Annotated in this window: 34 protein-coding genes; 24 read left to right on the top strand and 10 right to left on the bottom strand. The window is 54.8% G+C overall.

Features of this window, described 5'->3' with window-relative positions:
• Window positions 1–131 precede the first annotated feature (131 nt).
• Window positions 132–1,316, top strand: a complete 1,185-nt coding sequence (locus NFS31_RS18340; RefSeq protein WP_331482755.1) for a glucosyltransferase domain-containing protein — start codon at window positions 132–134, stop codon at window positions 1,314–1,316.
• Between the two features lie 258 nt (window positions 1,317–1,574).
• Here the strand turns inward: NFS31_RS18340 and NFS31_RS18335 are convergent, their stop codons facing one another.
• Both NFS31_RS18335 and NFS31_RS18330 read right to left on the bottom strand, forming a co-directional pair.
• Entirely contained in the window at window positions 1,575–4,016 is a 2,442-nt protein-coding gene (locus tag NFS31_RS18335; protein WP_251498332.1) for a glycoside hydrolase family 94 protein, read from the bottom strand.
• Window positions 4,017–4,043: 27 nt separating this feature from the next.
• Window positions 4,044–4,703: a YesL family protein gene (locus tag NFS31_RS18330; protein WP_251498329.1), complete on the bottom strand. Its 660-nt coding sequence runs from the start codon at window positions 4,701–4,703 to the stop codon at window positions 4,044–4,046.
• A gap of 389 nt (window positions 4,704–5,092) precedes the next feature.
• On the opposite strand from NFS31_RS18330, the gene NFS31_RS18325 reads away from it, so the two are divergent.
• The 4 genes from NFS31_RS18325 to NFS31_RS18310 are packed head-to-tail and all read left to right on the top strand — an operon-like array spanning window position 5,093 to window position 10,753.
• Complete coding sequence (locus NFS31_RS18325; RefSeq protein ID WP_251498325.1) at window positions 5,093–6,034, top strand: ABC transporter permease; 942 nt, start codon at window positions 5,093–5,095, stop codon at window positions 6,032–6,034.
• A gap of 12 nt (window positions 6,035–6,046) precedes the next feature.
• Complete coding sequence (locus NFS31_RS18320; protein ID WP_251498322.1) at window positions 6,047–6,964, top strand: carbohydrate ABC transporter permease; 918 nt, start codon at window positions 6,047–6,049, stop codon at window positions 6,962–6,964.
• Between the two features lie 35 nt (window positions 6,965–6,999).
• Window positions 7,000–8,742, top strand: a complete 1,743-nt coding sequence (locus NFS31_RS18315) for a type 2 periplasmic-binding domain-containing protein (RefSeq protein ID WP_251498319.1) — start codon at window positions 7,000–7,002, stop codon at window positions 8,740–8,742.
• 4 nt (window positions 8,743–8,746) lie between these two features.
• The gene (locus NFS31_RS18310; protein ID WP_251498316.1) at window positions 8,747–10,753 is read left to right on the top strand and encodes a beta-galactosidase; all 2,007 of its coding nucleotides are present in this window, start codon (window positions 8,747–8,749) and stop codon (window positions 10,751–10,753) included.
• Between the two features lie 108 nt (window positions 10,754–10,861).
• On the opposite strand, the gene NFS31_RS18305 is transcribed toward NFS31_RS18310, so the two are convergent.
• Together NFS31_RS18305 and NFS31_RS18300 are read right to left on the bottom strand one after the other, a co-directional pair.
• A complete protein-coding gene (locus NFS31_RS18305; protein WP_251498313.1) occupies window positions 10,862–12,505 on the bottom strand; it encodes a response regulator transcription factor in 1,644 nt (547 codons plus the stop codon).
• The gene (locus NFS31_RS18300; protein WP_251498308.1) at window positions 12,502–14,325 is read right to left on the bottom strand and encodes a sensor histidine kinase; all 1,824 of its coding nucleotides are present in this window, start codon (window positions 14,323–14,325) and stop codon (window positions 12,502–12,504) included. Before NFS31_RS18300 ends, NFS31_RS18305 begins: the two co-directional genes overlap by 4 nt.
• A gap of 210 nt (window positions 14,326–14,535) precedes the next feature.
• Between NFS31_RS18300 and yicI the strand changes: the two genes are divergently transcribed.
• From yicI to NFS31_RS18280, 4 genes are all read left to right on the top strand, one after another.
• Window positions 14,536–16,899: an alpha-xylosidase gene (gene yicI / locus NFS31_RS18295; RefSeq protein ID WP_251498305.1), complete on the top strand. Its 2,364-nt coding sequence runs from the start codon at window positions 14,536–14,538 to the stop codon at window positions 16,897–16,899.
• A gap of 28 nt (window positions 16,900–16,927) precedes the next feature.
• On the top strand, window positions 16,928–19,018 hold the full coding sequence (locus NFS31_RS18290; protein ID WP_251498302.1) for a glycoside hydrolase family 3 C-terminal domain-containing protein: 2,091 nt from the start codon (window positions 16,928–16,930) through the stop codon (window positions 19,016–19,018).
• A gap of 143 nt (window positions 19,019–19,161) precedes the next feature.
• The gene (locus NFS31_RS18285) at window positions 19,162–24,180 is read left to right on the top strand and encodes a cellulase family glycosylhydrolase (RefSeq protein ID WP_251498299.1); all 5,019 of its coding nucleotides are present in this window, start codon (window positions 19,162–19,164) and stop codon (window positions 24,178–24,180) included.
• A complete protein-coding gene (locus tag NFS31_RS18280; RefSeq protein ID WP_251498296.1) occupies window positions 24,177–25,721 on the top strand; it encodes an N-acetylmuramoyl-L-alanine amidase family protein in 1,545 nt (514 codons plus the stop codon). The genes NFS31_RS18285 and NFS31_RS18280 overlap by 4 nt, the downstream gene beginning before the upstream one ends.
• A 329-nt stretch (window positions 25,722–26,050) precedes the next feature.
• On the opposite strand, the gene NFS31_RS18275 is transcribed toward NFS31_RS18280, so the two are convergent.
• From NFS31_RS18275 to NFS31_RS18260, 4 genes are all read right to left on the bottom strand, one after another.
• A complete protein-coding gene (locus NFS31_RS18275; RefSeq protein ID WP_251498293.1) occupies window positions 26,051–26,224 on the bottom strand; it encodes a hypothetical protein in 174 nt (57 codons plus the stop codon).
• A 292-nt stretch (window positions 26,225–26,516) separates the two neighbouring features.
• Window positions 26,517–27,692, bottom strand: a complete 1,176-nt coding sequence (locus NFS31_RS18270) for an MFS transporter (protein WP_251498290.1) — start codon at window positions 27,690–27,692, stop codon at window positions 26,517–26,519.
• A 266-nt stretch (window positions 27,693–27,958) separates the two neighbouring features.
• A complete protein-coding gene (locus NFS31_RS18265; protein ID WP_251498287.1) occupies window positions 27,959–28,903 on the bottom strand; it encodes a DUF1848 domain-containing protein in 945 nt (314 codons plus the stop codon).
• Between the two features lie 243 nt (window positions 28,904–29,146).
• A complete protein-coding gene (locus NFS31_RS18260; protein WP_251498284.1) occupies window positions 29,147–29,662 on the bottom strand; it encodes a MarR family winged helix-turn-helix transcriptional regulator in 516 nt (171 codons plus the stop codon).
• 281 nt (window positions 29,663–29,943) lie between these two features.
• Between NFS31_RS18260 and NFS31_RS18255 the strand changes: the two genes are divergently transcribed.
• The 10 genes from NFS31_RS18255 to NFS31_RS18210 all read left to right on the top strand — a co-directional run bounded on the left by NFS31_RS18255 (window position 29,944) and on the right by NFS31_RS18210 (window position 41,942).
• Window positions 29,944–30,462: a peptidylprolyl isomerase gene (locus NFS31_RS18255; protein WP_251498281.1), complete on the top strand. Its 519-nt coding sequence runs from the start codon at window positions 29,944–29,946 to the stop codon at window positions 30,460–30,462.
• Window positions 30,463–30,465: 3 nt separating this feature from the next.
• Window positions 30,466–31,176: a GNAT family N-acetyltransferase gene (locus tag NFS31_RS18250; RefSeq protein WP_251498278.1), complete on the top strand. Its 711-nt coding sequence runs from the start codon at window positions 30,466–30,468 to the stop codon at window positions 31,174–31,176.
• Window positions 31,177–31,346: 170 nt separating this feature from the next.
• A complete protein-coding gene (gene ispE / locus NFS31_RS18245) occupies window positions 31,347–32,234 on the top strand; it encodes a 4-(cytidine 5'-diphospho)-2-C-methyl-D-erythritol kinase (protein WP_251498275.1) in 888 nt (295 codons plus the stop codon).
• 33 nt (window positions 32,235–32,267) lie between these two features.
• Complete coding sequence (locus tag NFS31_RS18240; protein WP_251498272.1) at window positions 32,268–32,945, top strand: GntR family transcriptional regulator; 678 nt, start codon at window positions 32,268–32,270, stop codon at window positions 32,943–32,945.
• Window positions 32,942–34,159, top strand: a complete 1,218-nt coding sequence (locus tag NFS31_RS18235; protein ID WP_251498269.1) for an aldo/keto reductase — start codon at window positions 32,942–32,944, stop codon at window positions 34,157–34,159. The genes NFS31_RS18240 and NFS31_RS18235 overlap by 4 nt, the downstream gene beginning before the upstream one ends.
• 183 nt (window positions 34,160–34,342) lie before the next feature.
• Window positions 34,343–34,978, top strand: a complete 636-nt coding sequence (locus NFS31_RS18230) for a TetR/AcrR family transcriptional regulator (protein WP_251498266.1) — start codon at window positions 34,343–34,345, stop codon at window positions 34,976–34,978.
• Between the two features lie 143 nt (window positions 34,979–35,121).
• Window positions 35,122–36,243 carry an efflux RND transporter periplasmic adaptor subunit gene (locus tag NFS31_RS18225; protein ID WP_251498263.1) on the top strand — a complete coding sequence of 374 codons (1,122 nt, stop codon included), beginning with the start codon at window positions 35,122–35,124 and terminating at the stop codon, window positions 36,241–36,243.
• 12 nt (window positions 36,244–36,255) lie between these two features.
• A complete protein-coding gene (locus NFS31_RS18220; protein WP_251498259.1) occupies window positions 36,256–39,303 on the top strand; it encodes an efflux RND transporter permease subunit in 3,048 nt (1,015 codons plus the stop codon).
• A gap of 150 nt (window positions 39,304–39,453) precedes the next feature.
• Entirely contained in the window at window positions 39,454–40,692 is a 1,239-nt protein-coding gene (locus NFS31_RS18215; RefSeq protein WP_251498257.1) for a TolC family protein, read from the top strand.
• A gap of 2 nt (window positions 40,693–40,694) precedes the next feature.
• Window positions 40,695–41,942, top strand: coding sequence for a TolC family protein (locus NFS31_RS18210; protein ID WP_251498254.1), 1,248 nt, complete (start codon window positions 40,695–40,697; stop codon window positions 41,940–41,942).
• Window positions 41,943–42,134: 192 nt separating this feature from the next.
• Here the strand turns inward: NFS31_RS18210 and NFS31_RS18205 are convergent, their stop codons facing one another.
• On the bottom strand, window positions 42,135–42,887 hold the full coding sequence (locus tag NFS31_RS18205; protein ID WP_251498251.1) for a stage II sporulation protein R: 753 nt from the start codon (window positions 42,885–42,887) through the stop codon (window positions 42,135–42,137).
• Between the two features lie 181 nt (window positions 42,888–43,068).
• Between NFS31_RS18205 and NFS31_RS18200 the strand changes: the two genes are divergently transcribed.
• From NFS31_RS18200 to NFS31_RS18190, 3 genes are all read left to right on the top strand, one after another.
• Window positions 43,069–44,130, top strand: a complete 1,062-nt coding sequence (locus tag NFS31_RS18200; RefSeq protein WP_251498248.1) for a D-alanine--D-alanine ligase family protein — start codon at window positions 43,069–43,071, stop codon at window positions 44,128–44,130.
• Between the two features lie 250 nt (window positions 44,131–44,380).
• A complete protein-coding gene (murI, locus tag NFS31_RS18195; RefSeq protein WP_251498245.1) occupies window positions 44,381–45,193 on the top strand; it encodes a glutamate racemase in 813 nt (270 codons plus the stop codon).
• A gap of 1 nt (window position 45,194) precedes the next feature.
• Window positions 45,195–45,689, top strand: coding sequence for a YwiB family protein (locus NFS31_RS18190; protein ID WP_251498243.1), 495 nt, complete (start codon window positions 45,195–45,197; stop codon window positions 45,687–45,689).
• Between the two features lie 111 nt (window positions 45,690–45,800).
• Here the strand turns inward: NFS31_RS18190 and NFS31_RS18185 are convergent, their stop codons facing one another.
• Window positions 45,801–46,256 carry a hypothetical protein gene (locus NFS31_RS18185; RefSeq protein WP_251498241.1) on the bottom strand — a complete coding sequence of 152 codons (456 nt, stop codon included), beginning with the start codon at window positions 46,254–46,256 and terminating at the stop codon, window positions 45,801–45,803.
• Between the two features lie 573 nt (window positions 46,257–46,829).
• Here NFS31_RS18185 and NFS31_RS18180 point away from each other — a divergent pair.
• Together NFS31_RS18180 and carB are read left to right on the top strand one after the other, a co-directional pair.
• Window positions 46,830–48,008 carry a carbamoyl phosphate synthase small subunit gene (locus NFS31_RS18180; RefSeq protein WP_251498239.1) on the top strand — a complete coding sequence of 393 codons (1,179 nt, stop codon included), beginning with the start codon at window positions 46,830–46,832 and terminating at the stop codon, window positions 48,006–48,008.
• The gene (gene carB, locus NFS31_RS18175) at window positions 47,999–51,313 is read left to right on the top strand and encodes a carbamoyl-phosphate synthase large subunit (RefSeq protein WP_251498237.1); all 3,315 of its coding nucleotides are present in this window, start codon (window positions 47,999–48,001) and stop codon (window positions 51,311–51,313) included. Before NFS31_RS18180 ends, carB begins: the two co-directional genes overlap by 10 nt.
• Window positions 51,314–51,624: the final 311 nt, after the last annotated feature.

Genomic DNA, 51,624 nt, shown 5'->3' with positions numbered 1-51,624 from the left:
TGATTCGTCAGGCCGGAGGCTCTGCATTGCCGGATCACATCCAGCCAGTATTGAAGTTTTACCTGTTTATCCGGAGTCAAAGTGGAAATGTCCATAGGTATTCTCCTTTATCTGGATTTAGAGTTTTTGGAGTGCCCCCTAAAAACTCTAACCCTGATTTTACAGGAGAACGCCATATATTTCACTACACGTTCTTATTTGACGCTTACGAAGATCAGGGTTTTCGGACAGTCTGGGGGGGGGTACTGGCGGCTGCAGAAGCCTGCATGGTGTGGAGCTTTGCCACATACCAGGTTCTCGTCCCATATTTTATAGCGGTCAGCGCGCTGCTGTTTATTGTGTTTTATCTTCTGGGGGAGGCGAGAGAGCGATATTTTGATATGTGCCTGCGGATCGTTCTGGCCTTTCTGGCCGGTTTTGCGCTCTACAGCATACTTTCCAGGGTTCTGGTGTGGCAGTATTTCGGACAGATCGGCGCCACGCCCCTGTCAGATACCTATATGAGATGGGGGAACGCCCCGGTGTGGGAGTGCATATCAGGTATCGTACGCGATGTAAGGGATGTTGCCCTTGCCAGGGTTCTGGTGTTCAGCCGGTATTATATATTTATGACGCCTGCGTTTATGGCTCTTGCAATCGCGCAGGGAAAAAAGACGGGGAAAAAACAGTACCCGCTGCTGATCCTTGGGGTTCTGATTTTTGTCGGCTCGCCGTTTTTACTGTCCGCCGTGCTGGGAAATTTGGTGGTGATCCGGGCATGCCTGGTGTATCCGGCGGTGTTCGCCGCAACGGTGGGGCTGATCCCTGTGCTTTTGTCAGAACGGTTTCCGCAGAAGCATTTTTTAAAGTGGGCGGCCGTGGCTTTAAGCGGAATCATGCTGTGCAGCCAGATCAGCATTTCAAACAGGTACGCTGAGCTTGTCCATGCAACGGCTGAGGCGGATGTGCGGTTTGCGCATGAAATTTATATGAAAAAACAGGAAGTGCTGTCAGAGTATGGTATCGGGAATGGGGATTGGGTTCCGATCGTATTTGCGGGGAAACGGCGTCCGGAGTTTCCGGGATGCTATATCGAGCCCAACCATGCAACCGGTATTTCATTTTTTGAGATCGACAGCGGCCATGTGGACGGCACGGGGCGGATTGCGCGTATGATGTGCAGTACGGGAATGAAAACGGCAGAGCCGTCCATTGAACAGTTTGAACAGGGAATGGAGGATGCAAAGGCCATGCCTGTATGGCCTCTGGAGGGCTCATGCAGATATAATGAGGAGCTGCAGATGATAGTCGTGAAATTATCGGATGATGCCGAATAAAACGACCTTTTCTCATAGGAATCTGCGGAGCCGGAGGCTGGACGGCCATGGCGGTTCAGCATAAAACAACCGTTATAAGGAATCCCGCAGTTCTTATGCCATAGCGGTATAAGGGCTGCGGGATTTATGTCTTTTCGTCAGTTTCACGCCCAATGACAAAACTCCGGGCTTCAGAGCCTATTTTAAATAACAATAACCGGGCCCAAACGGGTTATGCGCCGCTCAGAGCTTCACGGCCCGGCGGCCCATATTCCAGACTCATCTATCGCCTATCACAACCTCCACCCGATACCGCTTTCCCCCGCCCTCCGGCCGCAGCACAGGGGATGAAACAGGAACGCCGTCCAGGGTGATCGCTGCGATGCCCTTTTCCACATGCCCGGGGTTCGTCACATGGATGGAATATACGGCCCCCCGGTAGCTGCGCGTTACGGTAAACTCCTCAAGCTCCGCGGGAATGCACGGATCGATGCGCAGCCCGTCAAATTCGGGCCGGATGCCGAGGATGTACTGCGAGACATTCACAAAAGCCCAGGCCGCCGTGCCGGTCAGCCAGCTATTCTTTGCCTCGCCGTGGCGCGGGGCGTCCCTTCCGGCGATCATCTGGGAGTAAACATACGGCTCCGTGCGGTGGATGTGGCTGATATCCTCTATGTAGGCGGGGGCGGTTCTCCTGTAGATTAAAAAGGCCCGGTTTCCGCGTCCGATGCAGGTTTCCGCAATGGAGACCCAGGGATTATTGTGGCAGAAGATGCCTGCGTTTTCCTTATATCCGGGCGGATAGGAGGAGATCTCGCCCAGATTTACGTAATATTCCTGATAGGCCGGCTGCTGCAGTACAATGCCGTATTCCGTGTCCAGCCGTTCTTTTACGGAGTCGAGCGCCTGCTTTGCCAGGCCCCCCTGTATGCCGATGCCGGCCAGGACGCAGAAGCCCTGCGGTTCGATGTAGATCTGGCCTTCCTTACAGGTATGGGAGCCGACCGGCGCGCCCGCCGCGTCATAGGCGCGCAGGAACCACCTGCCGTCCCAGCCGTGCCTTAATACGGCCTGCTCGATCTGATCCACACAGGACAGCGCCCGCGCTGCTTCCGCACTCTGTCCCACAAGCTGATTGATCCGCGCATACTCCCGCCCGTATCTGACAAACATGGCGGCAATGAAGACAGACTCCGCCACCGGGCCCTCCGAAGGGCCGAAGGTCTGGAAGGATTCGCCGGGCTCTTCGGAAAAGCAGTTTAGGTTCAGGCAGTCGTTCCAGTCGGCGCGGCCGATCAGGGGCAGGCCGTGGGGGCCGAGATGGCTCATGGTATAGTCAAAGGAGCGCGTTAAATGAACGAGCAGCGGACGGGCCAGCTCTGGACGGTTATCAAAATCCACCATTTCGTCCAGGATCGACAGATCGCCCGTCTCCTTAATATAGGCGGCCGTCCCGGCAATGAGCCACAGGGGATCGTCATTAAAGCCGCTCCCGATGTCGGAATTCCCCTGTTTGGTCAGGGGCTGATACTGATGGTAGGCGCTGCCGTCCTCAAACTGGGTGGCGGCGATGTCCAGGATGCGCTGCCTGGCCCGGTCAGGGATCAGGTGGACAAAGCCCAGCAGATCCTGGCAGGAATCGCGGAAGCCCATCCCGCGCCCGGTTCCTGACTCGTAGTAGGAGGCAGAGCGCGACATGTTGAAGGTCACCATGCACTGATACTGGTGCCAGATATTGACCATGCGGTTTAAGCGTTCGTCGCCGCTCTCCAGGCAGAAACGGGACAGAAGGCCGTCCCAGTAGCGTTTCAGCTCTGAAAGGGCCTGCTCCGCCTGGGAATCGGTTGAAAAGCGCTCCATGGCCGCCAGGGCCCGCTTCTTATTTATGATGCCGGGCGCCTCCCACTTGTCATCCCGCGGGTTTTCACAGTAGCCGAGCAGAAAGATCAGGCTTTTTGACTGGCCGGGCGCAAGCGTGATGTTCAGATAATGGGAGCCGATGACAGCGCCGCCGCTGGCCATGGAGTTCCCCGGCGTTCCCTTAAGAACCGCGGCGGGCCGCTCAATGCTTCCGTACACGCCCAGGAAGGCGTCGCGGCTGGTGTCAAAGCCCTGGATCTCATCATTGACCGCATAATAGGCGAAATGACTGCGCCGCTCGCGGTATTCCGTCTTGTGGTATATCGCAGAGCCGCACACCTCGACTTCGCCAAGGCTTAAATTACGCTGGAAATTCGAGGCGTCGTCCACCGCGTTCCAGAAACAGAATTCCACATAGGAGAAAAGCTCCAGGCTCTGCTCCTGTTCTGTCTCGTTGGTGAGGACGAGCCGGTTGACCTCGCAGGGCTCATGCAGAGGGACAAACGCGGTCAGCGCGGCGGATATCCCGTTTTTGGAAGAACAAAAGCGGCTGTAGCCCAGGCCGTGCCGGCACTCGTAGGAGTCGGTCTTTGTCTTGCAGGGCTGCCACCCCGGCGTCCAAATTTCACCCATATGGCGGATAAAATAATACCTGCCGTTCGTGTCCGCCGGCACGTTGTTATAGCGGTAGCGCGTCAGGCGCAGGAGCTTGGCGTCCCGGTAGAAGCTGTAGCCGCCGCAGGTATTTGAGATCAGTGAGAAAAAGTCTTCATTGCCCAGGTAATTGATCCAGGGCAGAGGCGTGTCTGGGGAAGTGATGACATATTCCCTGGCAGCGTCGTCAAAATATCCGTATTTCATATAAAACCTCCATAATTGTTTAAAAGTTTATCTCTGAATGTTTATCTCTGGGCGGGCCGCGCCGCCGTTTTCTTCGGTCTTTTCATAGGGCTGAAATACCCGGTTGAAAATATATGCCTGGCCGAACGCGGCGCAGGAGAAGCCGGCAAAGGCCATAAACAGCTTCATGAACGGCAGATACAGGCAGAGGGACAGGACAAAGGCGTCCGCTGCCAGAAGGGCCAGCGTGGGCCATTTATTTCCAAGAGCCAGGCGCAGGGCGTTTTTGAGCGTCCGTGCGGTGGTATTTTCAAAGCGGGCGATGAGCGGGAACGCATAGCTTACGGTCAGGAACCAGAGGATCAGCGCGCCGGCCAGAAGCCCTGCGCCCGCCAGGGCCAGGGGCGTGCCGATGGACAGCCAGAAGACGAGACCGAATAAAAGGAACGCTCCCAGGGCGGCCAGAATCAGAAACGCCGGGATCCCGGGCCGGAGATTTTCACGGAATTTCCTCAGATAGGGGCGCGCGAGGTAGCCGTATTCCCCCCGCGCCTCCCGCATCGCGACCGCGTAGAGGGCGGCGAGCGCCGGGCCGATGGTGATAACCGGAAGGCAGGTGATGAGGAATACGGCGTTCAGCGCCGCCAGATTGCAGAGTGTATTGATAAAATCCATGACGGGATTGTGAAACATGCGCTCTTTAAACATAAAAGCCTCCTTTATATTCCGGGAGTACATTCCGAAAGTACATTCTGCTCCCGGAGTCCCCGCGCGCGTGCTTTTGTATAATTGTACGTTCAGCACAGTAGGCGCGCGGTTACGTCTGACTGTTACACTAAATCTACTATATCCACAATAAATCAAAAGAGCTACCGCAAAAAAACGCTAAAAAATACATTATAAAATGGACATTTCCTGTTATAATGGCAAAAAGAAGATTTTTTGCCGGAAAAGAGGCGGGATTTTTCCGGTATTTTCCCGAACGCCCCGATGCTAGAATGAAATCACAAAGAGCAGTTAATGTACTCCCGGAATCCCGCTGCGCCCGACGTTGTGAGATTCCGGGCGTACATATAAAAAAAGGGGGTTTTAAGGAAATGTTAAAAACAAAGACTGCTGAATCGGGGACTGCCAGGAGAAAATCCGGGAGCAGCGGCTTCCGGTATTTTCTGTGGGTGCTCCCATTCATTATCATGGTGCTCCTGTTTTCCTACTTTCCGCTTCACGGGTGGATCTATTCGTTCTTTGACTACAAGCCGCCGCGAAGCCTGGCGAGCTGTGAATTTGTGGGACTCCAGTGGTTTAAGATGCTGTTCACCAACAAGACGCAGGTGGCGCAGCTTATCCAGGTGCTTAAGAACACCTTTGCGATGAGCTTTCTGGGGCTTCTCACCTCCATCCTGCCGCTGGGCTTTGCCATTCTCTTAAATGAGATTAAGAGCAAAAAATTCCGGTCCTTTGTGCAGACCTTTACGACGCTTCCGAACTTCATAAGCTGGGTTCTGGTGTTCTCAGTCGCGTTTAACCTGTTTTCATCCACCGGGATCGTGAATGTCTTTCTGATGAATATGGGCATTGTGACCGAGCCGGTGAAGTTTCTGGACAGCGATGCCCATACCTGGCTGTGGATGCTGATGTGGAATATCTGGAAGACGCTGGGCTGGGGCGCGATCATCTATCTGGCCTCCATAGCAGGCATTGATCAGGAGATGTATGAGGCGGCCTCCATCGACGGGGCGAACCGCTTTGACCAGATCCGCCATATCACGCTGCCGGCCCTTTTGCCGACGTTTTTCATCATGCTGATGATGGCGGTATCGAATTTCTTAAATAACGGGCTGGATCAATACTTTGTATTCCAGAATTCCTTTAATAAGGAACATATCCAGGTGCTGGATCTGTATGTGTACAATATCGGCATGGGCAGCAGCTATTCGCTGGCCACGGCCATCAGCATGTTAAAGAGTATTGTCAGCGTGGCCCTGCTGTCGGCGATGAATGTGATCTCAAAAAAGACGCGTGGCGAATCGATTATTTAGCGAGGTAAGGATATGAGCAGCAGTTTAAAGAGAAAAAAGACAGGCGCTGTAGACGCGGCGTTTAACATAGCCAATTATCTGATATTCGGCATTTTTACGCTTTTGTGCATTTATCCGTTCTATTATATGGTCATCAACACCATAAGCGCCAATGATTTGAGCGCGGCCGGCGCAATCCGTTTTATCCCCAGGGGGATCCATCTGGAAAACTATAAGGCCCTGGCGCAGCTTCGCGGCCTGGGCCCGGCGGCGCTGGTGTCGGTCGGAAAGACCGTTATCGGAACCGTGCTGGCCGTGCTGGTTTCCGCGTTCCTGGGCTTTATGTTTACACAGGAGCGGATGTGGGGGCGCAAGTTCTGGTACCGCTTTGTGGTCATTACCATGTATTTTAACGCGGGTCTGATCCCGATGTTCATCACCATGAAAAATCTGCATCTTTTGAATACGTTCTGGGTGTACGTCATTCCGACCGTGGTGCAGCCTTTTAATATTATCCTGGTCAAGACCTATGTGGAGTCTCTGCCAAAGGCCCTGCAGGAGGCGGCGGAGATCGACGGGGCGGGTATTTTCACAGTCTTCTGGAAGGTCATCCTTCCGACCTGCACGCCGATCCTGGCGACAGTGGCGATCTTTGCCGCGGTGAGCCAGTGGAACAATTATCAGGATACGCTGCTTTACATCATTGATCAGAAGCTTTATTCGCTCCAGTACCTGCTCTATACATACATCAACCAGGCAAGCTCCCTGGCGGCCATGGTGCGCAACAGCGGCGGGGCGGCTATGAGCGGGACAGCGCTTATGACACAGCAGACGGGAACCTCGATCCAGATGACGGTATCGGTTGTGGTCGTGCTTCCGATCCTGTGCATTTACCCGATGTTTCAGCGGTTTTTTGTAAAGGGAATCATGATTGGTTCGGTGAAGGGCTGACTGCAGGCAGGAACCAAAAAGGAGGAGAGTGTTTTATGAAAAAGAGATGGATCGCGGCCGGGCTGGCGGCTATAACGGCCGCGGCGATTTCCGGCTGCGGGGAAAAGGCGGATCCCAGAGAGCGGAACGCGGACGGATCTTATACAAACTTTATCACAGTGGATGTATATGACGAGGCGGCGAATTACCAGGGCGTCCAGAGCGGCTGGTTTGCGCAGGTGGTGAAGGAAAAGTTCAATATGGAACTGAACATTATCGCGCCCAACGTGGCCGGAGGCGGCCAGACGCTGTACCAGACGCGGTCCGCGGCCGGGGATCTGGGGGATCTGATCCTGATAAACCCCCAGAACGGCAAGCTGGCGGATCTGGTGGATGCGGGGCTTCTGCTGGACTGCGCGCCCCTGCTGGAGGGCAAATATGTGATGGACACATACGGGGATGCGGTGCGGGCCACGAACGGGCTGGTTGAGCAGGAAGGGATCTGGGTACTTCCGAACTCCGTGTCCCTGGAGCCGCCCACAGAGCCCTCGGAGGGGCTGGAGCCGACCTTTGGCCCTTATATCCGCTGGGACTACTATGCAGAGCTGGGGTATCCCACGATCGAATCCCTGGACGGTTTCCTGGAGGTTCTTAAGGATATGCAGGATCTGGCCAGGGAAAAGGAGGGCGCAAATGACATCTATGCCATCTCCCTTTTCAAGGACTGGGACGACAATATGATGAACAGCGCAAAGCAGTTTGCCTGCATGTACGGGTACGACGAGCTGGGCTTTATCCTCTCAAAGGCGGACGGGAGCGAGTACCAGAGCATCATCGACGATGATTCGATGTATGTAAAGGCCCTGCGCTTCCTGCACAGGGCGAATGAGATGGGGCTGGTGGATCCGGATTCGACGACCCAGAATTATGACACATGGTCCGCGAAATATACGAGCGGCAAGGCCCTTTACTGCCCGTGGCCGTGGGTGGGCCAGAATCTGTTTAACACGGCGGAGAACAAGGCGCAGGGAAAGGGCTTTATGCTGGCGCCCGTTGAGGATATGCGGATTCTTTCCTTTGGCAATTATCCGGAGGGAGACGCCAAGCAGGTGATCGGGATCGGCGCCAAGGCGGAGGATCCGGAGCGCCTGGCCGATTTTATTGACTGGCTGTACTCGCCGGAGGGGATCCGGCTGAACGGGCAGGCAAACGGGGCGGCCGGAATCAAGGGCCTGACCTGGGAGACGGATGAGAACGGAAAGCCGGTGCGCACTGATTTCGGCCGCAAGGCGCTTCCCATGAATTCGATGGACGTGCCGGAGGAATACGGAGGCGGAAACTGGAAGGACGGCGTTTCGGCCCTGAATTTCAAGTCCGTGAACCTCGTTGATCCGGATCCGGAGACCGGGGAGCCGTACTATGTCCTGTGCTGGAAGTCCGTGATACAGGAGGACATGACCGAGCTGGAGAGGGACTGGAGCCGCCACATGGGCTCTGACACGAGCATGGGGTATCTTCGCGAAAACGGAAAGCTTCTGGTCGCGCCCGGCGCGAATTACACCACGCCGGAGGAGGACTCAAATATCACAACCATACGCGGCCAGTGCAAGACCGCGATCGTGGATAACTCGTGGAAGATGGTGTTTGCCGCGGACGACGCGCAGTTTGAGTCCATTTTGGATACAATGCAGACAACGGCCAGGGGCCTGGGCTATGACGAGGTGCTGGCGGTAGATATGAAGAACGCGGAGGATCAGACGGCCGGACGCCGGAGGATCGTCGATCTGTATGGAGAATAGAGAAATGAATGGCAATAAAATCTGGTACGGGGGCGATTACAATCCGGAGCAGTGGCCGGAGGAGACGTGGCAGGGGGATCTGGATCTCTTAAAGGGGGCCGGGATCGATACCCTGACTCTGAATGTATTTAGCTGGGCCTCGCTGCAGCCCTCGGAGGAGACGTATGACTTTGCGCGCCTTGACCGGATCATGGATCTGGTGAGAAAAAATGGGTTCCGCGTCATCCTCGCCACCTCCACCGGGGCGCACCCGGCGTGGATGGCAAAGCGCCATCCGGATATCCTGAGAACGGAATTTAACGGCATGAGGAGAAAATTCGGGGGACGCCACAATTCCTGCCCCAACAGCCCGTCCTACCGCCTCTATGCCCCCCGCCTGGCCGGGGAGCTGGCCAGGCGGTACGGCGGCTATGAAAACCTGGCCGCCTGGCATATCTCCAATGAGTTTGGCGGGACGTGCTACTGCGAAAACTGCGAGCAGGCGTTCCGGGCGTGGCTGCGGAAAAAATACGGAACGCTTGACGCGCTGAACCGCGCGTGGGATACTGCGTTCTGGGGGCATACGTTCTATGACTGGGACGAGATAGTGGTTCCGAACCTTTTAAGCGAGTATCTTGACAATGAGCGGAATATGTTCCAGGGGATCGCGCTGGACTATAAACGCTTTAACTCGGACAGCATGCTGGCATGCTTTCAGATGGAGTATGAGGCGGTAAAGGCGTTTACCCCGGATATCCCGGTGACGACGAACCTGATGGGCTTTTATAAAGAGCTGGATTACGGGAAATGGGGCCGCTTTATGGACATCGTGTCCTGGGACAATTACCCGGAAAATGAGGATCCGCCGGCTAAAATTGCCATGGCTCATGACCTGATGCGCGGAGTCGGGGGCGGGAAGCCCTTCCTCCTGATGGAGCAGACGCCGAGCGTGGCGAACTGGCTTCCGTACAATGCGCTGAAGCGCCCGGGCGTGATGCGGTTGTGGAGCTACCAGGCGGCGGCCCACGGCGCGGATTCCATCCTCTTTTTCCAGATGAAGCGCAGCGTGGGAGCATGTGAGAAGCTGCACGGCGCGGTGATTGACCATGTGGGAAACGGGAATACGAGGGTATACCGGGAGACAGCGGTCCTGGGAGAGGAATTAAAGCGCCTGGGAGGCAGGACGCTGGGGGCCAGGACAAAGGCGGACGCGGCCCTGTATTTTGACTGGGACAACTGGTGGGCCATTGACGGCAGCGCGGGCCCCAGTAAGGACCTGGATTATCTGGAGGAGTTTTTTCTCTACTATCAGGCGCTTTATGAGGAAAATATCGGCGTGGATGTGATCGGGCCGCAGGACAGGTTTTCTGAATACAGGCTGGTGATTGCGCCCATGCTCTATATGGTAAAGCCCGGCCTGGACGAAAAGATCCGGCAGTTTGTGAGCGATGGGGGCTGCTTTGCGGCCACATGCTTTTCCGGGATGGCGGATGAGAATGATTTGATTGTGACCGGCGGCTATCCGGGGCGTCTGCGGGACATCCTGGGGATCTGGGTCGAGGAGTCGGACGCCCTGCCGGAGGGACGGGAGAACCATTTTACCTATAAGGGAAAAAGGTATCCCGCAAGGCTTTTGTGCGATTTAAGCCATCCGGAGGGCGCGCAGGCGCTGAGCGCGTATGAAGAGGATTTTTACGCCGGGATGCCTGTGCTGACCGTCAACCGCTTTGGCGCGGGGCAGGCGTTTTACATGGGGGCCTGCTCCGGCCCTGAATTTTACCGGCACTGGCTTTCCGATGTATGTAAACAGTGCGGCGCGGCCCCGGCTCTCCCGCCCGTGGAGGGCGTGGAGGTTACGGAGCGGGAAAATGAGAACGGAACCTTCCTGTTCGTCTTAAACCACAATGAGACGCCGGCCCTGCAGCCGCTTTCCGCGCCGTGCCGCGACCTCCTTGGCGGGGCGCGGTATGAGGCCGGGGACAGCGCGGCGCTTCCCGCAAAGGGCGTTATGATACTGGAACGCATCGTATAAGCAGGCTAAAAAATCATCGGGGGAGACTGTCCGAAAACTCAAAGGATGGAAAATTTTCTCCCACTAACAATGAGAAAACAGGCATAAATTGCCAATACATCTCCCACTTTAATGCCGAAAACTGTAATGAAAATGGGATAGAGTCACATCAATTGTTAGTTTTCGGACAGTCTGGGGGGGATTTTCAGGTTCGCCCTGCTTCCTCTCCCCGGCGGTCTGCTTGCGGTATTCCGCCGGGCTGGTTCCGGTGTATTTCTTAAACTTTTTGTGGAAATAGTCCACATTCTTATAGCCAATCTGTTTTGCAATCTCATAGACCTTCAGGCTCTCGTCCGACAGCAGGCGTTTGGATTCGTCGATACGGACCTGATCCACAAAGGAATTAAAGCTCATCCCCGTTTTGCGGTTAAAGATTTTGCCCAGATAAGAGCTGTTATAGCCGAACAGGGGCGCGATTTCCTCAAGCTTTAGGTTTTCCTGATAATTGTGGTAGATATAATAAAGCACTTCGTCGATCACATTTTCCCCGGTCGGCTGGCCCACGCAGCGGGTCCAAAGCTCCGCCTGCCCGGACAGGAAGCCGATGATCTCGTACAGATAGTATTTCCCCTCAATAAGCTGGATGGCGGAGGAATTGGCCAAAAAGGGGATATCCTCGTTGGGGTAGCGCTGTATCAGGGCCTGCCGGACGCCGATATAGATGTCCACAAGGAAATGCTTAATGGAGGTAATGTCATCGTCCCGGCCGGAGAGGAAGGCGGAGAGCTCCCCGATGGTATCCGCAATCAGGCTCGGGTTGTGGGACTGGATATAATTGGCCAGGCGTCTGGCGTACGAGGCGGACAGCTCCGGGGAAAGCGGCGTTTGGCTCTGCGGGGAGGAGAGCTCGGTATAGCCCATCACATGCTGGTTTTCCTGGCAGAAAAAACGGCGTCTGGAAAGCTGCTTCACATCCTCGTAGGAGCGGAAGATCTCCTGTACCTTAAGCACTCGCCTCCCGTAGGCGAGGAAGATGGAGTCAAAGGGCGATCCCCTCTGCGGGCCCTGCGCATAATGGCGCAGGAGATTTTCAAATTTAGAGATGGCAAAGCCGCCCTTTAAGAGGACGATCCGCCGGCGCTCCAGCTCGAGGATATCAAAGGTGGTGTTGTCCTGATTCGTCACCCGCATCAGATCCGCGAAGTTCCAGGGCTGGTAAAACGAGGACGGATTGTAGTTTTCATAGGATACCACCTGGTAGACGCTGGCGTTTAGGTTCAGATCATTTAAATCCAGGGCGTCGTAGTCGCAGCGGTTTAACAGGATCTCCCGCAGGATTCCCTCCTTCGCCTTTTCGCGGTACCGGTTCAGGGAAAGGCTGGCGCGGGCTTCCTTCTCAATCAGGCTGCGGACAGAGGCGACGGCCTGCGCGAGCTCCTCCTCATCGATCGGCTTGGTTAAATAAAAATCCACGCCGTAGCGCATAGCGGCCTGCGCGAGCTTGAAATCCGAAACGCCGCTTAAGATAATGAATTTTCCGACAAAGCCGCGGCTGACCGCCTCTTCGACCACCTCAATCCCATTCTTTTTCGGCATACGGATATCGAGGAGGACGAGATCAATGTGCATGGAAAAGATTTTGTCCAGCGTTTCCTGGCCGTTTGAGGCCGTCGCGCAGACGGTAAAGCCGAGCTCATTCCAGTCCACGATATAGGTAAGCCCTTCCAGCACAATCGGCTCGTCGTCGGCGATCAGTACATTGCGTATATTCATACATCTTCCTCCGTTGCGGTAAAATAGGGGATCGTCAGGCTTACAAGCGTCCCAAGGCCCGGGCGGCTTTTGATGGTGAGGCCGCGGTCAGTCTTGTAAAACAGCCGGATGCGGTTGTTGATATTGTAAAGCCCTATGCCGTGCCCGTCGCGCCGTCCGGGCGATTCCATCTGCGTTAGTACCTCTGAAAGCGTTTCGCGATCCATGCCGGCCCCATTGTCAAAGATGGAGATCCGCAGGATATCGCCGCGCCCGGCAGCCGGGCGTTCAATATGCAGGATCAGGCGTCCGTTTTCCCCGGTGGGCTCGATGCCGTGCGTGATGGCATTCTCCACAAGGGGCTGTATGAGCAGCGGAAGGATCCGGCAGTTCTGCGGTTCAATACGCTCATCGACGCGGATATCATAGTTGATTCGCTCTCCAAAGCGCATCTTCTGGATGGAAAGCCAGGTGTTTATGTAATCCAGCTCGCGGTCCAGCGTCTCCAGCGCCGCGCGGGTGCTTCCCAGCACATAGCGCATGGATTTGCCCAGAAGCCGGATGGCGTTGGCGACCTCCCTGTTTCCCTGGGAAAAAGCCTTCATGCGGATCGTCTCCAGGGTATTGTACAGGAAATGGGGGTTGATCTGGCTGGCCAGAAGCTTAAGCTCCATCTGCTGCTGCTGATTGGAGAGAAACTGCTCGTTTAGCTGGGTCTGGTATATGCGCGCCTCCGCTTGCCTGAGCTTTTCCACCATGATTTTCAGATCCTGAAAGGCCGCGGTCAGCTCATCGTCCCCGGGGATGTCGCTGGCGATCTGATAGTGGTTCTGGCTGGCGCGCGACATGGCGTCCCGCAGGGCGGTGATCCGCTCGCTGAAGTAGCGGGCATAGAAAAACAGGATCAGGGCCGAAGCGGATAACGATGCCAGCACGGTCAGGAAAAAGGCCAGTCCAAGGCGCAGGATGCGGGGAACCGCCAGGGGATCCACGACCAGGATATGGATCCGGTCGTCGGTCCGGTAGGGCGTCAGGGCCTGGATGGAAGCCACGGCCAGCTTCCCTGCAATGCGGAATAATCCGCTCCGCGACGCCCGGGCGCTGTCCGTGAGGTCAAGAGGCGGCGGATTGCCGGGCCAGCTCCGGTCCGAGCTGAAAAAGACAGGCTCGCCGTTGACGGACATATAGATTCCGTACGTATCCCGGATCGCCAGGTTGCGCAGGTAATCGTTGGAAATGGACGCCTCCATGACGGCAAAGGTCTGCATCCGGGGCAGGGGGATGCGGCAATAGTAGTGCAGCTCGTGATAGGGTACGCCGCCCTGCCCGGTGCGGACGCCGCTGTGGCAGAACAGCCCCGCGTTCACGCTGGCCTCCTGATACCAGGAGGCTGTCTCTGTCTCTTCCGTGACGGGCGAAAAATAGGGGCTGTGGGGCAGGCGATCGATGATATCCCGGGGGAGATAGATCGTAAGCCCGCTTAAAAATGCCGTGTCCTCCGCCAGCGAGGAGAGAAAGCGCGACTGGATGAGCATCTCCTGATCGAGGTCTAAGAGCGCGGGATCCGTACACAAAAAGCGCTGGAGGGATTCACTTGTGAGGATGCTGCTGCAGACCGAGTACATGTGGATAGAGGTTGTCAGCATCATGGAACGAACCTGCATGGCCCGGGATGCGGCGAGTTCTTCATAGCTCTTTAGCATCTGGCGCAGGGCCAGGCCGGATATAAGGCTCCCGATCAGAAGGAAGGGGATCATGACAGTGGTGAGAAAGAGCTTAACGAGCTGCCGCCGGACGCTGTCTTTTGCGAAAAAGCGCTGGTAAAGGGTGTAGAATGTCATTGGGGCGCCTCCGTGGCTTTTGTGGGTTTCCAATTATTTTATAGAAGTCCTGTTTTTGATTATAAAGCAGGCAAACATGGAATGCAAATCTTTTTTTGGAGAGCGGAAAGTGAGTGTATTTTCGCTCCAAAAAGTGAGGTAGCCAATAAAGGGAGGTTTTTTTATAATGAAACCAATATCAAAGATTATGGATGCAGGAGGATTCCGGATATGAGGTTTCACAATGGCTGCTGGCTGTTAAAGGAAGGCTTTGAGGCGTTTTCACCCCAGCAGGTTTACGAGGTTTATAGAGAGGAGCGGGCGGTGGAATTCTATATGCCGGCCGCGAAAATTGCCGAAAAGGGGGATACGCTGGCCGGCGTCTGCTTAAGCGTGCGGATCAGCGCGCCGGCCCCGGAGGTGATCCGGGTCCAGGCATGGCATTTTAAGGGCGCTGTCCGCAGGGGGCCGGAGTTTGCTCTGCGCTTTTCGGAGGGATTTGCGCCGGAGATAGAGGAAACGGACGAAGCCGTGACAGTAAAGAGCGGACATGTGAGCGTGACGGTGTATAAGGAGAACGGCGGGATGCGCTTTGAGAGGGACGGGAAGCTTCTGACCCTTGTAAGGGGGCGCGATCTGGCCTATGTGAAGGAGGACTGGCGCGGGTTTGCCTATGACCATCCGGGGCGGCAGGCGTACATGTGCCAGCAGCTCGGGCTTTCGGTGGACGAGCGGATCTACGGGTTCGGCGAGCAGTTTACGCCGTTTGTGAAAAACGGCCAGTCGGTCCGGAGCTGGAACGAGGACGGGGGAACCAGCACGGAGCAGTCGTATAAGAATATCCCGTTCTATCTGTCCAGCCGGGATTACGGCGTGTTTGTCAATACGCCGGCCGGGGTGGAGTTTGAGGCAGGCTCTGAGCTGGTCAACCGGGTTGCCTTCAGCGTGAAGGGGGAGGAGCTGGATTATTTCCTGATCGGCGGAGGAAACATGAAGGAGGTTCTGGAGCGCTATACGGATCTGACCGGAAAGCCGTCCCTGATGCCTCAGTGGAGCTTCGGACTGTGGCTGTCCACATCCTTTACCACGGATTATGATGAAAAAACGGTGATGAGCTTTATAGACGGGATGCTGGAGAGAGGGATTCCCTTAAGCGTCTTTCACTTTGACTGCTGCTGGATGCGGGAATTTCACTGGACGGACTTTATCTGGGATGAGCGCGTGTTCCCGGATCCGTCCGGGATGCTGGCGCGGATCCACGAAAGGGGAATCCGGGTCTGTGTGTGGATCAATCCCTACATCGGCCAGGCATCGGCTTTGTTTGGCGAGGGGATGGAGAAGGGGTATTTCCTAAAGCGGGCGGACGGCAGCGTGTGGCAGTGGGATATGTGGCAGCCCGGGCTGGCGATCGTGGATTTTACAAACCGGGAGGCGGCAGAGTGGTACCAGGAAAAGCTGCGCGGGCTGCTGGACATGGGCGTGGACTGCATCAAAACGGATTTCGGGGAGCGGATTCCGACGGATGTGGTTTACAGCGACGGCTCGGATCCGGAGCGGATGCACAATTACTATACGTACCTCTATAACCAGGCGGTGTATGAGGTTCTGGCGGAAAAGAGGGGAGAGGGGGAGGCCGTGCTGTTTGCCCGCTCCGCCACGGCCGGGTGCCAGAAATTCCCGGTGCACTGGGGCGGGGACTGCAATTCAGACTATGAGTCCATGGAGCAGAGCCTGCGGGGCGGCCTTTCCCTGACCAGCAGCGGGTTTGGCTACTGGAGCCATGACATCGGCGGCTTTGAGAGCCAGTCCACGCCGGATGTTTACAACCGCTGGGCGGCGTTTGGCCTTCTCTCCACGCACAGCCGGCTTCACGGGAGCAGGTCCTACCGGGTTCCGTGGATTTACGGGGAGGAGTCTGTGGAGACGGTGCGCTTTTTCACGCGCTTAAAGCTGGAGCTTCTGCCTTATCTCTACAGCAGCGCGGTTAAGACTTCGCGGACAGGGATTCCCATGATGCGCAGCATGGCGCTGGAATTTGAGGAGGATCCGGCCTGCGGGTATCTGGATAAACAGTATATGCTTGGCAGGAGCCTTTTGATAGCTCCGATCTTCAATGAGGAAGGGGAAGCCTCCTATTACCTGCCAAAGGGGCTCTGGATCGGCTATCTGAGCCGTGAGGCCGCGCAGGGGGGAGGCTACAGGAGGGAGCGCCACGGTTACTGCTCCATACCGCTGTGGGTGCGGGAGAACACGATCCTGGCCGCGGCCTGCGGGAATGAAAGCGCGGATTACGACTTTGCAGAGGGCTTGGAGTTTAAGGTATTCGGCCTTACCGGCCGGGCGGAGGAAACGGTCTGCCGCGGCGGCGGGGATTTCCTTAAGGTAACCGTATCGCGGGATGCGGGCCGCATTGAGGGGCAGATCCTCCCCCTTCAGGACGCCGGGGACGGCAAAAAGGCGATTGATTTTGCGCGGTTTCGGATCCGGCTAATCAATACCGCGGGCGCAGAAGCCGTGGAGGGCGCATGTGAGACGGACGGCGCGGATACGCTGGTTACTGTTTCGGCGGACGGGAGGTTTGCGGTGACGGTTTAAGCGGCAGACAGAGAAAGAAAGGGGGAGTATGATGAGACAGGACGATGAGGAGAGGGCGCGCGCCCTGGCAGGGCAGATGACGCTGGAGGAAAAAATCGGCATGATCCACGGGGCGGAGCTCTTTAAGACAGCCGGCGTAAAGCGCCTGGGAATCCCGCCCCTGGCCATGTCGGACGGGCCCATGGGCGTCAGGCGGGAGTTTGAGCCGGACGCCTGGAGGGCGACAGGGAGGAACGACGATTTTGTGACGTATCTTCCCTGCAACAGCGCCGTGGCGGCGACATGGAACCGCGATTTGGCGGAGAGGACGGGCGAGGCGCTGGGGGAAGAGGCCAGAGGGCGCGGAAAGGACGTGATCCTGGGGCCGGGCGTGAATATCAAGCGAAGTCCCTTATGCGGCAGGAATTTTGAATATTTCAGCGAGGATCCGTACCTCACATCGGAGCTGGCCTGCCGGTATATCAAGGGGATCCAGAAATGGGATGTGGCGGCCTGTGTGAAGCATTTCGCGGCGAATAACCAGGAGACGGATCGCCTGTGGGTCGAAGCGGAAGTCCCGGACGAGGCGCTGGAGGAGATCTACTTCCCGGCGTTTAAGGCCGCTGTGCAGCAGGGCGGCGCTTATGCGGTCATGGGCGCGTATAACCTCTTAAAAGGCGTGCACTGCTGCCAGAATAGCTGGCTCCTGGATGATATTCTGAGAAAAGAATGGGGCTTTGACGGCGTGGTAATCTCCGACTGGGGAGGCGTGCACGACACTGATAAGGCGGCTCTGTGCGGGCTGGATATCGAGATGTCGGTAACCGGAAACTTTGATGAGTATTATCTCGCTTCCCCGCTTAAGCAGAAGGTGGAGCAGGGGGCGATCAGCGAGGCGGAGATTGACCGCAAGGTGTTCCGCATCCTTATGCTCATGATGAAGCTGCACATGCTGGGCGGGGAGAGAAAGAGCGGTTCCTTTAACACGACGGGGCACAGAGAGACAGCCCTTGAGACGGCCCGGGAGTCCGTGGTTCTCCTGAAAAATGAGGGGGAACGCCTCCCGCTGCGCACGGATGGGCTTAAGCGCCTTCTGGTGGTGGGGGAAAATGCGGACTGCATGCATGCGGACGGCGGGGGCAGCGCGGAGCTGCGCGCGCTTTATGAGCTGACGCCGCTGATGGCGCTTAAGATGCTCCTGGGCGGAAACGTCCAGGCAGACTATGCGCCGGGCTACTGCCGGGATCCGGAAGGCGGGCAGACAGAGGAAAACTGGCAGGCGGCGAGCCTGGAAAACGGGGGCGGCCATACGCAGAAGCGCCGGGAAGAGGGGGAGGATGCGCTCTCACGAACGCGGGAGCGGCTCTGCCGGGAGGCGGCGGCCCTGGCCTCGGGTTATGATGACGTGATATTCATCGGCGGGCTGAACCATAAGCAGGACAGCGAGGGAAACGATCGGGAGGATATGCGCCTGCCCTATGGGCAGGATCGGCTGATCGGGATGCTGCTTGACGCGAATCCCAATACGGTCATCGCCTTTGTCGGCGGGAGCCCGGTTGAAATGGGGGCGTGGATTAACCGCGCCCGGGCGGTCGTGTGGAGCTGGTATGCGGGGATGGAAGGCGCCAGAGCCCTGGCGGAAACGCTTCTGGGGCTTGTAAACCCGTCCGGAAAGCTGCCGGAGACATTTTATAAGAAACACACGGACTGTTCCGCGCATGCGCTGGGAGAATTCGGGAAAAAGACGAAGATCCGCTACAGCGAGGGCCTGTTTGTGGGCTACCGCTATAATGACACCTTTGGGATTAAGCCGCAGTTTTGCTTCGGCCACGGCCTGTCCTATACCGAGTTCGCCTATGGCCCGGCTTCGGTCACGGAGGACGAAGAGGGCGTGGCCCTTATCTGCAGGATCACGAATACCGGGAAACGGGAGGGCAAGGAGGTCGCGCAGGTTTACGGGGCGTGGGAGAATCCGCCAAAGGGCCGGCCCGCCAGGGAGCTTAAGGGCTTTGAAAAAGTGGAATTGAAGCCCGGGGAGACAAAAACGGTGCGGATCGCGCTTTCAGGGATTCAGAAAGGAATGCGGCTGCAGGCCGGAAGCTCGCTCGCGGATATCCGCTGTGAGACAGAGGTTTTGTAACCACAAGGGCCGCGCAGGCGGCTTCGATTATGAAAATATGAAAAAAAGATGCGGCCGCACAGGATGGATGGACGGCTGCAGAAAGGGTAACAGTTCAGGGTTATCTGAACTGCTATCAGAACGATTAAAAAGGGGTAAACAGTATGAAGGTATTTCAGAAAAAACGGTTTGACAAGGCGGCCGCGAGGCTGCTGGCGGCCGTGATGGCGATCATGGCCTGTATCGGCCTGACTCCGCCGGAGCGGACCATGGCCCAGGGGTATGGAAAGGACGGCGTTGTACGCGACATTTCCTCCTGGGATCTGATTAAGGACATGGGGCTTGGCTACAATATCGGCAACACATTTGACTGCATCGGATCCTATATCACGGCCGCGACCCCTGAGGATTATCAGAGGGGCTGGGGCAATGATCCGGTGACAAAGCATTATATAGACAAGGTGAAGGAGGCCGGATTTAAGACGATCCGCCTTCCGGTGAGCTGGGCCCAGTGGCTGGACGGGAATAACCAGGTGGATCCGGCTTATATGGCCGCTGTAAAAGAGGTGGTGGACTGGTGTATGGAGGACGATTTTTATGTCATCCTGAATATCCACCACGACGGCGGCGAGGCGGATACGTCCTGGATCCGGAATGCGGCGTCCGATTATGCAGGGACATTGGAAAAGTATAAGACGATCTGGGGCCAGATTGCCGATACCTTTGCCGGATACGGGGATCACTTAATTTTCGAGTCCATGAACGAGGTGTGCTTCCCGCCGCTCGGCATGAGCCGCCAGTATGAGATTTTAAACGGCATGAACCAGGCGTTTGTGGATACGGTCCGGGGTAAGGGAGGCAATAACGCAGGCCGCCATCTGCTGATTGCGGGCTACAATACCGATATCCAGAAGACCTGTGATCAGAGGTACCATATGCCGGCGGATCCGGCGGGGCGCTGTTTTCTGTCCATCCATTATTACAGCCCGTCGCCCTTCTGCGTGGCTACGCATGACGTGGACTGGTGCGTGCCGGAGACGACCTGGGGAACCGAAGAGGATCTCGCCCAGGTGCGGGCCGACTTTGACCGGCTGGCGGAGCGCTTCCTCTCCAAAGGCGTCCCGGTTATCATCGGTGAGTACGGCGTCCTGACAGATGACAATAAGGATGTAAATTCTATCCGCGCGTATGTGCAGAAGATCCCGGAGATCGTGATGGAGTACGGTATGTGCCCGGTTCTTTGGGACAGCGGAAGCTCAGGCGATATGAAGTATATCGAGCGCGCGAGCGGCGAGTTTTACGATTCAGCGATCAGGGCCAATTACCGGGATCTGGCGGCCAGGGCCGCGGCGGGGCAGATCGGGCGCAGGGATTTTTCCTATCTCCAGTTTGAGGAGGTGAATGTGCCGGTCAGCCCGGACGGATGGGTGTCGATCGCCGAATATGCCCCGGAAAAGCTGCGGGGCGTCCGCTTTGGCATTTCCTGTTCCTCAGGCTGGGACAGCTACGGCGGGGGCGGGATCTATATCGACGGCTGGGACAATATGGGCTCCTGGCAGTTTAACAGCATATACGATCCGGTTACCTATATTTTTACGGACGCAGAGAGGGCCAGGCTTAAGGATCAGTTAGGCATACAGATTCACTGGACCGATACGTCGCAGGGAGGAAACCACAGGGAGGAGCTGTCCATTACAGGAAACCAGGTGACGCTTCTGTATGAAAAGGGAACAGAAATCACAAACGCCGGCCCGGGCGGACAGACGGCGGGAAGCGCGTCAGGAGGCGCGGGAGGCGGCAGCGGAAGCGGAGGAAGCAGCGGCGGCGGAGGCGGAGGAGGCAATACCTCAGGCAGGCCGAATAATTCCTCTACGGCGCAGGACAATGAGGGAAAAGGAGAGCAGGGAAATTACAGGTTTAAGGTCAATAAAGACGATAAGGACAAAGCAAGCGAAAAAGAGTACCGCTTTAATGATTTCCTGAGCGCCGGGGAAGCAGGCCGCTTTGAGCCGGGAGACACGATTGAATTTAAGCTGAGGCTGAAATCCGCGGGCGGTTTTAACGGAGCTGTGGTGGAGACGCCGGCCTGGAAGGAGATCGGCAGCTTCAGTAACGGAGAGGGGACGGTATATTCCTGGACCGTAAAGCCGGACAGCGATACTTTCGGCGTGAAATTTTATTATATAGGCGGAGAATACATTCTCTGGGACGCAGAAGTAAAAATCGTAAAAAAGGCCGACAAGGCGGATGTCTCTGCGATTGTTTTTGAGGAACAGGAGGAGACGGACGACAGCGGCGCGGTTGTGAAAACAGCGGTCGCAACGATCCCGGCTGATGAAATTTACTCTGCCTACCATCTGGAACGCGGCAGGAGAGTGCGCCTGACCGTCTCGCTTGAAATGCTGGCAGAGAAGGCGTCTGTTCAGGCCATGGCAAAGGGCATGGGCGCCAGGGAAACAGGCGTGAAGGGAACCGTCAGCTTTACGGATGAAAACGGCTGTGAGATCAGAGGCGAATTTGACGATACCCAGAAGGCAATCCTGATCGGCACGCCGGATACGGATTTGACGGTAAAGCTCACAGGAGTAAAGCCGGAGGAAGTGGCGCTTGAAAATGTCCGCATGGAAGCGCTGCCGGATGCGGCCGTTTTTGCGGAGTTTGAGAAAACAGGAACCGTCGTCTTCTCAGAGGAAGCGATCAAAGCGGCGTCCGATGCGAAAGAAATTGGAGAGAAGGCGGGGGTTAAGGTCTATATAGACGGAGACGTCTCGGATCTGTCCAAAGTGGCAAATAATAACCATTTGATCGCCAACGGCGGATGGCCGGACAATGAGGTGAAAAAGGACGCGGACGGCGTCTTTGTATGGCAGGAGCTTGCCGCGGGAGAATCTGTGAGAAGCGTGGAATTCAGATGCTTTTACCCGGGCGGCGAGAATCTGACGGTGAGGAAACTGGTGATTGTGGAGGCGGAGCAGGGCGCGGAAGAGACTCCGGAACCGGAGCTTAAAGAAAACGAACGGTTTGCAGAGCTTTTGGAGGACGGGAGCTACCGGATTCCCGAGATAGACGGAAAAACGCCGGTGAGCATCCGCTTTGAGAGCGGGAGCTGGTCGGACAGTGTAAACGGCTATGGGATGAACGTGTCCGCCGGGGACGGGACGTATGTAGGCTGGCTCGGCCGCGGGGATTCGCTTGATCTGACAGGGGTGTCCGCAGAAGCCATGGCGGCGCTTAAAAACAGCGGGGCGCAGCTCGTAATGGGCGAAAAAGAGGATGGAAGTCCGTTTGAGAAGCCGGAGAAGCTGTGGGTGATTGTGGCCTATGGGGACGCCGAAGAAGAACCGGGAGACAACCCCGGAGAGGAAGAACCCGGAGTACAGGAGCCGGAGCTTGGACCGGATGAGCGGTTTGCAGAGCTTCAGGCGGATGGAAGCTATCGGATTCCGGAGGCGGCCGGCGAAGAACCGGTGAGTATCCGTTTTGAGAGCGGAAGCTGGTCGGACAGTGCGAACGGCTATGGGATGAATGTCTCCGCCGGGGACGGGACATATATAGGCTGGCTGGGACATGGCGACTCCCTGGATCTGACGCAGGCTGGCGCAGACGCAGTAGCAGCTCTGAAAAGCAGCGGGGCGCAGCTTGTAATGGGCGAGAAAGAGGACGGAAGTCCGTATGAGAAGCCGGAAAAGCTGTGGGTAATTGTGAAATATGCAGAAGTTTCAGAAGAACCTGAGCCGCAGGAACCGGAGCTTAAAGAGAATGAGAAGCTCGGAACGCTTCAGGCAGACGGCAGCTTTAAGACGCCGGAGGCAGACGGGAAAACGCTGACAGGAGTGCGCTTTGAAAGCGGGAGCTGGTCGGATGACGTAAATGGCTGGGGAATAAATATGTCCGCGGCGGACGGGACGTATATCGGATATATTTCCCATAACGGAACGCTTGATTTGACTGATGCGCAGGCGGCCGCCCTGGAAAACAGCGGCGGGGCGACGCTTGCAATGGGAGAAAAAGGAGACGGGAGCTCCTATGAAAAACCGGAAACCGTGTGGCTGATATTTATATACGAAACAGACGCGGATACAGGGCCCGACCTGGGAGCGGATGAGGAATTGGCGGAAAAACAGTCAGACGGAAGCTTTAAAGTGCCTCAGGTAGCCGGAAAGGTTCCGGTGAGCGTGCGCTTTGAGAGCGAGGAATGGTCAGGCGACACAGACGGCTGGGGAATGAATATGTCAACGCTGGACGGAACGTATATCGGATACGTCGGGCTTAACAGTTCGCTTGATTTTAGCGGGGACCCGGATAAGATTGCCGCCGTGCAGAACAGCGGTTTTGTAAAGCTTGATGAAAATAAACCGGAATTTTGGCTGATTTTCACCTATGCCGACGACGGGACGCAGACAGCGGATCTGCTGGAAGATGAGGAAATGCAGGTTCCCGGGACGCCTGAGGAACAGGAGGAGGCGCCGGACGACGAGACAGCGGGCGGGCAGAACGGAGCGCCGGACGCGGATGCGCCTGATGAACCAAAAGAGGATTCGGACAGCCAGGCCCCTGACAGGACGGAAACAGCCGGTGAAGAACAGGATACAGGCGCGCTGGAAGACAGCGGCGCGGACGAAGAAACACCGGATGAGCCAGTGGAGGATCCGGCCGGGACAGACGCACAAAAGCCGGAGAAGGAACCGGACGGCGCAGATACAGAGGTAACGGAGAAGGATCCGGCCGGGGAAGAAACAGAGGAAACAGAGGAGGAACCGGGCGGGGAAGATACAGAAGAAACGGAACAGGAACCGGACGGCGCGGACGCTGAGGAGCCGGAGGAAGAGCCGGGCGGCGCGGACGCTGAGGAGACGGAACAGGAACCGGCCGGGGCGGACGCGGAAGAGACAGAGAAGGAACCGGACAGCGCGGATACGGGAAAGCAGGAGGATGATTCTTGGCAGAAGCTTCCGGAAGACACGGAGGAGTCAGGGGATTCACTCAGTGAGAAGGATGAACAGGCCCTGCCGGAGACAGAAGACGGCAAAGAGCCGGTTTTAAAGGAAGAAGACCCGGAGGATGAGGAACAAAATCCGGATCCGGACGCTGACGCGCCCGAAAAGGAGAAGAGCGAACCTCTGATGCTGGCGATTCCCAAAAAGAGCGAGCCTGATGCAAAAGGGGAGGAGACAGAAGAATGATGAAAAAGAGATATCAGGTAATCCTTCTGGCCGCAGGCATATGCGCGGCGGCGCAGCCCTTTGCCGCCTTCGCCGACGGGAATGAAATGGCGGGCGGATGGCAGATGGAGGGGGAACAGTGGATTTACCTTGAAGAGGACGGGACACGCGCGTCGGATCGCTGGGTCAGGGACGGAGAGGACTGGTATTACTTAAACGGGGACGGCTATATGGCGTCGAACCAGTTCATAGACGGCGACAGCCTCCGGTACGTGGATTCGGACGGAAAGATGGTAAAAGACCGCTGGATCTCCGTTGAAAACCGGGATGAGAACGGCGAGGAGCTCTGCGAGCAGGACGTTTCCGTGCTGTGGTACTATTTTGACAGGGACGGAAAGGCAAAAGACGAAGAAGGGGAAGAAGTGCTGATCCCGGTAAAGAAAGAGAGGGAGGAAGAGGCGCAGCCCGGCCCGGGAGGACAAAAGGATAAATACTTTTTTGACAGCGACGGGCATATGCTATCCGGCTGGCAGAAGGTGACCAACCAAAAGGGCGAGACGAAAATCTACTATCTGGGAACCGAGAATGAGGGCTACGCGCATCTGCGCTGGCAGTATCTGGAGCCGGACGAGGAGATGTTTGAGGACGAATCGCTGGCAGTGGATTATGACGCCTATGAGATGTTCTATTTCGGCTGGAACGGCGATATGACCATGAATGACGAATCCAGGCTGGAGGGAAAGCATTTCCTGTTCGATGCCAACGGCGTAATGCAGACCGGATGGCAGCCGGGCTTTGCCATTGACGAAGAGGATTATGACATCAATAAGTATTATGATGAAACAAACGGTTCCCGCGCATCAGGCTGGCTCTATGCGTATGATCCGGGGGATTCGGATAAGGCGCACTGGTTTTACTGCGATGACAAAACAGGCTATGTCTTTAATGAAGGAGGCGTGGAAAGCGAGGACGGCAGGGGGATTGGCGTAAAGACTATCAGGGGAAAGAGCTATTTCTTTGACCGCCAGGGACGCATGATTACCGGGCTGATCTGCACGGATCCGGCGCTGGATCCCGGGACGGACGCCTTCACAGAGGATGAATTTGCCGATCTGGAGGGCTGTACAATTGGAAAGAAAGGCAGCCTGCGCTATCCGGGCATCTACTATTTGAGCCAGAAGGACTCTGATCTCGGGGAGCTTAGGACAAACGAGCTTTTAAAGCTTTCCGACGGATATGAGGAGAATTATTATTATCTGGACTCCAAAGGCCGCGCTTACATCAACGCGGTTGTGAAGGACAATATCTTTGGCCCTGACGGCCGCAGGCTTCAGTCCGATTCCGGGTGGGAGGTTATAGAGGTGGAAGAAGATATTTACGAGCGGAACGATTATAAACGGGACGGCACGCTTGACGACAACGCAGAGCCGCTGATCCGCGCCGGCGAGTCGGTTATCGTAAATTCCTCCGGAAAGCTTAAGAAGCACACAAAGGCCAGGGTGGACGGCGTTACGTATGAGGTCGGGAACAACTATGTGGCCGCGCCTGTTGAGAAGGACTGACGAGAGGGTGTGGATTCAGGACAAAGAGAATACTGACCTGAGCGGCGGCTCGTGTGAGAGGTAAGGAAGCCGTGCGGCAGGGGGCGAAAGCCGTTGCCGGGCGCAGACTTAAAAGGGATGCGCACGGTAACGGCTTTTGGCTTTTTTCTTAAAATAAGCGTATACTCCGCGCCGCTCCATGTAAGGAACTGTCTCCACGCGGGCAATGCCGCGCCAGATTTATATGCTGCATGCAAATCTGGCGGCTGCCGGACAGAAAATGCGCGGGACCCAGCAAAGCCGGCCCCGCGCGGTAAGTGTATGTTATTTAGACAGTAAGCGAAAATCAGTTATGAATTGCGCCCGAAGAGAGGGGCGGTAAAAAGCAGCGCCTCCGCGCGGCCGTTTCCCATATACCCTGCCAGACGGTTCAGGAGTACACGGCGATCCTGTGCGGAAAGAGCGGGCCTGTCAGCAAAGCCATTGCCGGAAGTAAAATGAGTGCGGTTTTTCGTGTTTTTCATAATGTGTTCTCCTTTCTTATTTTCCCTTAAAAATATTGTATTATTGTTATGATTTTTTTGGGGATTACTTTGTTTTCCCTTTGTTGATTAAAGTATAGCACGGGTACATGATGAACGCTATACTCAAAACAGGTATAAAAGTATAAGTAAATTGTTATAGAATTGAATCATTTACCATCTCTGTTTGATAACAGCTCAGGTTGCAATGGCATTTGGTTAAGATGTATGTGAGCCCTCTGCCGCAAAGTCTATTGTGTTCCTGCCCGTAAACTTGCAAAATATTTCGGGTAGTTCAGGCATGATTTTCACCACCTTTTCTTCTGATTTTTTGATATGCAAATTCCAAAAAAGCAATGTTCAGGAAAGCAAACAATGTCAAGTACAGCGGCATGATCCATATGCCGGCTGACTGTTGGAGTTTGCCGAATACCATCGGCATAAGGGTGCTGCCGAGATAAGCAGAAGCCATTTGCAGGCCGATTACTGCCGCACTGTATTTTTTTCCAAAATTGTCAGGCGCCATGTGCTGGATTGCCGGATAAACCGGCCCCATGCCCGTACCGGCAATCAGAAATCCGGCGGCGGCAAGTGTATAGCCCTTAACCGGCAGGGCAATTAACAAAATCCCTGCAAACTCTGATGCAATTCCGATGCGTATCAGTAAACGGTCTCCGAGCCGGTTGGATATAAAGCCGGAGATCAGCCGTCCAAGCATCAGCCCGCTAAAAATAAGCGAGCCAAATGCGGCGATAAGCCCTTCGCTCATACCTTGCCTGGTTCCGGCAAAATAACTTGATGTCCATAAAAAACAGGTTGCCTCACCTGCACAGTAGGAAAAGAAAGCAATCAATGTAAGTATAACGCCGGGAACCTTTACTGCCTCCATGATTCCCACGTTTTCCTCCGTATCCTGCGCCTCTTTTTCATTGTTTTTCCAGAGCGGCAGAGAAAGAATACAAATGAAAAGGATTCCGATCTGTATATATGCAGTCCAGCGGTAGCCTTCATTCCAGCGTGCATATTTCAACGCCAATGCCATAAGATTAGGGCTGATGACTGCGCCGAATCCATAAAAACAGTGCAGAAAGTTCATTACCGACGAAGAATAATGATTTGCCACATAATGGTTGAGCGAGGCGTCAACCGAACCGGCGCCCAGACCGTAGGGAACAGCGAACAGGAAAAGCATCCAATACTGTGCGGTAAAGGAAAAACCGAGAAGTCCTATTACTGTCAAAAATATTGAAACAATTACAATCCATTTTGTCTGAAACCTTTTTATCAGCCCCGGTCCTGCAAGCGCAGATATGATCGTCATAAAAGAAATCATCATGGAAACATAACCTGCATACGACGAAGGCACATGAAAAACAGTCTGCATGGTAGGCCACGCCGAGCCGAGCAGCGAGTCAGGCAGACCGAGGCTTATAAAAGCAAGATAGATAACTGCAATAAGAAGCGAAGCCATATTATATTTATCCCTCCTCCAGTTTGTGATATTGATAGATACGGATACGTTTCATGTTTTTTTCACTGCCGATTTTTTTATTTCACTGTGATAGAAATAATTGACAATTACGGGCGGGGCGTTAAAGTCCTTATGTATTTGCTTATCAGGCTTTGTATCGTACTGTTCCAAAACCAGTTCATCCTCCTTCGGATACCCGATGCCTATATTGTATACTGCCTCGGCATAGCATAAGCATACCTGCTTCAATAATGCGTTTTATCACTTCAAACGCAACCTCTTTGTCCATCTGTTTGTTTTTGGGCAAGAAAACTTTTTTGTGCGCCCTGTGCTACAACATCCGTGTCTTTCAATTCTCCGAGCAAAAGCGGAGAGTTTGGATTATGATATTTATAGTTTTCAAATGCTTTCTGTGGGTTCTTATTGGCATAACAGTATTTACAGCCATTCATGCAGGTATCATAAGCCCCTATGTCCCGACTTTCGATACAGTGGCAGCCCTGTCTGGCGCCTTTATGCTTTAAGTCCTTGAATATGATATCGTTGGCATTTCCCAAAATATCAAGCGTCATGCAGCCCGAAGAATGGATATGATAGCGGGAAAAATCGCCGTTTGTTCCGCAGGTCTGAATCGTAATCCCGTTTTGTTCCGCAATCGCTCCAAGCCCCTGTGCCAGTGTGTCCATATCCTGTTCGGACAGGGGGATAAGCTCCGGCATATTTCTTTCCAGTTTTCTATACATTTCCACAAAGCTGAAAATGCAGCGGTCAATGTATGGAGAAAGCGCCTTTGCCATATGTTCAAAAGTTTCTAAGTGCCGTTTTATAGTATATTCCTTTGTCAGCAGAACAGGGTCATACCTCCATGCAATCCGCTGTTTTCCAACGATTTCGGACAGTTTAATCAAGGTTTCCATGCTTTCCTCTATGTACGGAACACCCGGCTCAATCTCTTTTCCGTAAGCGGTAATCGTGTAGTGGAAGTAAGTATTGAAACGGTCTGTAATCTCATGCAGGCGTGACAGTATGGGCTTATAATTCTTAGAGCAGAACACAACGCAGTCTACCGTGTCCGGGGTCAGTTCATAGCGTGTCACTTTGTTTGGAAATAAAGGATTGCGTGATAGCGCGTACCCTTGCGAAAAGCGGTTCAAGAGCCATTCCGTGTAATACTGGACGGTATCTGTCCGTCCACCTGTGTTGATAATCATATTGATAACCATGCTCCTTTCTCAGTGTGCGAGTTTGGTCTACGTCCAAACTTGCGGCTGAAAATTTCATTTTTTAGCCTTACCTCCGTTTTACCATTTACCAAAATGCAGCATCCTTGTTACTGGACGCTCCACCTGCTCTAAAACGGCAGCGTCTTTTGCAGGATAGCCAAGACCGATATAGCAGGGCAGCATATAGCTTTGGGGGTGTGAACCGTTTCCATTTGGCGGCTGCCGCGAGGGTCAAATACCCCGCTGCTCTGCAGCGCTGCAAGTTTGACGCCCCGTTGCTTGCAGCGGGGGTGTTGACTCCTCCATTTCCTGATTAACAAGTTTTGTAAGATTCTTTGTAAATGTCCGCGACAGATCGATGAGCTGTTTTTGTTCCTCTGGCGTAAACATGGACATTGCCGTATCCTCTGCCCATGTAATGTGACGGACTACTTTTTCGCAATAAGCCCTGCCTGCATCGGTCATCTTCACCAGCTTCTCCCGCTTGTTTTCCTTCCGTTCTTCAACCGTCACATACGCCTCCTTCAGCAAGTTTTGTATGATTAGATTGACTGTCTGCTTGGACTGGAATGTCCGGCTGCAAATATCTTTTTGTGTCAGCCCTTCCTTTGCATAAAATAGTATATTGACCACCAGCAGCGTTTTCATCAGCATCCCGTTGCGTTTGGCATATTCATCATATAATGCAAATTGCTCATCACGGAATTTACAGTACAGATAGGCATTTTTCTTATCTTCCTTTGTCATTGCATCACCCCTATAGTCAATTCCAGTACAGTCAATTTATTGACTAATAACAAATTAACACAATCTACATTTTTTGTCAAGACTGCTGGACAAACTTTAATCTTTAATCATAAAAAACAATGCTATACATAACACTGTCTTTTCCACATAATATATATTTCTCTGTATTTTGTTTGATGTACCTATAACCGGCGCGCTATACCGCTTGAATTAACGGGAACAAAATGATATGATGGAACACAGTACCAAGAAAAACAGACTCAATAAAGGAGAAAATCATCATGCAAAACCCAATTGTAACGATTGAGATGGAAAACGGCGATATTATGAAGGCTGAGCTCTATCCCGAAATTGCCCCCAATACGGTAAACAACTTTATCAGCCTGGTAAAGAGCGGTTTTTATAACGGCCTTATTTTCCATCGCGTCATCAAGGGCTTTATGATCCAGGGCGGCTGTCCGGATGGAAACGGTATGGGCGGCCCCGGCTACTCCATCAAAGGCGAGTTCAGCCAGAACGGTTTTACAAATGACTTAAAGCACACAAAAGGCGTTCTTTCCATGGCCAGGTCAATGGCTCCCGACTCCGCCGGCTCCCAGTTTTTTATCATGCACGAGGACTCCCCGCATCTGGACGGCTCCTATGCGGCGTTCGGAAAGGTGACAGAGGGCCTTGACATTGTAGACAAGATTGCAGGCGTGCGCACCGACTGGGGCGATAAACCGCTCAAGGCTCAGAAAATAAAAACCATGACAGCCGAGCTGTTCGGCGCGGAATACCCCGAGCCGGAGAAATGCTGAGGCATGACCGTTAAAAAGTACGTCAACATAGACGGAACGCCGTATCCCGTTACGATTTCAGATGAAGAAGAGGCTCTCTCTGCCGCATATAAGGCAGGGGGAGCCATTATTGGAATATGGGCCCCGCCTCCCCCGGGCATTCCGGACGAAAAACAGGCCGCCCCCATCTTCTGGAAATGCCTCTATCTCGTCACCTCCCCCAAAGAGCTTTCCCCGCAGCTTTTAGAACGCGCCGCCCGCCGCCGCGCCGGCCTTCCCTGGCTGATCGCGGAAACCAGCCGTCTTAGGATACGCGAATTTACCTCCCGGGATCCCATAGAACCCCCATCCGGTGAGGACGGAAACGGGGTTTTCTCCGACTGGGAAAAACGCGAGGCATACCGCAAAACGCAATACACCCTATACGAACACGGCCTCTGGGCGCTGATAGAAAAAAGCAGCGGCCGGCTCATAGGAAAGGCAGGCATCACAGGGGAGGAGCTGAGCTACCACATTTATCCTCCCTTCCGCCGCCGGGGGTATGCCCGTGAAGCATGTGAAAAAATTATCAGTATTGCGCGCGACGAATTGGGGCTTTCAGGGCTTTTGATACGCGTCAGGAAAGACAATACAGCGTCTTTGCGTCTTGCCGGGGCGTTGGGTTTTTGGCCTGAGAAAGAAGAGGACAGTTTTGGTTCGCGGGAAGCGCGGTTTGTATTGAAGTTTTGTGAATAGGGCGGCCTTTTCGCATCTCATCCCCCTTCATTACCCCCTCTCTTTAAATCTCTCACTTGTATTTTACATAACCGCCGTATATAATATATTGTATACAAACCAAACCCACGCGCATGCGAAAGGCCGCCCGCCCGGCTGTCTCCGGCATGCGCCTCAAACGGAGGAAAGGAATGATAAAGCATCTCGGCCTTAAGGCTTACGGCAAGATCAACCTCGCCCTCGACGTGCTCCGCAAGAAGGAAGACGGCTACCACGAGGTAAGGATGATCATGCAGACTGTGCAGGTATACGATAAGATTGACTTAATACGCAGCGAGCGCCCGGGCATCAGGCTCTCTACGAATCTGTATTACCTGCCTGACAATGAAAACAATTTGGGATACAGGGCCGCCAGGCTTTTGATGGATGAGTTTGGCATTGGGGAGGGCCTTGAGATCCGGATCAGGAAGTTCATTCCCGTAGCGGCGGGGATGGCCGGGGGGAGCAGCGATGCGGCGGCCGTGCTGTTTGGCGTGAACAAGATGTTTTCACTGGGGCTTTCAATGGAGCAGTTAATGGAACGGGGCGTGAAGCTGGGAGCGGATGTCCCCTACTGCGTTATGCGCGGAACCGCCCTTTCAGAGGGGATCGGGGAGATTCTGACGCCGCTGCCGCCGGTCCCTCAGTGCCAGGTCTTGATCGCCAGGCCGCCGATCAGCGTATCCACAAAGTGGGTGTATGAAAACCTGAATGTGGCTGCCAGGAGACAGGACGAGCATCCGGATGTGGAGCGGGTGCGGCGTGCGATTCAAGAGGCAGATCTCTACGGTATAGCCGGGAATATGGGGAATATACTGGAAACCGTGACGATCCCGGCCCATCCTGTGATTCAGGAACTCAAGGAAGAGATGAAGCGGCTGGGAGCGATTAACGCCCTCATGAGCGGCAGCGGCCCTACGGTGTTCGGGCTTTTCGTGAATCCGGCGGCGGCTGAGACAGCGTACGAGGAGCTGCGCTTCGGCAATAAGGGGCTTGCAAGGCAGGTGTACTTAACCAGCTTTTACAACCGGAGAGAGTAACATAACTGTTTGATAAGGATAGGGGAATTTTGCATGGGAAATAGCTTCGATGTAAATATGAATGAGTATCTCCCGCTTCGGGACGTGGTGTTTAACACGCTCAGGCAGGCGATATTAAAAGGAGAGCTGGCTCCGGGGGAACGGCTTATGGAGATCCAGCTTGCCGAAAAGCTGGGGGTGAGCCGGACGCCGATCCGCGAGGCGATCCGCAAGCTTGAGCTTGAGGGGCTGGTGCTCATGATACCAAGAAAAGGGGCGGAAGTAGCGAAGATTTCCGAGAAGAGCTTAAAGGATGTCCTGGAGGTGCGCCGTTCGCTGGAGGAGCTGGCCATTGAGCTGGCATGCCAGCGCATAAGCGATACGGATATGGAGGACATGGATGCGGCCCAGGCGGCTTTTCGGGATGCGATTGCGAAAGGGGACGCCATGGAGATTGCGGAGACAGACGAGGCATATCACGATGTGATATATAATTGCACGAGAAATACGCGGCTGGTTCAGATTTTAAATAACTTAAGGGAGCAGATGTATCGTTTTCGTTTAGAATATATTAAAGATGAGGACAAGCGCCAGATTCTTCTCATTGAACATGAGAAGATATTAAAGGCGCTGCGCAGCCGCCATGTGGCGGAGGCGAGGGCGGCGGTGCGCGAACATATTGATAATCAGGAGATTACGGTTCTGAAGAAATTAAAGGAGCAGGAAGAATGACATTTAAAGAAGCATATCTGACAGGCCGGATTGAATTCGGTGAGATTGACGGCTATATTGAAACATGGAACCGTTCCGACGGGGAACAGACGCTGGCTGCTTTTCTGGGGCTTTCAGGGGAAGAAGAGGACGCCTGGATCGAGGAGAGCGACGACGCGTTAAAGAAGCTTCTGGATGCCCGCGGGAAGGTGGCGGGGACTCCGGTGCTTCTCGGAAAGACCGGGATTATGGTCAATAAGAACGGCTTCGGCGCGCTTCCCATCCAGAGGATTTCCAGGGAAGAGGCCGCGCGCCTTCTCAGGAAAGCATATGAAGGCGGAATCCGCTTTTTTGACACGGCCCGTTTTTATACGGACAGCGAGGAGAAAATCGGCTATGCGCTGAGCGGTGTGCGGGATCAGATTTACATTGCCACCAAAACGGGGGCTGTGGACGCAGAGGGCTTCTGGAAGGATCTGGAGACAAGCCTGCGCAATCTAAAGACCGACTGCGTGGATTTATACCAGTTCCACAACCCGCCGTTCTGCCCGAAGCCGGGAGACGGCAGCGGCCTGTATGAGGCCATGCTAAAGGCCAGGGAACAGGGAAAGATCCGCTATATCGGCATAACCAACCACAGGATGGCCGTGGCGGAGGAGGCGGTGGAGTCCGGCCTTTACGCAGCGCTCCAGTTTCCGTTTAACTGCCTGTCCACAGAGCGGGAGAGAGCGCTGGCAGAGGCGTGCCGCAGGCAGAACATGGGCTTTATTGCCATGAAGGCCCTTTCCGGAGGGCTTCTGACCAACTCGGCGGCGGCGTATGCGTATATCGATCAGTTTGACAATGTGCTCCCCATCTGGGGCATTCAGAGAGAAAGCGAGCTGGACGAATTTTTAAGCTATATTGACAATCCTCCGCAGATGACAGAGGAGCTTAAGGCCGTGATCGAAGCGGATCAGAAGGCGCTTTCGGGCGAATTCTGCCGCGGCTGCGGATACTGTATGCCATGCCCGGCAGGGATCGAGATCAATAACTGCGCCAGGATGTCCCTGCTGCTCCGGCGCTCTCCGTCAGAGAGCCACTTATCAGAGGCGGGACAGGCGAAGATGAAGAAGATCGAGGGCTGCCTGCACTGCGGCGCGTGCAAATCCAAATGTCCCTACGGCCTTGACACGCCGAAGCTTTTGGAGGAGAATTATAAGGATTATATGGAAGTTCTGGCCGGAAAGGCATAAGGCGGCCTGCGCGTCAGAGAATCTGACGAAATTATAACAACAATTAAAATTGTATAAATTATACATCCATCTATTGACAAAGTGACAGGCTGTCACTATAATAATGACAGCCTGTCACTTTTCTGCTTTTATACATTGAAGACAAACGGGCAGGTTTATCGTTTTATAGGGGAGGGGCAGACTATGCCGACGGAACGTTTTTACAGGCTTCCGGAAGAGAAAAAGCGGATAATTCGGGACGCGGCCTTTAAGGAATTCGCCAGGGTCCCGATCGATAAGGTCTCGATCAATCAGATTATCAAGGAAGCGGATATCTCCAGGGGCAGCTTTTATACGTATTTTGAGGATAAGTGGGATGTGCTGGGGTACATATTTGAGGAGAGCCAGGCCCGCATCCACACCTTGTGCAGCATTTACCTGGAGGAGTCCGGGGGCGACATATGGTATATGCTGGAGCGGGTTATGGACTGCCTTCTGGAAACCTGCTCCGAGAAGGAGAAATTTGATTTTATCAAAAACGCCCTCAGCCATGCGAGCTCTGACGAGCTGGTAAGCGGCCTTTCCGGCTCAAAGCAGGAGTGCGACCGCTTAAATGACGAGCTTCTGCGCCATATTTTTTCGCATTATAATAAAGAGCAGCTCCGGCCAATGGAATACAGGGAATTTTTTGCTTTTTTCCAGCTTGCGATGTTTGCGATTGCGGTTGAGATAAAGAGCTTTTTTGAGGGAACGTCCGTGGAAGAGATAAGAAAGAGCTTTACGCTGCGGATAGATATCCTGCGGCGCGGCGTCTGTCCGCTTACGTCCGGGGATGCATGACAGTGCGGCCGGGATTCCCGGGCGGCTGCCATACGGCAAATCGAAACTGCATAGAATTTTATTTATAGATTTAACAAAGCGTCAATGGCGCGGAGGCAAGCGGTATAAAAGGCTGCCGCCCAACGCCGAAACAGGAGGGAAAGATGAAAAAAAGAGGTGTGATCATTACAATTGTAGTGGTTGTGGCGGCTGTGGCGATGATAGCGCCGCGGTTTTTAAGACCAAAGGAGGAGGTGGCGGCGGCTTCTCTTCCCGTGGTATCGGTAGAAAAGCCGAGGATGGGCAGCCTTGAGATCCAGACCGGGCTGACGGGTTCTGTGGAGCCGTCGGATATGGTCTACGTGATTCCGAAGGCGGCCGGCGAGGTGACGCAGGTTTACGTCAAGGCCGGAGACTTCGTCCAGGAGGGGCAGAAGCTTCTGGATATTGACACAAAGCAGGTGGAAGGGGCAAAGATCAATCTTGATACAGCGGCGGTGTCCTTACAGGACGCCAACACGAACCTTCAGAGAATGACGGTCCTGTACCAGAGCGGCGATATCTCCCGGCAGCAGTTTGAGCAGATCCAGTCAAGCGCGAGGATGGCAAAGCTGCAGTATGACGGGGCGAAGCTGGCATATGACAACCAGATTGAATTCAGCTCCATCACAGCGCCCATAAGCGGCCTGGTAGAGAGCTTTAATGTGGAGATCCATGACAATGTGGCCCAGTCGAATACGCTGTGCGTGATTTCCGGCAAGGGCACAAAGGCGGTTTCCTTTAATGTGACGGAGCGGGTGCTGGAGGGACTCCATGTCGGGGATTCTATCACTGTAGAGAAAAACGGGAGCGAATACCGCGGCGCGATCTCAGAGATCAGCTCCATGGTGGATGCAGCCACGGGCCTTTTCAAGGTAAAGGCATCCTTAGAGAATGCGGACAGCCTGGCGACAGGGGCGCAGGTAAAGCTCTATGTGACCTCCGAGCGGGCGGATCAGGCGATGCTGATTCCGACGGACGCCGTATATTATGAGGGCGGCCAGTCCATGGTGTACTTATACAAGGACGGCGCGGTCACAGAGCAGGCGGTGGAGGTCGGCGTTTATGACGCGGAGCAGACGCAGATTACGGGCGGGCTGACCATAGAGGACGATGTGATTGTGACCTGGAGCTCCGAGCTGTTTGAGGGCTCTGAGGTGGAGCTTTACACAGGCGCCTCTCCCAGCGGCGGGCAGGAGACAGCCGCAGAGGAGAGCGGGGAAGAAGAGACAGAGGCAGAACAGTAAGGAGGCCAATCGATGGGATTAACAAAAGGCGTCCTGAAGCGCCCTGTTACAACAGTACTGGTAGTTTTATGTCTGATTGTATTCGGATTAACATCTGTATTTTCCTCCAAGCTGGAGCTGACTCCGGAGATGGAGATGCCGATGATGGTGGTGTTTGCCGTCTATCCGGGCGCAAACCCGGAGGATGTGGATGAGCTGGTGACCAGGCCGATTGAGGATGAGATCGGAACGTTAAACGGCATCAAGTCTGTAAACAGCTATTCCAATGAAAACATGTCCATGGTGCTTTTACAGTACGAATACGGCACGGACATGGATAAGGCGTATTCGGATTTGAAGAAAAAAACGGACGCCATGCAGCGTTCTCTGCCTGATGATGTGGAAACGCCGACGATTATGGAATTCAACATCAACGATCAGGCCACGATGACCCTGGCGGTCAATAATGACAAGGCGGAGAACCTTTATAACTTTGTTGATAAAAAGATCGTGCCGGAGCTTGAGAAGATTTCTTCGGTTGCCAGTGTGGATATCAGCGGCGGCCGCGAGGAATACATAAAGGTGGAGGTGATTCCGGAGCGGTTAAAGCAGTACCATTTAAGCATCAGCCAGGTCGCGACGGCCGTGGCGTCCGCGGATCTGGCGTATCCGGCCGGGAGCACGGAGGTGGGCAGCCAGAGCCTTTCCGTGACCACAGGCGTGGATTTTAAGGATATGGAAAGCCTGAAGCGGATTCCGATCAACCTGGGAAACGGCAATACCATTTACGTTCAGGATGTGGCGAATGTATACTCCACCTTAAAGGACGCCGCGGGTATCGGGCGCTATAACGGGGCGGATACCGTGGTGCTGGGCGTGAAAAAGCAGCAGAAGAGCTCTGCCGGGGAGGTTTCCAAAGCGGTCAGCAGCACGGTTTCGCGGCTTCTTGCGGAGAACCGCAGCTTAGAGATCATCGTGGTGGATGACAACAGCGATATGATCAACAGCTCCCTTGAGAGCGTGCTGCAGACCATGATCGCGGCGGTTATCGTTTCCATGGTCATTATTTTCCTGTTCTTCGGAGATTTCAAGGCGTCCATGATTGTCGGGACATCGATTCCGATTTCCATTCTGGCGGCGCTTGTGATGATGAAGGTCATGGGCTTTTCGCTGAATGTGATCACGCTGGGCAGCCTGGTTCTGGGCGTCGGCATGATGGTGGATAACTCGATTGTAGTTCTGGAGAGCTGTTTCCGCTCCACAAAGGGCAAGGGCTTCAGCGAGTTCCATAAAGCGGCTCTGGAGGGAAGCGGGATTGTGATCCAGTCCATCATCGGCTCCACCGTCACGACGTGCGTGGTATTTCTGCCGCTGGCGCTTTTGTCCGGCATGACGGGGCAGATGTTTAAGCCCCTTGGCTTTACGATTGTATTCTGTATGCTGGCTTCCCTGATCTCTGCGATGACGATCGTGCCGCTCTGCTATACCATGTACCGGCCGCAGGAGAAGACGACCGCTCCTTTATCGGGCCTGGTTGCGGGCATGCAGGCGTGGTACCGGGGCATTATGAGCGGGCTTATCAGGAAGAGAAAAACGGTTATGCTTACCTCCATTCTCCTTCTGTTCGGCGCGATTTTCCTGGCCACTCAGATTAAGACAGAGCTGATGCCGGCCAATGATCAGGGAACCATACGTGTTTCGGCAGAGCTGCGGCCGGGTTTAAGCGTTGAGAAGGCGGATGAGATCCTGACTGAGATTGAAAGCTTTATCAGCAGGGACGAGGATGTGGAGTCCTACATGGTTTCCTACGGCAGCAGCGGCTTAAGCATGGGAGGCGGATCCTCCGCGACGCTGACAGCGTACTTAAAGGATGACCGCAGGCGGGAGACAGACGAGGTGGTAAAGGAATGGAGGCCGGTCCTGACGGCGATTCCGCAGACGAATGTGACGATTTCCTCCCAGAGTTCTATGAGTATGATGGGAGGCGGAAATGACGGGGTAGAGTTTATTCTCCAGGGCACGCAGTATGACGAGCTGAAAGAAGCCTCGGACAGGATCGTGCAGGGCTTAAAAGACCGGCCGGAGGTTACAAGAATACACTCCACGCTGGAAAACTCGGCTCCGGTTGTGAAGATCGAGGTGGATCCCTTAAAAGCCGCCGCCGAGGGTCTTTCCCCGGCGCAGGTGGGCGCGGCGGTCAATATGATGCTGAGCGGAAACGAGGCCACGACGCTGGATGTGGACGGCGCGGAGGTGAGCGTTATGGTGGAGTATCCGGACGGGGAGTATGAGCGGATTGACCAGGTAAAGAGCATTGTTCTGGATCTGCCCTCCGGCGGATCCGTGGCTCTGGCCGATATCGCGGATATCTATTTCAAAGACAGCCCGCAGAACATTGTCCGGGCGGATAAAGAATACCAGGTGACGATCACAGGAGATTTTACAAAAGGAATTATTGCGGACGATCAGGACAGACTGGAGACGCAGATCTACAAAGAGGTGGTTGTTCCGAACTTATCGACAAGTATTTCCAGAGCACAGAACAGCATGGACGAGGCGATGATGGAGGAATTCAGCGCCCTGTTTGGGGCCATCGGCCTGGCGGTTTTCCTGATTTTTGTGGTCATGGCGGCTCAGTTTGAATCGCCGAAATTCTCTCTGATGGTGATGACCACGATCCCGTTCAGCCTGATCGGATCCTTTGGTTTCCTGTTCCTGGCGGACGCCACGATCAGCATGACCTCCCTTCTGGGTTTTCTGATGCTGGTGGGAACCGTTGTAAATAACGGTATCCTCTATGTGGATACCGCAAACCAGTACCGCGCGGAGATGGATCGCGAAACCGCGCTGATCGAGGCCGGCGCGACGCGTCTTAGGCCGATTCTCATGACGACGCTGACCACGATCGTGGCCATGATTCCCATGGCGGCCGGATACGGGGACAGCGGCGAGATGATGCAGGGCATGGCCCTGGTAAATGTGGGCGGCCTGGTGGCCTCCACGGTCCTGTCGCTTCTGATGCTGCCGGTATACTACATAATCATGAGCCGGAAGCAGAAGGCGGAGCTTGATCTGGACTGATGGGCTTGTTTTATGGAACCGTCCCTGTTTTATGGACGGTTCCGTGTTAAAATTTTAAGACACACTCCAGAGCGTTACAGTGCGAAGGCGGCGGGAGACAGGCCGGCGGCTGGCAGAGTAACGGCGCATGGATGAAGCGAGGTGAAGAGGATGAAGACGAAAAAGCGGGCTGCAGCCGCGGCCCTGGCCGTTTCGCTGGCTGCCGCATTTCCGCTTAGCGGATACGCGGATGTGAACCCAATCATGGGCGATATGAACTCCGGAGGGGAAGAGAGCGGGGGAGCCGGCCCTTCCATCGATGATCAGATTGGAGCGGTAAAGCCAAAGGATCAGCTCATTGACAAGGAGCTCTTAACCCAGAACCGCCTGGAATACCGGGAGATTGGCAGCCGTATCGAATATTATAATAAGGATTACAGAAACGCAAAAACGCAGCTTTTGAACGCATACCTTTCTCTGGACACGGCCGGCGCTCTGACGCAGGAGGCCAACGAGCTGATGGAGGAGGCAAAGGATTTTAAGTATGACGACATGACGCCTGAGGACAGGGAGTATTATGAATGGTATAAGGATGCGGTGCAGGAGCTGCGCAGGCAGGCGCAGAAGATAACGAACGCGGATCTTCCCGGCAGCGCGGAGCGCACGCTGCGCCTGGCCAGGAGGAACTTAACGAGAGCGGTGGAGATGCTTTTGATCACCTACCAGACGACCGAGGCCCGGACCGCCGTGGCCGATAAAAACGTAGAGCTGGCCGCGGCCATGCTCTCCTCAAAGGAGCGGATGGCTTCCCTGGGCATGAGCTCCGCCCAGGAGGTCCTGGCCGCAAAAGAAGGGCTTTTAGAGGCCCAGAACAGCGCCCAGACGGCGCACGCAGGGCTTTTGAACATGCGGCAGAATATATTAATCATGCTCGGCTGGAGCGGCGGCGATCAGGTGGAATTCGCCCCCATCGGGGATCCGGATCTGAGCCGGCTTGCGGCCATGAACCTGGAGGAGGATAAGAAGGCCGCGATTTCAGCCAATACGGACTTATATGAGCTCAGAAGCTCCGGAGCGTCCGGTTCCGCGGGGCGGAAGATAAAGGAGCGCAATGTCTCCTCCGCGCAGCAGAATGTGGCGATCGAGATGGAACGGCTGTATACGGAAGTGGCGGCCAAAAAACAGGCGTACGACGCGGCCTGCACGGAGTTCGCGGCCGCTTCGCAGAACATGGACGCGGCAAACCGCAAACATTCCCTTGGCATGATGGGCGAGCTGGAGTACCTGGGGGCGCAGCTTTCATACTTAAACTCGGAGGCTGGCCGCACTGGCGCTTCCCTGGAGCTTTTTAAGGCCATGGAAGACTATGACTGGGCTGTCAACGGCCTGATTGGCTCGAATGGAGGTTGAATATGATGAAACGACATAAACGCATCCTGGCGCTTACCACGGCGGCCGTCCTGTCGGCCTTCCCGCCGGCGGCGGCCTTTGCCGACAGCCCGGAATTTGCCTATGACGAGGCGACCTGGGCAAGGCTTAGGGATAACGTGATGGAATACGATGAGCTTCCCATGCTGGTGGAAGAATATAATCCGACCTATTTAAATAACCAGACCTCGTACCGCGACAACCGCACGCGCGACAACGCGAGGGAGATGAGGGATAAACAGCTTGACAACGCGAACGACGCCTACGACGCGGCCGAGAACCTGCGCAGCCAGGCAGAGGATATGCGCGATCAGGCGGAGGCGCTTTTGGGAGATCCATATATGGCGGCGGGAATGTCTTCCGCGCTGCCGTCCATGGCTTCCGCCTACTCGGGCCTCATGTCAGCCGCGGCCATGACGGAGCAGGGGGCCCTGCGGACGGAACAGTCGGCGAAAGCCTCGTATGTGGACAGCGAGATGGAGAGCCTGGATTACCAGAACAACCAGAAGGCGCTTATCGTCCAGACGCAGGGGCTGTTTGCTTCCTACAACCTGACGCGCAAGAGCGTGGCGGCCATTGCCAAAAATATCGAGCTGTCCCAGGCAAGCCTGGGCGCTCTGGAGCGCCAGGTGCAGATCGGCATGGCGACGCAGGCGGAGCTTTTAAACGCGAGGCAGGCGCTTCAGGCGGCGCAGTCCACCTTTACCCAGACGCAGGCAACGCTGGAATCCCTGCGCCAGCAGCTCTGCATGATGACCGGGTGGCAGTATAATGATCAACCGGAGATTCAGGACCTGCCAAGGGCAAACCAGGCCAGGATTGACGCCATGAATCCGGACGCGGACAGCCAGGCGGCGCTGGAAAACAATTTAAAGCTCAAATATAACCGCCGCGCGCTCTCCAACATGTCGGACGGATCAGCGGATAAAAAGAATATGGAGCGGACGATCCAGAACCAGGAGGAGACGATCCGCGCGAATGTCCGCAATCTGTACAATGACGCGCTCCAGAAGCGGATCGCGCTGCAGCTCGCCGAAGCCGCGCTGGCCGCTGAGAATACGTCCATGAACGCGGCGAATACGAAATACCAGCTTGGCATGATCAGCAATCTGGAATATATACAGGCGCAGTCCTCCCTTCTGGGAAAGCAGATCGAGCTGGAGACAGCGGATATGAACCTGCAGCAGGCGATAGAGACGTATGAGTGGGCGTTGAAGGGGTATATGAGTTAAGGGAAAACGCTGGTATGGGCGGTTTTTCGGAAAGTAAAAATTACTCTGAGGATGAAAAGAGGCGCTTCCGCAGTTGGGAGCGCCTTTAAATAAACTGCTCCGCACTTTGTGCTCCCGCAATCCTCAAAAACATTCAAAATCCGCCCTGATCGGGCGCCTTTTTCATGTTTTTGGCGGGCCCCCATGGCTCCATCAGGGCGTCCCCTTCCTCCCCAATATTTCCGCCAGCCAAAACGTAACGCGCACGCCGGAAGCCGCCTCCTGTTCCAGCTCCAGCTCGCGTTCCCCAAATATAAGTGTTTTCGCCCCGCAAAGAGAGCCGCGGTCATCCTCAGGAACCAGCGCCTTCAGCTCCTCCTTAGAGTCCGGAGACAATTCCCCCGAAGAGGCGATACCGGAAAAGCAAAGAGGCGGGTACAGCACGCACCACCAGTTTTTGCCGGTTCCCCTGCCAAGAAGCACACGCACCGCGTCATACGAACCGCAGGGAAGCGTAATATCCCCATACTGACGGGTCGGAAAATAGCACTGTTCCAGCCGTATAGCGGCAGAGTACGGAAATCCTTTAGAAAACATATAATTCTCCGCCGCCCGTTCTAATTTAACGTGATGCCGCGCAATAAAGTCCGCGATCATTTCCTTTGAAAAGCGCCCCTCTGCGAGCGGGGAAGCATCCGTTTCAGCGCAGAGCTCCCGGTAAATCAAATCCAGCAAAAAATCACGCACCTCCAGCTTCAGCGCCTGATCCTCCGGCGAATTACTGTTTGCCAGAACATGAAACCGCAGGATATCAGGGGCCAGGCGGGCCGCCTGCGCTTCCTGGGAAAGCCTTGCATATGTAAAAACCAAAAGCAGCGCCGTAATAAAGAAAAAAGGCGCTGACGTTTTCCAAACAGGCAGTTTCCATAATGGGCGCCGCTTCATATAATAAACAGAACGTTTCATAAAAATAATCCTCCTGATGATTGTTAAAAAATATAAATACCCGGTGTTGGACGGCGTGAGAACAATAACAAAGGCGCCAACGTATTTCTTAAAATTTTCAATCTTTCACCCCAAGTATTGACACCTGTGATATAATCTAAACACTGGAATTTCTGGAATAATAAGAAAGGCGGACAGAACAATGAAAAAAAAGGTTCTGGTTATTTTTGGAGGACAGTCCTCAGAGCATATCGTTTCCTGCATGTCGGCTGTCAATGTAATCAATCAGATAGACCGGGTCGCCTATGACGTCGTGCTCACAGGCATTACCGAAGAGGGAAAATGGCTTTTAGTGGACAGCGCGTCCCGGATAGAGGATGAAACCTGGCGGCAGGGAACTGTAAGGGCTGCGCTTTCTCCTGACGCAGTCGATCACGGTTTGCTCATCACTGACGGAGAGCATACCAGAAAAGAGCGCGTGGACGTGGTATTCCCGGTTCTTCACGGCCTGTACGGGGAGGACGGGACGATTCAGGGGCTGTGCGAGCTGGCGAGGATCCCCTATGTGGGATGCGGGGTGCTGGCAAGCGCCGTATCCATGGATAAGCTGTATACAAAGATCATCGCAGATCGCCTGGGCATCTGTCAGGCCGCATACGAACCGGTAGACAGGGGAGAGCTGTCCGATATGGACAGCGTTGTCAGGCGGATCGAGGCGCGGTTCCCCTATCCGGTATTTATCAAACCGTCCAACGCGGGCTCCTCAAGGGGCGTTTCCAGGGCAAAGGACAGGGAAGCGCTCAAGGCTGGCCTCTTAGAGGCGGCGCGCCATGACAGAAAGCTCCTTGTCGAAGAAGAGATCCGGGGGCATGAGGTGGAGTGCGCCGTATTCGGAGGAGGAGCAGAGCCGGCGCTGGCCTCCGGCGTCGGGGAGATACTGGCCGGCGCGGATTTCTATGATTTTGACGCCAAATATTTCAACGCGGAGTCAAAAACCGTTCTGGATCCAAAGCTCCCGGAGGGCTCTGCCGAGGAAGTCAGGAAAGCGGCGGCGGCGGTGTTTGCCGCGGTCGATGGATACGGCCTGTCAAGAGTGGACTTTTTTGTGACAGAGGAGGGCAGGGTGGTATTTAATGAAATCAACACCATGCCGGGATTTACGGCGATCAGCATGTATCCCATGCTGTTTGAGGCAGCGGGGATCAGCAGGACGGATCTGGTTACGAGGCTGATTGAGCATGGTTTAAAGCGGTTTGATGCATAAAAGATGCGCTCTCGTCGCTCTGCGCCTGTTTTGGCGGCTGTAGCGGGATTTTGGGAGTACATAGAGATGTACTCTCGGAATCTCTCTGCACCTGCTTTTGCGTCTGATTTTCCGCCAGATGCACCCAAATTTAATCAACGTACGCTCCACGTACGCCTCATAAATTTGTGCAAATCTGACAAAAAATCATCTCACAAAATCAGGCACAGCGAGATTCCGAGAGTACATAGAGGAAATGGGGAGGAAGGATATGGACAGAAACGCACCGATAGGAGTTTTTGATTCAGGGATTGGCGGCCTGACGGTGGCAAGGGAGATCATGCGCCAGATGCCGAAGGAGCGGATGGTGTATTTTGGGGATACGGCGAGACTTCCGTATGGAAGTAAATCACAGGATACGGTTATCCGCTATTCCCGGCAGATTATCCGGTTTTTAAGGACGCAGGACGTAAAAGCGATCGTGATTGCCTGCAATACGGCTTCGGCCTGCGCGCTGGAGGCCGTAAAGAGCGACCTCGATATTCCGATCATCGGCGTGATCTACGCCGGGGTGCGGGCGGCGGCAAAGGCCACGAGAAACGGCAAGATTGGCGTGATCGGCACAGAGGCCACGATCCGCAGCAATGTATATACCCGGGCGCTGAAACAGCAGCGCGCGGATCTCGAGATCATCGGGAAGCCGTGTCCGCTGTTTGTGCCCCTGGTGGAGGAAGGGCTCTGGCATGATTCCATCACCGACGAGGTGGCTTCCCGCTATTTATCGAGCTTAAAGGGGAAATACATCGACACTCTTGTGATGGGCTGCACGCATTACCCGCTGCTTCGCTCCACCTTCCGGCGTGTCATGGGCGAGGAGGTCGCGCTGATCAATCCGGCCTATGAGACGGCGATTGAGCTGAAAGAGCTTCTGGAGGAGAACGGAATGTCCTGTACGCAGGAGCCGGGTGAGGAGCAGTATCATTTCTTTGTCAGCGACCGCGCGGAGAACTTTACAAATTTTGCAACTGCGATTCTTTCCAATGAGATTAAGGAGACAAAGCAGATCAATATCGAGGAGTATTGAGATGACAAAGGATGTGCTTGTAAATATCACCGGGGCGCACATGGCGGACGGGCAGACCGACGATATTTCACTTATAACGGCAGGGACCTATTACCTGAAAAACGGTAAGCATTACATCATATATGAAGAAGCCCCGGAGGACGGATCCGGGGCGATCCGCAATACCATCAAGATTGGAAAGGGCAAAATCGAGATGATTAAGAATCTGGATGTGCGGACGCATATGATATTCGAGGAAGACAAAACAAATGTGAGCTGCTTTGTGACGCCCTTTGGGCAGATGATGGTAGGCGTGTCCACGGATCGCATACAGATGGAGGAGCAGCCGGACAGGCTCAAAGTAAAAATTGATTACACGCTGGAGGTAAACTATCAAAAGATGTCCCAGTGCCACATCGACATCGAGGTCAGCTCCAGGGCGTCAGCCAGCTTAAACCTGTCCGGAAAGCAGGAGGAGCCGGAGGAACAGGCAGGCAAGGGAGCGCAGGGGCAGTAAAACAGCCGGCAAATAAGCGGAGGTTATAAAGCCGGAAATGCTGCCGCGCCTTTTGATGATCCATCATTGGCGCGGCAGCATTTTCTTGAAAAATAGGCTATTATGAAATTATTAAGCTTTCTTCGGCCCCTTGTCTTTTTTAAAGCGGGCGAAAAAGCCCTTTTTCTTCGGCAGGGGCGGAATGCCGCCGCGGACAGACTTTACATCCGTTATGTAAAGCCCGCTGATGATGACCTTGGCCTCCGTCTTTGTGGGGAGCTGCAAGAACGCCTTCTCATCCGCAATCAGAGTCATAACCTTAGGCCCTATCTTTGCCTTTACAATCGGAAGCTTGGCCCGCCTCATATACCACGGGGTCTGGTCAATCACCATCTTGGGAAGGCCCGATTCCTTAATCTTGAGCTTCTTCTTATCAATCACCAGAATCGAAGCCGTCTGTTTCGCCGCCTCCATCAGGGTCTGCTGCTCCGCCTGCTGCTTCTGAAGCTTGCGCCCGAAGTAGTACAGGACCACCAGGATGACGATCAGCACAATCAGTATGATCAGCAAAATGTTCCAAATCTTCATCAGGGATACCTCCGTAAAAATAACGGCAAGACGCCGCCAGTATTGCTATTATAGCATTACAGGAGGAAAAAGGCAATGCAAAAATCGGGTTCAGGATATAAACCTCTGTTATTCAGAGTTGAACCGGATAAGGCGGTGGAAAATATATGTGATTGCCCTGCTGCCCGTGAGAGGGCCGCCCGAGTCAGATTCTATATAATATTGATATCTTGCCAGTAACGTAGCCAGTGTCAGCTTCTATATCCATAAAGAACCCGTAGAAAACCGCCGGCGCTTAGCGAGGTCTTTTCGGGCTTAGCGTCCGCTGCGCTTTTCTCCGAGCGGAAGCGGGGGATTCTGTTGTATATAGAAGCTGACACTGGCGGCCCCCTCACAATAAACAATGCTCCCCGATTCCTAAATTTTCCAAAATAAATTTATCATAAAATTACCCCGCTCCATATTGACGCCCCGCCCATTCCATGCTATAATGCATCAGAAATGGACAAGGGCGTTCATGAGGCAGAGGCTTCATGGACGCCTTTTCGTTATGCACAGGCCATGGAACAATACCTGGAAAGGAGTGGCGGCCATATGGAAAAAACGGTATATCTTCTTTTGGAAAACGGCGAATACTTTGAGGGAAAAAGCTTTGGCGCTCCTTTGAATGAGGCGGCCGGGGAAGCGGTATTTACCACCGGGATGACGGGATATCTGGAAACGATTACCGATCCGAGCTATTTTGGCCAGATCGTGATTCAGACGTTTCCGATGATTGGAAATTACGGCGTGATCCCGCAGGATTTTGAGAACAGGGAGGTTTATTTATCCGCATATATTGTAAAGGAATGGTGTCAGGATCCCTCGAATTTCAGGAGCAGGGGGAGGCTTGACACCTTTTTTAAGGAGAGGGGCGTGCCGGCGGCTTACGGGATCGATACGAGGAGGCTGGCGAAGCGGATCCGGGAGGCGGGAGTTATGAATGCGAGGCTGACGGAGAAAAAGCCGCCTTTTTCGGAGGAGGAGCTTGAGGAGCTCCGGGGATTTTGCATTAAAAATGCGGTGGAGACTGTGACGCCAAAAAAGATGCGGTTCTTCCATGCCGAAGGCGCGGCGGAATATAGAGTGGTTTTATGGGATTTCGGGGCTAAGCGGAATATTGAAAGGGAGCTCACGAAACGGGGCTGTGAGGTGGCGGATGCGCCTGCTTTTACAACGGCAGAGGAGATTTTAGCCCTTCATCCGGACGGGATTATGCTTTCTAACGGCCCCGGGAACCCGGAGGACAATCCATCGGTGATTGAGGAGATCCGGAAGGTGTCAGAGACGGGGATCCCGGTCTTTGGGATCTGCCTTGGGCATCAGCTTTTTGCGCTGGCGCGCGGGGGGCGCACATGCAAGATGAGATACGGGCACAGGGGGGCCAATCATCCGGTGAAGGACCTGCAGACGGGCCGCGTCTATATCAGCAGCCAGAATCACGGCTACGAGGTTTTGAGCAGCAGCCTGCCGGAGGCGGGGGAGGTGACATTTGTCAATGTAAATGATCACACCTGCGAGGGGATCACATGGCATGATGTCCCGGCCTTTACGGTGCAGTTTCACCCTGAGGCGTGCGCCGGGCCGAAGGATACTGAGGAGCTGTTCGGGCGCTTTATCCGGATGATGAGAGCGTATAAGGCAGAAAAAACAGAAGGGGAAGGCTATGAAACGCCTCCGGCAGATGGGGCCGCAAAAACCGGGAGAGGGGAGGATGAAGGGTTATGCCATTGAACAGGAAGCTTAAAAAGGTCATGGTGATCGGTTCGGGGCCGATCGTGATCGGCCAGGCGGCGGAATTTGACTACGCGGGGACACAGGCATGCCGGGCGCTGAAGGAGGAGGGGCTGGAGGTGGTGCTGGTGAATTCCAACCCAGCGACGATCATGACGGACAGGGCCATCGCGGACGAGGTTTATATTGAGCCGCTGACGCTTGAGACAGTCAGGCGGATTATTGACAGGGAGCGGCCGGACAGCATCCTGTCCACCCTGGGCGGTCAGACGGGGCTCACGCTGTCCATGGAGCTTGCGAAGACGGGATTTCTGGAAAGCCGTGGCGTCGCGCTCCTCGGGGCCTCGCCGGAGACAATTGATAAGGCGGAGGATCGCCAGCGGTTCAAGGATACCATGGAGGCCATCGGCGAGCCGGTGATCCCCTCAGAGGTCGTGACCGGGGTGGAGGAGGCCGTCGCCTTTGCAGGAAAAATCTCCTATCCGGTGATCGTGCGCCCTGCCTTTACGCTCGGCGGCACGGGGGGCGGGATTGCTGCAGATGAGGAGCAGCTTCGCGAAATTGCGCTGGCGGGCTTAAGGCTTTCCCCCATTGGGCAGATTCTGGTGGAAAAATGCATCGCGGGCTGGAAGGAGATCGAGTTTGAGGTCATGCGCGACGGCGCGGGAAATGCGCTCACGGTCTGCTCCATGGAAAACTTTGATCCCGTGGGAATCCATACCGGTGACTCCATTGTGATCGCCCCGGCTGTGACGCTGGCGGATAAGGAGTACCAGATGTTGCGCTCAGCGGCCCTGCATATCATTGAGGCCATGGGGATTGAGGGCGGCTGCAACTGCCAGTTCGCCTTACATCCCGAGAGCTTTCAATACGCGGTGATCGAGGTGAATCCCAGGGTATCCCGCTCGTCAGCCCTGGCCTCCAAGGCTACCGGCTACCCGATCGCCCGCGTGGCGGCCAAAATCGCGATCGGCTACCGCCTGGACGAGCTGCCGAATGAGGTGACGGGGGAGACGATGGCCTGCTTTGAGCCAGCGCTTGACTATGTGGCGGTCAAATTTCCGAAATGGCCCTTTGACAAGTTCGTGTACGGCAAACGGCGTCTGGGCACGCAGATGAAGGCCACGGGCGAGGTCATGGCCATTGGCCGCAATTTCGAGCAGGCGCTATTAAAGGCTGTCCGCGGGGCGGAAATCTCGCAGAACAGCCTGAATATGAGAAAAATGGAGACGCTTGGCGACGGAGAGCTGACGGAGAAGATCCTGTCGCAGGATGACGAGCGCATCTTTGCCATTTATGAGAGCATGAAACGCGGGAAAAGCGTGGATGAAATCCATGCGCTGACCGGGATTGACGAGTGGTTTTTACATAAGCTGTCCCATCTGCTCTGCCTCGAACGGCGCATGCGGGAGGAACCGTTTACAGAGGAGCTCCATATGGAAGCCAGGCAGTACGGCTTTCCGGATCAGGTGATTAAAGGGCTGACGGGTATGGAAAACATCGCGCATATCCCGGCCTGCTACCGCATGGTGGATACGTGCAGCGCGGAATTTGCGGCCAGCACGCCGTATTTTTACAGCTCCTTTGTGGAGGAGGACGAGGCGGGGGAATTTATCCGGGCGCATCAGAGCGGGAAGCCGGTGGTGATGGTATTCGGCTCCGGGCCGATCCGGATCGGGCAGGGGATTGAGTTTGATTTCGCCTCCGTGCACTGCGTCTGGTCCTTAAAACGGGCCGGCTATGAGGTGGTGATTGTCAATAATAACCCGGAAACGGTGTCCACAGACTTTAATGTGGCGGACCGCCTGTATTTTGAGCCGCTGACGCCGGAAGATGTGCTGGACATCATCCGCATCGAACAGCCGATCGGCGCGGTTGTGGCCTTTGGCGGCCAGACGGCGATCCGCCTGACGGGATGCCTTGTGGAGAACCATATCCCGGTTCTGGGAACCCCGGCGGACAGCATCGATATGGCCGAGGACCGCGGGCGTTTTAACGCGCTGCTGAAAAAGCTGAACATGAAACAGCCGGACGGCGATACGGTCCATACAGAGGAGGAGGCGGTGCGGGCGGCGAACCGGCTGGGCTATCCCGTTTTAGTGCGCCCCAGCTATGTCCTGGGGGGCCAGAACATGATCATTGCCTACAATGACAGCGACATCCGCGAATATATGAGGATCATTCTCTCGCATGCGGTTGAAAACGCCATTTTAATTGACAAATACCTGATGGGAACCGAGCTGGAGGTGGACGCGATCTGCGACGGCGCGGATGTGCTGATTCCGGGCATTATGGAGCATATCGAGCGGGCGGGCGTGCATTCCGGCGACTCGATCGCCGTGTATCCGGCCTTTATGCTGACCGAAAGCCAGAAGGACCGTCTGGTGGATTACTCCATCCGCCTGGCGCTGGCGCTGGACACCAGGGGGCTGATCAATATCCAGTATGTGCTGCATGAGGATACGATCTATGTGATTGAGGTCAATCCGCGCTCTTCGCGCACGGTGCCGTACATCAGCAAGGTAACAGGCGTTCCCATGGTGGATCTGGCGGCGCGGATCATGATGGGCGGGACTTTAAAGGGCATGGGCTACGAGACGGGGCTCTATCCCTGCTCCCCGTATTATGCAGTCAAGGTCCCGGTCTTTTCCTTTGAAAAGCTCTCGGATGTGGATACACAGCTCGGGCCGGAGATGAAGTCCACAGGGGAGGTGCTGGGGATTGCCAGAAGCATGGAGGAGGCGCTTTACAAGGGCCTGATCGCGGCCGGGTACGTGTTAAAGCGCTCCGGGGGCGTTCTGGTCAGCGTCCGGGATACGGATAAGGGAGACTTAAAGGAGCTCATAAAGGCATATGTGTCCATGGGCTTTACCATTTACGCCACAGAGGGCACGGCCAGCCGTCTGAACCGCTGCGGTATTTCCTCCACGACAGTAAAAAAGCCGAAGGAGGCCGGGACGGACGGGAAGGGGGAGACGACGATTTCCGTGATGGAAAAAGGGCTTATCAGCTACGTCATTTCCACCTCTGCCACAGGGCGGCAGCCGGAGCGAGACAGCGTGCGCATGAGGCGCCGGGCCGTGGAGCTTGGAATACCGTGCCTGACATCCCTCGACACGGCGGCGGTGCTGGCCTTAAGCCTGGAGAGCAGATTTGACGAAGATAATGTGGAGCTGATTGATATCGCCCATATCGCGCACGGGGCGGCGGGAGGCGGGCTGGAAAAGATGGAGGCCCCAAAGGATATCGAGATTCCGGGGTATGTGCTCCAGGAGCAGACGTTTCATTCGCCGGAATTTGCATAATGACGGATCCGCACAGGATTTTGCGGGAGTGCAGCATCAGATAAGGTAACCATCCGGAAGTGCATTTACATGTACTCTCGGAATCTCTCTGCACCTGCCTTTGCGGCTGATTTTCCGCCAGATGCACCCAAATTTAATCAACGCACGCTCCGCGTACGCCTCATAGATTTGTGCGCATCTGACAAAAAATCATCTCACAAAATCAGGCGCAGCGAGATTCCGAGAGTACATTTACATAACTTCTCGGAATCTCAATGAATGTGATTCTAACTGAAAATTGACAACTGAATATCGTGCAGGAAAAGAAATTT

Origin of the sequence: Otoolea muris (assembly GCF_943193115.1) — a bacterium.
Lineage (GTDB): Bacteria > Bacillota > Clostridia > Lachnospirales > Lachnospiraceae > Otoolea > Otoolea muris.
This window is presented reverse-complemented; position numbering and strand designations above follow the sequence as displayed.

What these genes read in the sequence shown, in the direction of transcription:
- NFS31_RS18335 (WP_251498332.1), bottom strand. Translation starts at nt 4,016, where the DNA reads ATGAAATACGGATATTTTGACGACGCTGCCAGGGAATATGTCATCACT.
- NFS31_RS18330 (WP_251498329.1), bottom strand. Translation starts at nt 4,703, where the DNA reads ATGTTTAAAGAGCGCATGTTTCACAATCCCGTCATGGATTTTATCAAT.
- NFS31_RS18325 (WP_251498325.1), top strand. Translation starts at nt 5,093, where the DNA reads ATGTTAAAAACAAAGACTGCTGAATCGGGGACTGCCAGGAGAAAATCC.
- NFS31_RS18320 (WP_251498322.1), top strand. Translation starts at nt 6,047, where the DNA reads ATGAGCAGCAGTTTAAAGAGAAAAAAGACAGGCGCTGTAGACGCGGCG.
- NFS31_RS18315 (WP_251498319.1), top strand. Translation starts at nt 7,000, where the DNA reads ATGAAAAAGAGATGGATCGCGGCCGGGCTGGCGGCTATAACGGCCGCG.
- NFS31_RS18310 (WP_251498316.1), top strand. Translation starts at nt 8,747, where the DNA reads ATGAATGGCAATAAAATCTGGTACGGGGGCGATTACAATCCGGAGCAG.
- NFS31_RS18305 (WP_251498313.1), bottom strand. Translation starts at nt 12,505, where the DNA reads ATGAATATACGCAATGTACTGATCGCCGACGACGAGCCGATTGTGCTG.
- NFS31_RS18300 (WP_251498308.1), bottom strand. Translation starts at nt 14,325, where the DNA reads ATGACATTCTACACCCTTTACCAGCGCTTTTTCGCAAAAGACAGCGTC.
- yicI (WP_251498305.1), top strand. Translation starts at nt 14,536, where the DNA reads ATGAGGTTTCACAATGGCTGCTGGCTGTTAAAGGAAGGCTTTGAGGCG.
- NFS31_RS18290 (WP_251498302.1), top strand. Translation starts at nt 16,928, where the DNA reads ATGATGAGACAGGACGATGAGGAGAGGGCGCGCGCCCTGGCAGGGCAG.
- NFS31_RS18285 (WP_251498299.1), top strand. Translation starts at nt 19,162, where the DNA reads ATGAAGGTATTTCAGAAAAAACGGTTTGACAAGGCGGCCGCGAGGCTG.
- NFS31_RS18280 (WP_251498296.1), top strand. Translation starts at nt 24,177, where the DNA reads ATGATGAAAAAGAGATATCAGGTAATCCTTCTGGCCGCAGGCATATGC.
- NFS31_RS18275 (WP_251498293.1), bottom strand. Translation starts at nt 26,224, where the DNA reads ATGAAAAACACGAAAAACCGCACTCATTTTACTTCCGGCAATGGCTTT.
- NFS31_RS18270 (WP_251498290.1), bottom strand. Translation starts at nt 27,692, where the DNA reads ATGGCTTCGCTTCTTATTGCAGTTATCTATCTTGCTTTTATAAGCCTC.
- NFS31_RS18265 (WP_251498287.1), bottom strand. Translation starts at nt 28,903, where the DNA reads ATGATTATCAACACAGGTGGACGGACAGATACCGTCCAGTATTACACG.
- NFS31_RS18260 (WP_251498284.1), bottom strand. Translation starts at nt 29,662, where the DNA reads ATGACAAAGGAAGATAAGAAAAATGCCTATCTGTACTGTAAATTCCGT.
- NFS31_RS18255 (WP_251498281.1), top strand. Translation starts at nt 29,944, where the DNA reads ATGCAAAACCCAATTGTAACGATTGAGATGGAAAACGGCGATATTATG.
- NFS31_RS18250 (WP_251498278.1), top strand. Translation starts at nt 30,466, where the DNA reads ATGACCGTTAAAAAGTACGTCAACATAGACGGAACGCCGTATCCCGTT.
- ispE (WP_251498275.1), top strand. Translation starts at nt 31,347, where the DNA reads ATGATAAAGCATCTCGGCCTTAAGGCTTACGGCAAGATCAACCTCGCC.
- NFS31_RS18240 (WP_251498272.1), top strand. Translation starts at nt 32,268, where the DNA reads ATGGGAAATAGCTTCGATGTAAATATGAATGAGTATCTCCCGCTTCGG.
- NFS31_RS18235 (WP_251498269.1), top strand. Translation starts at nt 32,942, where the DNA reads ATGACATTTAAAGAAGCATATCTGACAGGCCGGATTGAATTCGGTGAG.
- NFS31_RS18230 (WP_251498266.1), top strand. Translation starts at nt 34,343, where the DNA reads ATGCCGACGGAACGTTTTTACAGGCTTCCGGAAGAGAAAAAGCGGATA.
- NFS31_RS18225 (WP_251498263.1), top strand. Translation starts at nt 35,122, where the DNA reads ATGAAAAAAAGAGGTGTGATCATTACAATTGTAGTGGTTGTGGCGGCT.
- NFS31_RS18220 (WP_251498259.1), top strand. Translation starts at nt 36,256, where the DNA reads ATGGGATTAACAAAAGGCGTCCTGAAGCGCCCTGTTACAACAGTACTG.
- NFS31_RS18215 (WP_251498257.1), top strand. Translation starts at nt 39,454, where the DNA reads ATGAAGACGAAAAAGCGGGCTGCAGCCGCGGCCCTGGCCGTTTCGCTG.
- NFS31_RS18210 (WP_251498254.1), top strand. Translation starts at nt 40,695, where the DNA reads ATGATGAAACGACATAAACGCATCCTGGCGCTTACCACGGCGGCCGTC.
- NFS31_RS18205 (WP_251498251.1), bottom strand. Translation starts at nt 42,887, where the DNA reads ATGAAACGTTCTGTTTATTATATGAAGCGGCGCCCATTATGGAAACTG.
- NFS31_RS18200 (WP_251498248.1), top strand. Translation starts at nt 43,069, where the DNA reads ATGAAAAAAAAGGTTCTGGTTATTTTTGGAGGACAGTCCTCAGAGCAT.
- murI (WP_251498245.1), top strand. Translation starts at nt 44,381, where the DNA reads ATGGACAGAAACGCACCGATAGGAGTTTTTGATTCAGGGATTGGCGGC.
- NFS31_RS18190 (WP_251498243.1), top strand. Translation starts at nt 45,195, where the DNA reads ATGACAAAGGATGTGCTTGTAAATATCACCGGGGCGCACATGGCGGAC.
- NFS31_RS18185 (WP_251498241.1), bottom strand. Translation starts at nt 46,256, where the DNA reads ATGAAGATTTGGAACATTTTGCTGATCATACTGATTGTGCTGATCGTC.
- NFS31_RS18180 (WP_251498239.1), top strand. Translation starts at nt 46,830, where the DNA reads ATGGAAAAAACGGTATATCTTCTTTTGGAAAACGGCGAATACTTTGAG.
- carB (WP_251498237.1), top strand. Translation starts at nt 47,999, where the DNA reads ATGCCATTGAACAGGAAGCTTAAAAAGGTCATGGTGATCGGTTCGGGG.